This window comes from Streptomyces pluripotens (assembly GCF_000802245.2).
GTDB classification, from domain to species: Bacteria; Actinomycetota; Actinomycetes; order Streptomycetales; family Streptomycetaceae; genus Streptomyces; species Streptomyces pluripotens.
The window spans coordinates 5,508,298-5,565,968 of sequence record NZ_CP021080.1 but is presented as its reverse complement, the minus strand read 5'-3'; the positions used below and the strand labels follow the sequence as shown (position 1 = coordinate 5,565,968).

37 protein-coding genes, 1 tRNA gene and 3 rRNA genes (2 of these 41 only partly in view) are annotated in these 57,671 nt (G+C 67.9%); 14 read left to right on the top strand and 27 right to left on the bottom strand.

Going from position 1 to position 57,671, the window contains the following annotated elements:
* From LK06_RS25075 to LK06_RS25055, 5 genes are all read left to right on the top strand, one after another.
* Nucleotides 1–212, top strand: the 3' portion of a protein-coding gene (locus LK06_RS25075) for an amino acid ABC transporter ATP-binding protein (protein WP_039652568.1). 565 nt of this gene lie to the left of the window's left edge; only the last 212 of its 777 coding nucleotides appear in the window; the start codon falls outside the window, past its left edge; the stop codon is at nt 210–212.
* A gap of 81 nt (nt 213–293) precedes the next feature.
* Entirely contained in the window at nt 294–1,130 is an 837-nt protein-coding gene (locus LK06_RS25070) for a glutamate ABC transporter substrate-binding protein (RefSeq protein WP_039652570.1), read from the top strand.
* 75 nt (nt 1,131–1,205) lie between these two features.
* The gene (locus LK06_RS25065; RefSeq protein ID WP_039652571.1) at nt 1,206–1,871 is read left to right on the top strand and encodes an amino acid ABC transporter permease; all 666 of its coding nucleotides are present in this window, start codon (nt 1,206–1,208) and stop codon (nt 1,869–1,871) included.
* On the top strand, nt 1,868–2,803 hold the full coding sequence (locus LK06_RS25060; RefSeq protein WP_039652572.1) for an amino acid ABC transporter permease: 936 nt from the start codon (nt 1,868–1,870) through the stop codon (nt 2,801–2,803). Before LK06_RS25065 ends, LK06_RS25060 begins: the two co-directional genes overlap by 4 nt.
* 177 nt (nt 2,804–2,980) lie before the next feature.
* The gene (locus LK06_RS25055; RefSeq protein ID WP_039652597.1) at nt 2,981–4,582 is read left to right on the top strand and encodes an FAD-dependent monooxygenase; all 1,602 of its coding nucleotides are present in this window, start codon (nt 2,981–2,983) and stop codon (nt 4,580–4,582) included.
* Nucleotides 4,583–4,955: 373 nt separating this feature from the next.
* On the opposite strand, the gene LK06_RS25050 is transcribed toward LK06_RS25055, so the two are convergent.
* The 4 genes from LK06_RS25050 to LK06_RS25035 all read right to left on the bottom strand — a co-directional run bounded on the left by LK06_RS25050 (nt 4,956) and on the right by LK06_RS25035 (nt 9,418).
* On the bottom strand, nt 4,956–6,179 hold the full coding sequence (locus LK06_RS25050) for an MFS transporter (protein ID WP_043435757.1): 1,224 nt from the start codon (nt 6,177–6,179) through the stop codon (nt 4,956–4,958).
* A 540-nt stretch (nt 6,180–6,719) separates the two neighbouring features.
* Nucleotides 6,720–7,580: a recombination regulator RecX gene (recX, locus tag LK06_RS25045; protein ID WP_071659088.1), complete on the bottom strand. Its 861-nt coding sequence runs from the start codon at nt 7,578–7,580 to the stop codon at nt 6,720–6,722.
* A 3-nt stretch (nt 7,581–7,583) separates the two neighbouring features.
* Complete coding sequence (recA, locus tag LK06_RS25040; protein WP_043405704.1) at nt 7,584–8,705, bottom strand: recombinase RecA; 1,122 nt, start codon at nt 8,703–8,705, stop codon at nt 7,584–7,586.
* 518 nt (nt 8,706–9,223) lie between these two features.
* Nucleotides 9,224–9,418, bottom strand: coding sequence for a DUF3046 domain-containing protein (locus LK06_RS25035; protein WP_039654941.1), 195 nt, complete (start codon nt 9,416–9,418; stop codon nt 9,224–9,226).
* An 80-nt stretch (nt 9,419–9,498) separates the two neighbouring features.
* On the opposite strand from LK06_RS25035, the gene LK06_RS25030 reads away from it, so the two are divergent.
* The 4 genes from LK06_RS25030 (at nt 9,499) to LK06_RS25015 (ending at nt 17,556) form a co-directional block, all read left to right on the top strand.
* Nucleotides 9,499–10,443 (top strand): hypothetical protein, encoded by a 945-nt coding sequence (locus LK06_RS25030; RefSeq protein ID WP_174673935.1) that lies wholly within the window; start codon nt 9,499–9,501, stop codon nt 10,441–10,443.
* A 261-nt stretch (nt 10,444–10,704) separates the two neighbouring features.
* Entirely contained in the window at nt 10,705–15,786 is a 5,082-nt protein-coding gene (locus LK06_RS25025) for an ATP-dependent helicase (RefSeq protein WP_043435754.1), read from the top strand.
* 44 nt (nt 15,787–15,830) lie between these two features.
* Complete coding sequence (locus LK06_RS25020) at nt 15,831–16,685, top strand: DNA-formamidopyrimidine glycosylase family protein (RefSeq protein ID WP_039654943.1); 855 nt, start codon at nt 15,831–15,833, stop codon at nt 16,683–16,685.
* Nucleotides 16,686–16,791: 106 nt separating this feature from the next.
* Nucleotides 16,792–17,556 carry an SDR family NAD(P)-dependent oxidoreductase gene (locus LK06_RS25015; RefSeq protein WP_043435769.1) on the top strand — a complete coding sequence of 255 codons (765 nt, stop codon included), beginning with the start codon at nt 16,792–16,794 and terminating at the stop codon, nt 17,554–17,556.
* Between the two features lie 365 nt (nt 17,557–17,921).
* On the opposite strand, the gene LK06_RS25005 is transcribed toward LK06_RS25015, so the two are convergent.
* From LK06_RS25005 to LK06_RS24965, 9 genes are all read right to left on the bottom strand, one after another.
* Nucleotides 17,922–18,392 (bottom strand): Dps family protein, encoded by a 471-nt coding sequence (locus tag LK06_RS25005; RefSeq protein WP_039654944.1) that lies wholly within the window; start codon nt 18,390–18,392, stop codon nt 17,922–17,924.
* A gap of 207 nt (nt 18,393–18,599) precedes the next feature.
* Nucleotides 18,600–18,974, bottom strand: a complete 375-nt coding sequence (locus LK06_RS25000; protein WP_039654945.1) for a helix-turn-helix domain-containing protein — start codon at nt 18,972–18,974, stop codon at nt 18,600–18,602.
* Nucleotides 18,975–19,083: 109 nt separating this feature from the next.
* On the bottom strand, nt 19,084–19,629 hold the full coding sequence (locus LK06_RS24995; protein WP_039654946.1) for a CinA family protein: 546 nt from the start codon (nt 19,627–19,629) through the stop codon (nt 19,084–19,086).
* A complete protein-coding gene (pgsA, locus tag LK06_RS24990) occupies nt 19,626–20,429 on the bottom strand; it encodes a CDP-diacylglycerol--glycerol-3-phosphate 3-phosphatidyltransferase (RefSeq protein WP_039654947.1) in 804 nt (267 codons plus the stop codon). Before pgsA ends, LK06_RS24995 begins: the two co-directional genes overlap by 4 nt.
* A complete protein-coding gene (gene rimO, locus LK06_RS24985; protein ID WP_071659090.1) occupies nt 20,426–21,898 on the bottom strand; it encodes a 30S ribosomal protein S12 methylthiotransferase RimO in 1,473 nt (490 codons plus the stop codon). Before rimO ends, pgsA begins: the two co-directional genes overlap by 4 nt.
* A 93-nt stretch (nt 21,899–21,991) precedes the next feature.
* Nucleotides 21,992–22,831, bottom strand: coding sequence for a helix-turn-helix domain-containing protein (locus LK06_RS24980; protein WP_039654948.1), 840 nt, complete (start codon nt 22,829–22,831; stop codon nt 21,992–21,994).
* 323 nt (nt 22,832–23,154) lie between these two features.
* The gene (locus LK06_RS24975; protein ID WP_174673934.1) at nt 23,155–25,902 is read right to left on the bottom strand and encodes a DNA translocase FtsK; all 2,748 of its coding nucleotides are present in this window, start codon (nt 25,900–25,902) and stop codon (nt 23,155–23,157) included.
* Nucleotides 25,903–26,026: 124 nt separating this feature from the next.
* The gene (locus tag LK06_RS24970) at nt 26,027–26,707 is read right to left on the bottom strand and encodes a response regulator (RefSeq protein WP_039654949.1); all 681 of its coding nucleotides are present in this window, start codon (nt 26,705–26,707) and stop codon (nt 26,027–26,029) included.
* Between the two features lie 308 nt (nt 26,708–27,015).
* Nucleotides 27,016–32,466: a HAMP domain-containing protein gene (locus LK06_RS24965; protein WP_086083497.1), complete on the bottom strand. Its 5,451-nt coding sequence runs from the start codon at nt 32,464–32,466 to the stop codon at nt 27,016–27,018.
* A gap of 410 nt (nt 32,467–32,876) precedes the next feature.
* Here LK06_RS24965 and LK06_RS24955 point away from each other — a divergent pair, with 410 nt between their 5' ends.
* A complete protein-coding gene (locus tag LK06_RS24955) occupies nt 32,877–35,639 on the top strand; it encodes a SpoIIE family protein phosphatase (RefSeq protein ID WP_039654951.1) in 2,763 nt (920 codons plus the stop codon).
* A 63-nt stretch (nt 35,640–35,702) separates the two neighbouring features.
* Here LK06_RS24955 and LK06_RS24950 read toward each other — a convergent pair.
* From LK06_RS24950 to thyX, 8 genes are all read right to left on the bottom strand, one after another.
* Nucleotides 35,703–35,778: transfer RNA gene (locus LK06_RS24950), tRNA-Thr, on the bottom strand.
* An 86-nt stretch (nt 35,779–35,864) separates the two neighbouring features.
* Nucleotides 35,865–36,527: a DegT/DnrJ/EryC1/StrS family aminotransferase gene (locus LK06_RS24945; RefSeq protein WP_039654952.1), complete on the bottom strand. Its 663-nt coding sequence runs from the start codon at nt 36,525–36,527 to the stop codon at nt 35,865–35,867.
* Nucleotides 36,528–36,640: 113 nt separating this feature from the next.
* Nucleotides 36,641–36,757, bottom strand: a 5S ribosomal RNA gene (rrf, locus tag LK06_RS24940).
* A gap of 70 nt (nt 36,758–36,827) precedes the next feature.
* A 23S ribosomal RNA gene (locus LK06_RS24935) occupies nt 36,828–39,949 on the bottom strand.
* 307 nt (nt 39,950–40,256) lie between these two features.
* Nucleotides 40,257–41,783: ribosomal RNA gene (locus LK06_RS24930) — 16S ribosomal RNA — on the bottom strand.
* The 16S, 23S and 5S rRNA genes sit together here, the layout of an rRNA operon.
* Before the next feature lie 489 nt (nt 41,784–42,272).
* Nucleotides 42,273–43,958: a ribonuclease J gene (locus LK06_RS24920; protein WP_039657067.1), complete on the bottom strand. Its 1,686-nt coding sequence runs from the start codon at nt 43,956–43,958 to the stop codon at nt 42,273–42,275.
* A gap of 157 nt (nt 43,959–44,115) precedes the next feature.
* Nucleotides 44,116–45,015, bottom strand: coding sequence for a 4-hydroxy-tetrahydrodipicolinate synthase (gene dapA / locus LK06_RS24915; RefSeq protein WP_039657065.1), 900 nt, complete (start codon nt 45,013–45,015; stop codon nt 44,116–44,118).
* Between the two features lie 211 nt (nt 45,016–45,226).
* Nucleotides 45,227–45,976: an FAD-dependent thymidylate synthase gene (gene thyX / locus LK06_RS24910; RefSeq protein ID WP_039657063.1), complete on the bottom strand. Its 750-nt coding sequence runs from the start codon at nt 45,974–45,976 to the stop codon at nt 45,227–45,229.
* Between the two features lie 168 nt (nt 45,977–46,144).
* Here thyX and LK06_RS24905 point away from each other — a divergent pair, with 168 nt between their 5' ends.
* Both LK06_RS24905 and LK06_RS24900 read left to right on the top strand, forming a co-directional pair.
* Nucleotides 46,145–46,381: a hypothetical protein gene (locus LK06_RS24905; RefSeq protein WP_039657061.1), complete on the top strand. Its 237-nt coding sequence runs from the start codon at nt 46,145–46,147 to the stop codon at nt 46,379–46,381.
* A 90-nt stretch (nt 46,382–46,471) separates the two neighbouring features.
* Nucleotides 46,472–47,041, top strand: coding sequence for a hypothetical protein (locus LK06_RS24900; RefSeq protein WP_039657060.1), 570 nt, complete (start codon nt 46,472–46,474; stop codon nt 47,039–47,041).
* A 78-nt stretch (nt 47,042–47,119) separates the two neighbouring features.
* On the opposite strand, the gene LK06_RS24895 is transcribed toward LK06_RS24900, so the two are convergent.
* From LK06_RS24895 to rpsO, 5 genes are all read right to left on the bottom strand, one after another.
* Nucleotides 47,120–47,572, bottom strand: coding sequence for a tetratricopeptide repeat protein (locus LK06_RS24895; protein WP_039657058.1), 453 nt, complete (start codon nt 47,570–47,572; stop codon nt 47,120–47,122).
* A 22-nt stretch (nt 47,573–47,594) separates the two neighbouring features.
* Complete coding sequence (gene dapB / locus LK06_RS24890; RefSeq protein WP_043435500.1) at nt 47,595–48,347, bottom strand: 4-hydroxy-tetrahydrodipicolinate reductase; 753 nt, start codon at nt 48,345–48,347, stop codon at nt 47,595–47,597.
* Nucleotides 48,348–48,370: 23 nt separating this feature from the next.
* Nucleotides 48,371–49,750: a M16 family metallopeptidase gene (locus LK06_RS24885; protein ID WP_039657055.1), complete on the bottom strand. Its 1,380-nt coding sequence runs from the start codon at nt 49,748–49,750 to the stop codon at nt 48,371–48,373.
* Nucleotides 49,747–51,972 carry a polyribonucleotide nucleotidyltransferase gene (locus tag LK06_RS24880; RefSeq protein WP_039657053.1) on the bottom strand — a complete coding sequence of 742 codons (2,226 nt, stop codon included), beginning with the start codon at nt 51,970–51,972 and terminating at the stop codon, nt 49,747–49,749. The genes LK06_RS24885 and LK06_RS24880 overlap by 4 nt, the downstream gene beginning before the upstream one ends.
* Nucleotides 51,973–52,355: 383 nt before the next feature.
* Nucleotides 52,356–52,643 carry a 30S ribosomal protein S15 gene (gene rpsO, locus LK06_RS24875; RefSeq protein ID WP_003997419.1) on the bottom strand — a complete coding sequence of 96 codons (288 nt, stop codon included), beginning with the start codon at nt 52,641–52,643 and terminating at the stop codon, nt 52,356–52,358.
* Nucleotides 52,644–52,925: 282 nt separating this feature from the next.
* Here rpsO and LK06_RS24870 point away from each other — a divergent pair, with 282 nt between their 5' ends.
* Nucleotides 52,926–53,219: a DUF397 domain-containing protein gene (locus LK06_RS24870; RefSeq protein ID WP_039657049.1), complete on the top strand. Its 294-nt coding sequence runs from the start codon at nt 52,926–52,928 to the stop codon at nt 53,217–53,219.
* 59 nt (nt 53,220–53,278) lie between these two features.
* Here the strand turns inward: LK06_RS24870 and eccD are convergent, their stop codons facing one another.
* Nucleotides 53,279–54,781, bottom strand: a complete 1,503-nt coding sequence (eccD, locus tag LK06_RS24865) for a type VII secretion integral membrane protein EccD (RefSeq protein WP_039657078.1) — start codon at nt 54,779–54,781, stop codon at nt 53,279–53,281.
* A gap of 299 nt (nt 54,782–55,080) precedes the next feature.
* Between eccD and eccCa the strand changes: the two genes are divergently transcribed.
* Nucleotides 55,081–57,671: the 5' portion of a type VII secretion protein EccCa gene (eccCa, locus tag LK06_RS24855; protein ID WP_071659229.1), read on the top strand. It continues 1,375 nt past the right edge of the window; only the first 2,591 of its 3,966 coding nucleotides appear in the window; it begins with the start codon at nt 55,081–55,083; the stop codon falls past the right edge of the window.

Sequence of the window (57,671 nt, the reverse complement as noted above, 5' to 3'; positions counted from 1 at the left end):
ACGAGGTGCTCGAGGTCATGCAGCAGCTCGCCCGTGAGGGCATGACGATGATCGTCGTCACCCACGAAATGGGGTTCGCCCGCTCGGCCGCGAACCGCGTGGTCTTCATGGCAGACGGTCGGATCGTCGAACAGGCCGCGCCCGACCAGTTCTTCAGCAATCCGCGCAGCGACCGGGCCAAGGACTTCCTGTCCAAGATCCTGCACCACTGACGGTGCACCGTTCCGGCACCCGCGCAACCGGGCTGCCTTCCCCGACGGACCCCGTTCCCCACCACTCGAAGGATGTTCAGCATGAAGCTCCGCAAGGTCACCGCCGCCTCGGCCGTACTCCTTGCCCTCTCGGTGTCCGCCACCGCGTGCGGCGGCGACAAGAAGGACGACAGCAGCTCCTCCGGCGGCGCCAAGAAGATCACCATCGGTATCAAGTTCGACCAGCCGGGCATCGGCCAGAAGACCCCGCAGGGCTACACGGGCTTCGACGTCGACGTGGCCACCTATGTCGCCAAGAAGCTCGGCTACAGCACCGATCAGATCAAGTGGCGTGAGTCGAAGAGCGCCGACCGCGAGACCATGCTGCAGCGCGGTGACGTCGACTTCATCGCCGCGTCCTACTCGATCACCCCGGAGCGCGAGCAGAAGGTCGACTTCGCCGGCCCCTACTTGCTGGCCCACCAGGACGTGCTGCTGCGCGCCGGCGAAACCAAGATCAAGTCGCCCTCGGACCTCAACAACCGGAAGCTGTGCTCGGTCGGCGGCTCGACCTCGGCGCAGAACGTCCACGACAAGCTGGCCCCGAAGGCGAACCTTCAGCAGTACCCGACCTACTCGGAGTGCCTGTCCGGCCTGCAGAGCGGCGCCATCGACGCTCTCACCACGGACGACTCGATCCTGGCCGGCTACGCCTCCCAGGCCCAGTTCAAGGGCAAGTTCAAGCTGGGTGGCTTCAAGATGACCAACGAGAACTACGGCATCGGAGTCAAGAAGGGCAGCCCGCTCAAGGACAAGATCAACAAGGCGCTGGAGGCCATGGTCGCCGACGGCTCCTGGGATGCGGCCGTAAAGAAGAACTTCGGTCCGGCCGGCTACAAGAACGAGCCTGCGCCGAAGATCGGCGACGTCAAGAGCTGAGGCAGACGCCCTGCGGGTGCGCCGGTCAGCGGACGGCGCACCCGGGCATCCCTACACGCGGAAGCGCGGGAGATCGTGTTCGACTTTCTTGAAGGTTACGACGTATGGGGCGCCTTCTGGACGACGGTGCAGCTGACGCTGCTGGCCGCCGTCGGCTCCCTGTTGTGGGGCACTGTGCTGGCCGCCATGCGGGTGGGCCCGGTGCCGCTGATGCGCGGTTTCGGCACCGCCTACGTGAACATCGTGCGGAACATCCCGCTCACGGTGATCATCCTGTTCTCCTCGCTTGGCCTCAACCAGACGCTGGGCATCAGCCTCGGTGCGGACGACTTCAAGACGATCAACTTCCGGCTGGCCGTGCTGAGCCTGATCGTCTACACGTCCGCCTTCGTGTGTGAGGCGATCCGGGCCGGCATCAACACCGTGCCAGTCGGCCAGGCGGAGGCCGCACGGGCGATCGGTCTGAACTTCACCCAGGTGCTGATGCTGGTCGTACTGCCGCAGGCGTTCCGCGCGACCGTCGGCCCGCTGACCAACGTGCTGATCGCATTGACGAAGAACACGACGGTGGCCTCTGCGATCGGCGTGGGCGAGGCGGCGCTCCTGATGAAGGAGATGATCGAGAACGAGGCCCAGTTGCTGCTGATCTCGGCGGTCATCGCCTTCGGGTTCTGCTGCTTGACCGTGCCGACCGGTCTGATCTTCGGCTGGGTGGGCAAGAAGGTGGCGGTGAAACGATGAGTTCCGTTCTCTACGATGCCCAGGGGCCCCGCGCCAAGCGGCGCAATGTCCTCTACACGGCTCTCTTCCTGGTCGCGCTCGCGGCCCTCGGATGGTGGGTGTACACGTCCCTCGACGACAAGGGACAGCTCGCCTGGCCCCTGTGGAAACCCTTCTTCAGCAGCACCGAGGCCTACTCGACGTACATCTGGCCCGGTTTGCAGAACACCCTGGAGGCCGGCGCCCTGGCGATGGTCATCGCACTGCCGCTGGGCGCGGCCCTGGGCATCGCCCGCATGTCGGACCACGCGTGGGTGCGCGTACCGGGCACGATCGTGGTCGAGTTCTTCCGCGCGATCCCCGTTCTGGTTCTGATGATCTTCGGGCTGGCGCTGTTCGCCAAGTACACCGACGTCGCTGCCGATGACCGGCCGTTCTACGCGGTCGTCACCGGCCTGGTGCTGTACAACGCGTCCGTGCTCGCGGAGATCGTCCGCGCGGGCATCCTCGCCCTGCCGAAGGGTCAGTCCGAGGCGGCCCAGGCGATCGGCTTGCGGAAGGGACAGGTGATGCGGCTCATCCTGCTGCCGCAGTCGATCACTGCAATGCTTCCGGCGATCGTCAGCCAGCTCGTCGTGATCGTGAAGGACACCGCGCTCGGCGGCGCGGTCCTCACCTTCCCCGAACTGCTCGCCTCGGCCCACCCGATGAGCGGCTACTACGGCAACATCCTGGCCTCCCTCACCGTCCTCGCCCTGATCTACGTGATCATCAATTTCTCGCTGACCTCGTTCGCGAGTTGGCTGGAGGCCCGGTTGCGGCGGCGCAGGAAGTCGACCGGTCCGGTGCTCGGCGGCCAAGACGTCGTGAACATCGCCGGCACGGCAGCGACCGCCGCGGATCCGACCGGCAGCACCGCCGGCATCGGCGACTTCGGTGGCACCAGGAAGTGACGATCACTCAAGTCACATGAATCCCCCTGGAGGCGGTGGCGTGATCGCCACCGCCTCCGGTCACTTGACGCAAACTCTGCCAATGGGTTGCATACGTTCTGTGATCGTGCACCCCGCTTCGCCTTCCTGTTCACCCGCCTCCGCCAGGGCATCGCTGCGGGCAGGGGGCGCCACGTCGTGGACCCGGTGATCATTGTCGGAGCGGGGCCCGTCGGGCTCACGCTCGCCCTGGGGCTGGCCCGCCAGGAGGTGCCGTCCATCCTCCTGGACGAAGGCCCGGGCAAGGACGAACCACGCCTGGCGCGCACCGTTGTGCTGCGCGAGGACACGGCCGCCTTGCTGGAGCGGCTGACCGGAGCGGCACTCGGCGAGCAAGGCATGCGCTGGGCCGGATGGCGGTCGCTGCGGCGCAAACAGGTGATGAGCGAGGTCACCTTCGGTGCGGCCGAGTCCGCCCCGCTGCACATCGCCCAGCACGTCCTCACGAACACCCTGCGCGCGGCCGTCGCCGATGAACCGCTCGTCCGGCCGGTGCTGGAAAGCCGCCTGGACTCGATCGAGCAGGAGCCTTCCGGCGTCACCGCGCACACCCGCGACCCCAAGGGCACGTGGTGGCGCGGCGGCTATCTGGTCGGCTGCGACGGCCCCCGTTCCACGGTGCGCAAGCTCCAGGACATCCGCTTCCCCGGCCGAACAGCCGTGGAGCGGCACGCGGTCGCCACCCTGCGCACGGACCTACCGTGGGAGGGGTGTGCGTTGCTCCATCGGATGCCGCCATGGCGGTCGTCCTGGCCCTCGGCCGGTGAGGTGACCGCCCGCCCCCTCCCGGCTGGCGCATGGCGGCTGGACTGGCTGCTGCCTCCGGGCAAGGACCTGGTCACGCCCGAAGTCCTGGTGACCCGGATCCGCGAGACCCTCGCGGGCTGGACGGACGGCACCACACCGGCGTACGACCTGCTCGACACCGGTGTTCACACGGTGCACCACCGGCTTGCCCGCCGGTGGCGAGCCGGCCGGGTCTTTCTCGCCGGAGACGCGGCGCACCTGCTCGGCGCGCTCGGCACCCAGGGGCTCGACGAGGGACTCCGGGACGCGGACAACCTCGCCTGGAAGCTCGCCGTCGCCTGGCATCGTGGCCCACACGAAGCGCTGCTGGACAGCTACCAGGCCGAACGGCGCGCCGTGGTCGCCGCCCGGCTGCGCGCCGCCGATCAGGTGCTGCCCATGCTGCGCGCCGGGGCCGGACTGCGCCATATCGTCCCCGGTGCCGCTCGGGGCCACGACGCACTGCTCTCGGACGGTCATCTGGGGCGTGGGCAGCTCGGTGCGCCGGGGAGGTACGGCGACTCACCGCTCACGCCCCGGCACCTGGAGGCTGAGATCCCGATCGGCACCCTGCCCGGTGCTCCCGTAACCGACGTACGGGTCACGGCGGAGGACGGTTCCTTCGTCCAACTGCGCGACCGGCTGGGCCGAGGCGCGCTGCTCGTCATCCTGATCGCGCCGGGCACGGGCGTGTGGGACCGCAAGCACTGGGTGTCCGCCGGGGTCATGCCCCGGCTCGCCGCCGCTGTGGCCGCGCTTCCACACCCCGCCGAACTACTCGTCGCCGAGAGCTACCCGGGTGCGCCCGCGCACAGCGTGCTGCTCGTACGGCCCGACGGTCACTTGGTCACCGCACTGAGTGGAGTCCGCCCGGCCGACCTGTATGCGGCGGCCGAGGCCACGGTGGGCGGCGCGGTGAGGCTGGAGGCGGAGGCCAGCTCCGGCGCACGCTGACCAGAAAGGGAGGGGCGGCGTGCCGCCGTCGGATCAGCAGGCAGCCCGGTACGGCGGCGCACGCGGCGCACGCGGCGCACGGCGCTCAACGGGGTAGTGTCTCGTGCGGAGCCGGAACGCTACCCGTACGGGACCCTGAACTCGGGTCAGCACGAGGTGCCGGACTCGCTCTGTCCGTGCCACCAGGGTCCGGGTGTCAGAGCGGGACCGGCTGTGGTGCGGTCCCGTGCGGAGCTCCCGCCCCGGATGGAGCGGGAGCCGGAACGGATAGAGCTGGTGGCAACCTTCGGGACGGACGCGATGTGCGTGTCCGCGAGACCACTACGGCGGCCGACGGAACTGTCGCGCGCACCAGCCGCCCACTCGGTACGGCTCATGCGTGAGCCGTCGCGACGTGGACAGCCCGGGCACGGATCACGAAGGGCCAGGAGAAGACAGTGACGGCGAGGGAGAGTGCGGCCAGAACAGCGATGGCTGTGCCGGGGGTGACGTGCTGGGCAACACCACCGGCGATCACGGCTCCGATGCCCTGCCACGTCATGCGGCCGGCGGACTCGACTCCCTGGACCTGGCCGCGGACCGGATCGGGGGTCAGCGCGAGAAGCTGCTCCTGGAGCGACAGAGTGGCGGCGAACCCACCACTGGCGACGAACACCGCGGCTGTCGCCACCGGCATCGACGGGTGGATGGCGAACAGGAGGTACGGCATGGCGAGCAGCAGTCGCAGGGCACATGCACAGCGGCGTCGCTGGACGGCGGTGAACAGTCGTCCGACAGTCAGGTCGCCGAGGAGCATGCCCGCCGATCCGGCGACCAGCAGGACACCGGCGTGATCTGGGGCATAGGAGAGGAACAGAGCCTCACAGCCGACGATCAGGCCGTTGGGGACCCACAGGTTCAGTAGCAGCGCGCGCTGACCGGGGTGGGAGAAGAGCGCACGGTTCGTCGTCCAGGTCCGGCGTAGTCCGGGGCGACGAGGCAGACGGATCGAGTGATCCCGGACGGACGTTGCCACGACGATCAGTCCGGCTCCGGTCAGGGCCGTTGCGGCGAGGAGGACCTCGTGCGGACTCAGGTACCGCAGGAGTAGGGCGCCGATGGCGTAGCCGAGGATGGCCATGCCGCCCGAGGTGATGTTCATCAGCGAACGCGCCAGCGCATACGCAGAGGTCGGCACCACCTCGGCGAGCAGCCCCATCCGCGTTCCGGTCCCCAGGGATTGGAAGAACCCCAGTACCAGGAGCAGACCGAACCGGGCAGCCAGTGGCAGCCCCGGGACCGCCTGTGCAGCGACTCCCACCAGCGAGACGCACTCGAGCGTGACGAGGGTCCGGCGAGGACGACTCCCGTCCGCGACCGACATCAGCGTCAACGCGCCGAGCACCGTCGCGAACGTGGCGCCGTACATGCTCACGGCTGTCAGGAACGGGGACTTGGTCTGATCGTTGACCAGTGTGCCGAGCGCGAAGCCCGACAAGGTGGTCGCGATGACCGTCAGTGTGAAGCTGGCGTACAACCCGACAAACTCGCGGTTGCAGAGCAGGCCACGGTAGTGGGTGGTGGGAAGCGTCATGGACGCAGGCGGGTCAGAAGGCATGAAAAAAGCCTCCGAACGCCACCTTGGGGCGCCGAAGGCCAAAGCGTTCATTCTAACAGCCGGCCCGGTCCCATCCACGGTCAGCCATCGGACCGCGGGCGACAACGGGCACGGATACGGGTATGCGCCGTCCACGACATCACATCACTGCATGTTCACCGGTGGCTGTCACCGGGGGCGGGCCCGGCCGCGCCCCGGGCAGCCCACTGTGTTCGTCGAGCAAGCCCACGGGCGCCCATACAGCCTGGCTCGGCTGGTGTCCGGCAAACGTCGCGGGGCCGAAAACGGGAGTGCCGAGTGCCGAGTGCCGAGTGCCGAGTGCCGAGTGCCGAGTGCCGAGTGCCGAGTGCCGAGTGCCGAGTGCCAGCGAGACGGTACAAGGCCTCAACGCCCCGAACATGCCGGGCCGCTCATTGACCATTCGATGGTGCCGGGACGGCCTGGCAGGTCTGTGGTGCGGCGACGCCGGAGTCCCGGGTGTGGTTCGGGCCTGCCGGGTTGATGCCCAGCCGTCGGAACTCTCTGTCTCCGAGCGACTCGTCAGTAGTCCGTGTCGCCGAGGAACTCCGTGTCCTCTCCCTCTTCCTCCAGGGCCTGACGGACGACCCGGAGGGCCATGCCCTCGGGATAGCCCTTACGGGCGAGCATCCCAGCGAGGCGGCGCAGCCGCTTGTCCCGGTCGAGGCCGCGGGTGGCGCGCAGTTTTCGGACGACGAGTTCGCGGGCGGTCGCCTCCTCCTGGCCGGAGTCGAGTTGCCCGACCGCCTCGTCGATCAACGCGGAGTCGACCCCCTTGGTGCGCAGTTCCTGGGCGAGTGCCCGCCGCGCGAGCCCCTTGCCGTGATGCCGGGACTCGACCCAGGCGTCCGCGAACGCGCCATCGTCGATGAGCCCGACCTCCTCGAACCGTGACAGCACCTCCTCGGCTACGTCTTGTGGAATCTCCCGTTTGCGCAGGGCGTCAGCAAGTTGCTTGCGGGTGCGCGGGGTCCCGGTGAGCAGACGCAGGCAGATCGCCCTTGCCCGCTCAGCCGGGTCCCCCGAAGACTCCCCCCGCTCGGCCCTCGACGAGGTAGGAGCGTCTTCGCCCTGGCCGGGCGCGTCCCCGAAGCCGCGCCGACGCCGGCCGCGCGCCCGGTCGCCCCGAGGTTTGATGGTGCCCGCGGAGCCACCGCCGGACGCGTCGCCTCCGTATGGCTCGCCGTCGGCGTCTGTGTGGGGCGCCTCTTCGCCGCCCGCATACCTGCCGTGGTAACTGCCGCGCCTCTGATGTCCGCCGTATGCGTCATCCCGATGTCCGTCGTCCCCCGGGAGCGAATGCGGGTGGTCATCAGCGCCCCTTCCTCGCGGGACACCAGGGGCGACGTACTCGTACTCGGCCCAGTCGGTTCGCCGTGTCACGGGTCAGCTCTTGGCAGCGGCGGCCTTGGGCTTGGTGGCCTTGGCGGCGGGCCCCGGCTTGCCGGCGTCCCCGGCGGCCGTGGTGCTGACCGCCGCATCCGCACCCGGCTCAGTGGCGGGCTCTTCCGGGCGGACCCCTACGCCCAGCTTCTCCTTGATCTTCTTCTCGATCTCGTTGGCCAGGTCGGGGTTGTCCTTGAGGAAGTTGCGCGCGTTCTCCTTGCCCTGGCCGAGTTGGTCGCCCTCGTACGTGTACCAGGCGCCGGCCTTGCGGACGAAGCCGTGCTCGACGCCCATGTCGATCAGGCCTCCCTCACGGCTGATGCCCTGGCCGTAGAGGATGTCGAACTCGGCCTGCTTGAAGGGCGGGGCCACCTTGTTCTTGACGACCTTGACACGGGTGCGGTTGCCGACCGCCTCGGTGCCGTCCTTCAGGGTCTCGATGCGGCGGATATCGAGGCGCACCGTGGCATAGAACTTGAGCGCGCGACCACCCGTGGTGGTCTCCGGCGAGCCGAACATCACACCGACCTTCTCACGCAGCTGGTTGATGAAGATCGCAGTGGTCTTGGACTGGTTGAGCGCGCCGGTGATCTTCCGCAACGCCTGGCTCATCAGCCTGGCCTGCAGGCCCACGTGACTATCGCCCATCTCGCCCTCGATCTCCGCGCGGGGGACGAGCGCGGCAACGGAGTCGATGACGATCAGGTCCAGGGCACCGGAGCGGACCAACATGTCCACGATCTCCAGTGCCTGCTCGCCGTTGTCCGGCTGGGAAAGGATCAACTGGTCGATGTCGACGCCCAGCTTCTGGGCGTACTCGGGGTCGAGGGCGTGCTCGGCGTCCACGAAGGCGACCGTGCCGCCCGCCTTCTGGGCGTTGGCCACGGCGTGCAGGGTCAGCGTGGTCTTACCGGAGGACTCCGGGCCGTACACCTCGACGACTCGGCCGCGCGGCAGACCACCGACGCCGAGGGCGACATCGAGTGCGGTCGACCCAGTCGGGATGATCTCGACGGGCTCCTTCGACCGCTCGCCCATGCGCATGACCGCGCCCTTGCCAAATTGTCGTTCGATCTGCGCGAGCGCGGCGTCGAGCGCCTTCTCGCGGTCGGTTCCTGCCATGGGTTCCACCCGGTTTGCTTGAGTCGATCGCTTCACGTCAAAGACGCTAACGCCTGCCACTGACAATGCGCCCCGACGCAGGCCCGGCCTGTGGACAACCAAGGGATTTCACCTAACAAAATAGGGCACAATCCCCCACCGGGGTCCATCGGAAGCCTCACCCACCCCCAAGAGGAATGCATGTTCGATTTTTCTGTCAAGCGCACCGTTCGGCCCCCGGGACCCGCCCCCGTCGCGCCGACGCCCCGTGTGCCGGAAGCGGCGAAGCCCTCAGCAGCTCACCTGTGCGCGTCGGCGGAGCCTCGGCCGAGTACGCCGGGAACACACGGCCCGCGCGCACGCTCCGACCCTTCTCACCCGACAGGCGCCGGGACACACCGGCCCGTCACGACGGCTCCTCCACGCCGGATTGCCCCCCCGCCACGGCCGTCGCGGGCGAGCGCGCAGGCGTTCACCGATGCATGAGGCGTCTCGAACGGTGATGCGGTGTTGTTGCCTCGGCACTTCTCCCGGGCGCGTCAGTGCCTCTCCCCGGGCACGTCCATGACCGCGCAGACCACGCGCCACACGTCCTTGGCGTCCCAACCGGCGTCCAGTGCCTCGTGCACCGTGCGTCCGCCCAGCTCGGACATGACGTGATCACGCGCGAAGGTGTCCGCGTACCCCGGACCGAAGTGTTCCGCCATCCGCTGCCAGAAGACCGTCAACCGCATGGCTCCAGTATCCCGCCCTCGGGGGTTGCCCCCGCCCTGGAGCCCTTGCCGAGACCGCTTTCCGTCCTACGGTCTGACCCATGGCCGAAACAGGAGCTCCCCCACTCCCCTCCGCGTCCCCGACGCGCTCCCCGCTCTTCCGCGCCGAGCAGTTCGTGTGGCTCAGCGCACGCGTGCTGGAGCAACACCTCTTCGCGTACCACTTCCTGCACGGCTCCCCGGACCCGGTGGAAGCGGCGCTGGACGCCTACCGCAACGACGACGGCGGCTACGGGCACGCACTGGAGCCCGATCTGCGCGGGCCCGTGAGCCAGCCCCTGCACACCACCCACGCGCTGCGCGTACTGGACGAGATCGGGCGCTGCGGCGGACAACGGGTGGAGCGCGTGTGCCGCTATCTGACCTCCGTCTCCCATGTGGACGGCGCGCTGCCTGCGGTCCATCCGAGCCAGCGCGGGTACCCTGCGGCGCCGTTCATCCCGGTCGTCGGTGCCCCGCACAGCGACCTGCTCGCCACCGGGCCGGCGGTCGGGCTGCTGCACCGCAACGACGTCTGGCACGCGTGGATCTTCCGGGCCACCGACTTCTGCTGGCAGGCCGTGGAGTCCCTGGAGAAGTCCCATCCCTACGAGGTGGAAGCCGCCATGGTCTTCCTGGACTCCGTCCCCGACCGCCCGCGTGCGCAGGCCGCCGCCGACCGACTGGGCCGGTTGGTGCGGGAGCAGCGACTCGCGGCACTGGCCCCGGACCGTCTCGACGCCTGGCCGGTCTCACCCGGCTACGCGCCGGGCGAGCACCACTTCCCGCACGACTTCGCACGGAGCCCGGAATCGCTCGCGCGCGCATGGTTCACCGACGACGAGATGGAACGCTCCCTCGACCACCTGGTCGCCGGGCAGCAGGAGGACGGCGGCTGGCCGATCCGCTGGCGCCGATGGGCACCGCTGCCCACGCTGGAGTCGCGTTCCCTGGTGACGATCGAGGCGCTGCGCACGCTCAGGGCGTACGGCCGGTTCGTGGGCTGAGCCGGACGGCCTTGTTCGCGGGCGCAGCCCGCGGCGCTGTGTCGGTCGCGCCGGCCACCGGGCCGCTCCTTCCGGCGGTTCCGCACCCGGTCATCACCTCCACGATCACCGCGGCGGCCGGCACAAGCGGCGCGCGTAGCACCCGCAGTCATCGTGAGGTTCGTGCTCCCCCGCATCGCCCCGCGCCCCTGCCGCCCTCCCCGGCATTTGTCGTATCCGCAGGTCAGCCCGATTGTCAGTGGCCGGGTGCAGGATGGACACATGGTCAGCGCCGCACACCGAGCCCTCGACGGCTTCTCGCCCGCGACCCGCGGCTGGTTCACGGGGGCGTTCTCCACGCCCACCGCGGCCCAGGCGGGCGCGTGGCAGGCCATTCGGGAGGGCTCGGACGTACTGGTGGTCGCCCCCACCGGCTCGGGCAAAACGCTGGCAGCGTTCCTCGCCGCCCTGGACCAACTAGCCTCGGCGCCACCACCGGCCGACCCGAAGAAGCGCTGCCGGGTGCTGTACGTGTCCCCGCTGAAGGCCCTCGCGGTCGATGTCGAGCGCAACCTGCGCAGCCCGCTGACCGGCATCCGCCAGGAGTCCGTGCGCCTGGAGCTGCCCGAGCCCGAGGTCCGGGTGGGCATCCGCTCCGGCGACACCCCGCCCGCCGAGCGCCGTGCTCTGGCCACCCGACCACCGGACATCCTGATCACCACCCCCGAGTCGCTGTTCCTGATGCTGACCTCGGCCACCCGCGACGCGCTGACGGGCGTGGAGACGGTGATCCTCGACGAGGTGCACGCGGTGGCGGGCACCAAGCGCGGCGCGCACCTCGCCCTCTCCCTGGAGCGGCTGGACGAACTGCTGCCGAAACCCGCCCGCCGCATCGGCCTGTCGGCGACCGTGCGCCCGGTGGACGGGATCGCCCGGTACCTGTCCCCGCGCCGTAGGGTGGAAATCGTCCAGCCCGAGTCCGGCAAGGAGTTCGACCTCTCGGTGGTCGTCCCGGTCGAGGACATGGGCAATCCAGGGGAGTCGCGCGAAGCACGCTCGCCCAGTGATGGTGGCAGGCTCCCGGTTGGAGGCTCCCCGTCGGCCAGTACCGCCGACGGCGCGGAGCGGCCCTCGATCTGGCCTCATGTGGAGGAGCGGATCGCCGATCTGGTCCAGTCCCACCGCTCCACGATCGTGTTCGCCAACTCCCGGCGCCTGGCCGAGCGGCTGTGCAACCGGCTCAACGAGATCGCGTACGAACGCGCGACCGGCGAGACCCTGCACGAGCACCACTCCCCCGCCCAGCTGATGGGCGGCTCGGGTGCCGCCCAGGGGGCACCGCCGGTGATCGCCCGCGCGCACCACGGCTCGGTCTCCAAGGAGCAGCGCGCCCTGGTCGAAGAGGACCTGAAGGCGGGCCGGCTGCCCGCCGTGGTCGCCACATCCAGTCTGGAGCTGGGCATCGATATGGGCGCCGTCGACCTGGTCGTGCAGGTCGAGTCCCCGCCCTCGGTCGCCTCCGGCCTGCAGCGTGTCGGCCGCGCAGGGCACCAGGTCGGCGCCGTGTCCACCGGTGTCGTCTTCCCCAAGTACCAGGGGGACCTCGTCCAGGCGGCCGTGGTCACCGAGCGGATGCGGTCGGGCGCGATCGAGTCCCTGAAGGTGCCCGCTAACCCGCTGGACGTACTCGCCCAGCAACTGATCGCCATGACGGCACTGGACACCTGGCAGTTCGACGACCTGCTCGCCGTGGTCCGCCGCGCGGCCCCCTTCGCGTCACTGCCCGATTCGGCGTTCACTGCGGTCCTCGACATGCTCGCCGGCCGCTACCCGTCCGACGCATTCGCGGAACTGCGTCCGCGCGTGGTGTGGGACCGCGTGGCCGGTACCGTCACCGGTCGCCCGGGCGCCCAGCGCCTCGCCGTCACCTCGGGCGGCACCATCCCCGACCGAGGGCTGTTCGGGGTCTTCCTGGCTGGTTCCGATCCCAGGAAAGGCGGCGGCCGGGTCGGCGAACTGGACGAGGAGATGGTCTACGAATCCCGGGTGGGGGACGTCTTCACACTGGGCACAAGTTCCTGGCGCATCGAGGACATCACTCGCGACCGGGTGCTGGTCTCCCCCGCACCCGGCGTGCCGGGCCGGCTGCCGTTCTGGAAGGGCGATCAACTGGGCCGCCCACTCGAACTGGGCCGCGCGGTGGGCGCGTTCCTGCGCGAGGTCGGCTCGCTGCCCGGGGACGAAGCCCGCATGCGGCTGCTCGCGGCAGGTCTGGACGTGTGGGCCGCGGACAACGTGCTGTCGTACCTGGACGAGCAGCGCGAGGCCTGTGGTCACGTCCCGGACGACCGCACGATCGTCGTGGAGCGCTTCCGGGATGAATTGGGCGACTGGCGGGTCGTCGTCCACTCCCCCTTCGGTGCCCAGGTCCACGCCCCCTGGGCCCTCGCCCTCGGCGCCCGCCTGTCCGAGCGCTATGGCATGGACGCACAGGTCATGCATGCCGACGACGGCATAGTGCTGCGTCTGCCCGATGCCGACCTGATGGGCCTGGACCTGCTCGACCAGGAGTCCGTGAAGGCCGGCGCCGCGTACGACAGCGCACAGGCACCGGTCGGCGCGGCGGACGTCGCCTTCGACAAGGGCGAGGTCGATCAAGTCGTCACCGACCAGGTCGGCGGTTCGGCGCTGTTCGCCTCCCGGTTCCGCGAGTGCGCGGCCCGCGCGCTCCTGCTACCGCGACGCAGCCCCGGCAAGCGCACCCCGCTCTGGCAGCAGCGCCAGCGAGCAGCCCAACTACTTGAAGTAGCAAGCGATTTCGGATCCTTCCCGATCGTCCTGGAAGCGGTCCGCGAATGCCTCCAGGATGTCTTCGACGTCCCCGGGCTCGTCGAGCTGATGGGCGACATCGAGTCCCGCAAGGTGCGCCTGGTCGAGGTCACCACCCCGGAACCGTCGCCGTTCGCCCGCTCCCTACTCTTCGGGTATGTGGCCCAGTTCCTGTACGAGGGCGACTCCCCGCTCGCCGAACGCCGTGCTGCCGCGCTGTCCCTGGATTCCCGGCTGTTGGCCGAGCTGCTGGGCCAAGCTGAGCTGCGTGAACTCCTCGACGCAGAGGTACTGACCGAGCTGGAGCGGGAACTGCAGTGGCTCACCGAGGACCGTCGGGTCAAGGACGTGGAGGGAGTCGCCGATGTACTGCGTCTACTCGGCCCGCTGACCGATGCCGAACTGGTCGCGCGGGGCGCGGACCCGCAGTGGGCACGGGTGCTGGCCGGCGCCCGCCGGGCCATCAAGGTACGGATCGGCGGCGCGGACCACTGGGCGGCGGTCGAGGACGCGGGCCGGCTGCGTGACGCACTCGGCACGGCGCTGCCGGTCGGCGTCCCCGAGGCCTTCACCGAGCCGGTCAAGGACCCACTGGGTGACCTCCTCGCGCGGTATGCCCGTACCCACGGCCCATTCACTTCGGCCACCACTGCGAGCCGCTTCGGCCTGGGCGTCGCGGTCACCGAGGGCGCCCTGCACCGTCTGGCCGCGAACGGCCGGGTCGTGCAGGGTGAGTTCCACCCGGCGGGCATCGGCCAGGAGTGGTGCGACGCGACGGTACTGCGTCGCCTGCGCCGCCGTTCACTCGCCGCGCTGCGGCACGAACTGGAGCCCGTGCCGCCCTCCGCCCTCGCCCAGTTCCTGCCACAGTGGCAGCACATCGGCAAGGGCCACGGTCTGCGGGGCACCGACGGACTGGTGCGCGCGATCGAACAGCTACAGGGTGCGTCCGTGCCCGCCTCCGCGCTGGAAAAGCTGGTCCTGCCCTCACGTGTGGCGGGTTACACGCCCTCGATGCTCGACGAGCTGACCGCCGCGGGCGAGGTGGTGTGGGCCGGCGCGGGCGCCCTGCCCGGCAAGGACGGCTGGGTGTCCCTGTACCTGGCGGATGCGGCTCCCCTCATCCTGCCGCCACCGCACCCCCTGCAGCTGACCGCACTCCACCAATCGGTCCTCGAAGCCCTCTCCGGCGGCTACGGTCTGTTCTTCCGTCAGATCGCCGACCAGGTCCGCGCGACCACCCACTCCGATGCCACCGATCCCCAACTGGCCGACACCCTCTGGGACCTGGCCTGGTCCGGCCGGCTCACGAACGACACGCTCGCGCCGATGCGCTCCCTGCTGGGCTCGGGCCGTACGGCAGGCTCGACCGCGCACCGCGCCAAGCGCGCAGTCCCACGCGGGCGCTACGGCTCCCTGAGCGCCGCCTCCCGCACTGGTCCACCGACCGTCGCCGGCCGCTGGTCGCTGCTGCCCCCGGCGGAGCCGGACAGCACCGTGCGCGCACACGCGTTGGCCCGTACTCTCTTGGACCGGCACGGCGTCGTCACCCGGGGCGCGGTTGCCGCGGAAGGGGTCGAAGGCGGCTTCTCGGCGGTGTACCGCGTGCTGTCCGTCTTCGAGGAGAGCGGTCAGGCGCGGCGGGGTTATGTGGTCGAGGGCCTGGGAGCGGCCCAGTTCGCCATGGACGGCGCCGTGGACCGCCTCCGCGCCGTGTCCACCGCACGCGAGCGCGGCGAGATCCTGTCCGCCCCCGGCCTTCGGTCAGCTCCCGGCCCCGGGAACAGCTTTCCCCCGGGCTTCCCGGTCGGCTCCACCGAGGCGGCTTTCCCGAACGGCCCTGCCGGCCGCTCTGCCGAAGCTGTCGGGCCCCCGCACCATCACACACCCCCCGGCGCCTTCGATGGAGCCGAAGACGGCTTGACCCATCCCAGCCTCGACGAGGGCGACTTCACCTGGCCCCAGGCGTGGCACCCCGCCGCCCGCGGTGACCGCGTCTCCCCTCACGCCCCTGCCGCTGCCCACGCCTCCTTCGCCTCCCCTGGCCACGGTGGTCCGTGGCCAGGCGGAACCACCGGCCACGGCTCGACAACGAACCGGCGATACGGCAACAGCGACAGCCGTACGCGTGTCTCCTCCCCCGACCCCCGTGCCGTGGTCCTCGCCGCGGCCGACCCCGCGAACGCCTATGGCGCGGCGCTGTCCTGGCCGGAGCCACCGACCGGTGCCGGGCACAAACCGGGTCGGAAGGCCGGCTCACTGGTCGTCCTGGTCGAGGGCGAGCTGACGATCTACATGGAGCGCGGCGGCAAGACCCTGCTCGCCTGGCCCGCCGCACCGGACACCGCCGCCGCGGACGACCCCCGGCTCCGCACGGCGGCAGAGGCTCTGGCCGCGGCGGCCCGGGTGGGCTCCCTCGGCACCGTCACGGTCGAGCGAATCAACGGCGCCCAGGCCCTTACCTCTCCCGTAGGTGCCTTGCTGGAAGCGGCGGGATTCGTGGCGACACCGCGCGGGCTGCGGTTGAGAGCGTGACCGTGCCGCGCGCCGGCCTTCTCCCGCCGTGGCACCCTTGACGCATGCCCGAAGGTGACACGGTCTGGCAGGCCGCGAAGCGGCTGCACCAGGCCCTTGCGGGCCAGGCCCTGATCCGCAGCGACTTCCGGGTGGCGAAGTACGCGACGGTCGATCTCACCGGCCGCATCGTGCTCGGCACGAGCCCACGGGGGAAACACCTGCTCACCCGGTTCGAGGGAGGCTTGACCCTCCATACGCACCTGCGCATGGAGGGGGCGTGGAAGGTATACGGCACTGGTGAACGCTGGCGGGGCGGACCGGCGCACCAGGTCCGTGCCGTCCTCGGCACCGCCGACCACACTGCCGTCGGCTACCGCCTGCAGGTGCTGGAACTGCTGCGTACGGCCGAGGAGCAGCGAGTAGTGGGCCACCTCGGTCCCGACCTGCTCGGCCCGGACTGGGATCCCGGTCGCGCCCTGACCAACCTCCTCTCGGACCCTGTACGCCCGCTCGGCGAAGCCCTGCTCGACCAGCGCAATCTCGCCGGCATCGGCAACGTCTACAAGAGCGAGCTGTGCTTCCTGCTCGGGGTGACCCCATGGCTGCCAGTCGGTGCACTCCCCGTCGACCGTGCCGAAAAACTGCCCGCCCTGGCCAAGAGGCTCCTGGAGGTGAACCGCGACCGCCCGGTGCGGCAGACCACTGACCTGCATCTGCACGATCTTTTCGTCTACGGCCGCGCACTCCGCCCCTGTCTGCGCTGCGGCACCCCCGTCCGCGTGGCCGGCCAGGGTAACGGCTCCCAGGAACGTCCCACCTACTGGTGCCCCACCTGCCAGGCGGGTCCCTCGCCCACGCCGGGAGCACCCACGCGACGGCCGGAGTATCGCTCCCGCCGTCCTCGCCGCGCCGATTGATCGCCGTTCCGGCAGCCGCCGTGCGCCAGCCCCTGGGCGGCGGCCCGAGCCAACGGACCGATCCCACTGATTGACGGACCGTCAGAAAGGCTCGTACGGTCCGTTCATGCCCCTCTCGGCGTACGACCTCACCGGACGCACCGCGTTCATCACCGGAGCCGCCGGCGGTATCGGCCGGGCCTCGGCCGTCCTGCTCGCCGAGGCAGGCGCGACGGTGCACTGTGCCGACCGGGACGCAGACGGCCTCCACTACACGGCCACGCTGGTCAGGGAACGCGGTGGCACGGCTCGTGTCCATGTCCTCGACGTCACCGACCGGCCTCGGCTCGGTGCGGCCGTCCGGTCCTGCGGCCGCCTGGACGTGCTGGCAGCGATCGCCGGGATCATGCACAGCAGCCCGGTTCTGGAAACCCGGGAAGAGGAGCTCGACCGGGTGCTGAACGTCAATTTCAAGGGCGTGCTGTACGCCTGCCAGGAGGCGGCCCGGCTGATGCTCGCCCACAAGACCCGGGGCAGCATCGTCACCATGGCCTCGGGCGCGATCGACACGGGCGGTGCCGGACTTCTCTGCTACGGCGCGGCGAAGGCCGCCGTGGTGCAGTTGACCAAGACACTGGCCACCGAGGTCGGTCGGCACGGCATCCGGGTCAACGCGATCGCCCCGGGCTGGGTCCGCACACCCATGACCGAACGTCACGACCGCGAGGCGCAGGCTCCCACCGAGGCCGCGATGGCCCGTTCGGCCGCGCTGGGCCGGGTCGGGGAGCCGGACGATGTCGCGCACGCGGTGCTGTATCTGGCGTCGGATGCAGCCGAATTCATGACGGGTCAGATACTTCGCCCGAACGGGGGCGTGGCGATGCCCTGGTAGTGGCCGCGGTGCACCACGCAGCCCTCCAGCGCCCGCTCCGCAGGGCACCGGGCGCGCGCGCCCTGGGCACACAGTGCACCGGAAGTAGGCTCAGACTCCACCCTCCGACGGTGACGGCCCCTTCCAGGGCACCCCTTCCCTCCCCCAGAGCCAGCCGTAGCACGGCCCACCACCACACCATCCCCAGCCCCAGGGCGACACCCCGGCGCACCATCCGCGCCACCATGCCCGCCACCACCTCCTGCCGGACGCTAGACCGTCGCCCGTCCCCCGCGGGAGGCGCATCCAGGGCTCATGGATGCAACGCCGGACCGATGCCCGGCACCGCACCTCACCTCACCTCACCTCACCGATGGCCGGACCGGCTACGCGTGCTCCGCCTGGAACATCCAGTGGTGCTTCTCCAGGTCCGCCGTGATCCCGATGAGGATGTCCTGGGACACCGGGTCCGCCTCCCCGGTACTGCCCACCCGTTCCCGCATCCGGGTGATCACCGCGCCGAGGGCGTCAACCATGGCCCCGACCGCGTCCGTGTCCTTGATCCAGCCGGCCGGAGTAGCGCCGATGCCGCTGCCGGAGGCCACCGAGGAGGCGCGCCCGTCAGGCGGGACACCCAGTGCAGAGGCCCGCTCGGCCACCGTGTCCGAGTGAGTGCGGGCGGAGTCGACCACCTCGTCGAGCTGGAGGTGGATGGAGCGGAAGCGAGGGCCGACGACATTCCAATGGATCTGTTTGGCGACCAGTGAGAGGTCCACCAAGTCGACGAGGGCCCCCTGCAGCGCCTCGGACACGGCTTTCAGATCCGCATCGGCCAGCGGGCTCTTCACCACATACATCCGCTTCCTCCAGGTACTGGTGTGCGTCACGTCCCTCCACCATGACCGCACCTCGCGGTCCCGGCAAACGTGCACAAAGAGCACATCCCACAAAGAGGACACGATGTACGAGTGGTCGGCGAGACGAAAACCCCGGTCGCTTCCCACGTCTATCGGGAAGCGACCGGGGCTCGACTGGTCTCAGGTCGCTGAGCCGCGTGCGCGAACCTACGCGGCGACCACGTCCACTGCCTCCGCGGGTGCCTTGATGGTCACCCGTTCCGGTGGCACACCCGTCACCGAAACGGAGCCCAGCATCGGGCGGACCGGCGCGGGCACGGGCTCGGCGGCCGCGGCGGACTGGGCCAGTTCGGCGAGCGCAAGCTCGTCACTCACTTCTCGCATGAGTTCCGACATCCGTACGTCCAGCGCGTCGCAAATGGCGGAGAGCAGTTCGGAGGAAGCCTCCTTCTGCCCCCGCTCCACCTCGGAGAGATAGCCGAGTGAGACTCGGGCGGATGAGGAGACTTCGCGCAGAGTACGGCCCTGGCGTTGGCGCTGCCGACGCAGCACGTCACCAAGCAGGCGACGGAGCAGAATCATCGGTGGCTCCCTCCTCGGACCGCATAGCCGCATCCTTCACGCCCCACCGTACCGCCTCGCGCTGCGGCCGTGCGGGGAGCGATGTCGTGTTCACTCAGGGCTGCAAACATCAAAACCCCCCGTTCCGTTCCGTATCCTGTGCCTGCCCATTTCCAGACTGTTCGCCCGCAAGTTGCTCCAGGAGCACCGCGAGCACGCTCCGTACACTCTCCATACGGATTTCCGCACGGCCGCCGTTCAACCGCAGGGCCTCGACTTTTCCGCCACCGGCGGAACCGGGACGCCTGGTGGGCGGCCCATCGACGGCCACGAACACCGTCCCCACCGGCTGTCCGTCCTGCGGATCGGGACCGGCGACTCCGGTGGTCGCGATACCCCAATCGGCCCCGAGGGTCTTCCGCACCCCGGCCGCCATCTGGGCCGCAACCTGCGGATCCACCGCACCGCGCTGCGCCAGCAAGGGGGCGTCCACGCCCAGCAGCTCATGCTTCAGATCGGTGGCATAGGCGGTGACCGAGCCCCGGAACACCTTGGACGCTCCGGGCACGGCGGTGATCTGCGCCGCTACCAGACCACCTGTGAGCGACTCGGCGACGGCGAGGGTCTCTCCCCTCACAGTCAGTAGTCGCACCAGCTCGGTGGCCTGTGCTGTCACGCTTCTTTACCCTCCGACACCGCCGCGCGCTCGGCGATTCCCCGCCGGCGCAGCACAATGGCTTGTCTTACGTAGTCGAGACCGGTGGCGACGGTGAGGAGCACTGCCGCGGCCATCACCCAGAACCTCAAGCTGGCCAGCCAACCCGTCAGCGCCAGAACATACATCCCGACGGCCACCCCTTGGGTGAGCGTCTTGAGCTTGCCCCCCCGGCTGGCAGGGATCACGCCGTAGCGAATGACCAGAAACCGCAGCAGGGTCACGCCGAGTTCCCGGCCGAGGATCACGATCGTCACCCACCAGGGCAGATCACCGAGGATGGACAGACAGATGAGCGCCGCCCCCATGATCGCCTTGTCGGCGATGGGGTCGGCGATCTTCCCGAAGTCGGTGACCAGGTTGTAGGTGCGCGCCAGGTGCCCGTCGAACAGGTCGGTGATCATGGCAATGGCGAAGGCCGCCCAGGCCAGCGAACGCCAGGCCGGGTCGTCACCTCCGCCCGCCAGCATCAACGCCACGAAACCGGGTACCAGGACCAGCCTGAGCATGGTCAGCAGATTGGCGACGTTCCAGAGACTGGCCTGGTTGACGGCCGCAGCCGCGATCTTCCCGCCGCGCGCGGGCCGGCCACCGTCCTCGGGACCCGCGGGGGGAGCCGGGGCGGACCCGGAAACCGGACCGGCAGGACCTGAAGCGGAAAGGGAGGCCTCGGGAGCAGCAGCGTCGGCAGCGGCAGCGGAGCCCCGAGGGCCCTGCGCGCCGGAGGATCCGCCCGCGGCGGATGCCGGGACTCCGGTCATCTGCCGGCCTCCTCACTACACGCGAGCGAGCCGGTCAGTGGCTCGGCCACCAGGTCGACGCCTTCCGTACCGACCACCTTCGCCTCGACCATGCGTCCGGCGCTCAGGCCTGCGCCGCTGGTGAGCAGCACCTGCCCGTCCGTCTCGGGGGCCTGGTGGGCAGCACGGCCGTACACGCCCTCCTGCTCGTCGACGGACTCCACCAGGACCTGCACGGTCTCGCCAACGCGCTCCTCGGCCCGCTGTGAGACCAGTTCTTCGGCGAGCCGGGACACACGCGCCAGACGCTCGGCGATGACATCCTCGTCCAGTTTGCCGTCGTAGGTCGCCGCTTCCGTGCCCTCCTCGTCGGAGTAGCCGAAGACGCCGATGGCATCCATCCGGGCACCGTTCAGGAAGCGCTCCAGTTCGGCCACATCGGACTCGCTCTCACCGGGGAAGCCGACGATGAAGTTGGAGCGCACGCCGGCCTCGGGGGCCTTGCTCCGGATCGTGTCGAGCAGTTCCAGGAAGCGGTCGGTGTCGCCGAACCGGCGCATGGCGCGCAGCACACCGGGCGCGGAGTGCTGGAAGGAGAGGTCGAAGTAGGGGGCGATCTTCGGGGTGGAGGTGAGTACGTCGATCAGTCCCGGACGCATCTCGGCCGGCTGCAGATAGCTCACCCGCACCCGCTCGATACCGTCGACGCCGGCCAGATCCGGCAGCAGCGACTCCAGCAGGCGGATGTCGCCCAGGTCCTTGCCGTAGGAGGTGTTGTTCTCGGAGACCAGCATGATCTCCTTCACGCCCTGCTCGGCCAGCCAGCGGGTCTCGCCCAGAACGTCGCCGGGGCGACGGGAGATGAAGGAGCCCCGGAAAGTCGGGATGGCGCAGAAGGAGCAGCGCCGGTCACAGCCGGAGGCAAGCTTGACCGAGGCGACCGGGGAACCGTCCAGCCGCCGGCGCAGGGGCGCACGTGGGCCGGAGGCCGGGGCCACCCCCTCCGGCAGGTCGGCGGGGCCATGACCGGGCAGCGCGATGGAGGCAGCCGATTCCTGCCGCTCGACCGGGCTGACCGGGAGCAGTTTGCGGCGGTCGCGCGGCGTGTGGGAGGCATGGATGCCACCGGACAGGATGGTCTGCAGGCGGTCGGAGATGTCGGTGTAGTCGTCGAATCCGAGCACGCCGTCGGCCTCGGGCAGCGCCTCGGCCAGTTCCTTGCCGTACCGCTCGGCCATGCAGCCCACCGCCACGACGGCCTGGGTTCTGCCATGATCCTTGAGGTCGTTGGCCTCCAGCAGGGCGTCGACGGAGTCCTTCTTCGCGGCTTCGACGAAGCCACACGTGTTGACCACGGCGACGTCGGCGTCCGCGGCGTCCTCGACAAGTTGCCAGCCGTCCGCCTCCAAACGGCCTGCGAGCTCCTCGGAGTCCACCTCGTTACGGGCGCAGCCGAGAGTGACCAGTGCGACGGTACGGCGTTCAGGCATGAGCTCAAGACTACTTTGTCTCACCGACGGCCCATGTCGACGGGGTTGGCCGATCTTGGCGAACCCCGTCGTGCCCGCGTTCCGCGGGGCCCCTCATCCGACCTCGGGGTCACCCTTGGTATACGTCAGGCGCTCGACCGCGCCCGGCTGGAAGTCATCCTGGATCTTCTTGCCGTTGACGTAGAGCTGGATGGCACCCGCGTCACCGAGGATCAGGTTGATCTTGGAACTGTCCTGGAAGGTCTTGGACTCACCCTTCTTCAGTAGCCCGTCGAAGAGCATCCGGCCGTTGTGGTCCTTGGCCGAGATCCAGCTACGCCCGTTCGCCGCGCTGACCCGGACGGTCACCTTGTCCTGGGGCGCTGCGGCGATGGCGCTGTCGGTGGGTTCCCCGGTCGACAGGGTGGGCTTGGCCTTCTTCGGCTCGGGCGAGGCCGTCTTGCTGGCGGCGGGCGTGGCGCCCTTGGCGACCGACGACTTTCCGTCACCGCCGTCACCGCTCTTGAACGCGGTGAAGCCGACGAAGCCGATCACGACGACGATCGCGGCGACCATCGCCGCGGTCCAGTTCGGGCCGCGCCGCTCGGGGCGGATCCGCTCCGCCTCGAACAGGGGTGCGGCCGGGGTGGGCGCGGGACGGCCGCCGTGTTCGGCGTCGAACTGCGCGATCAGTGGCTCGGGGGCAAGATGCACGGCCCTGGCCAGCGTGCGGATGTGCCCGCGGGCGTAGACGTCTCCGCCACAAGGGGCGAAGTCGTCCGCCTCGATGGCGTGCACGATGCCGATACGGACACGAGTGGCGCTACTGACGTCGCCCACGGTGAGCCCGGCCGAGATCCGCGCCTGCTGCAGGGCGCGGCCCACGGAGGGTCGGGCTTCCTGGGACTCGTCTGGGAACGGACGCTCGTCTTCAGGGGAGTTGCCGATGGACACGGGGGCGCCTTTCGAGCGTGTAGCCACCTGTGCTGGAAGCTCAGTCTAGGGGGGGTACGAAAGAGTGGGGCAACCGGGCGGTGGGACTTTGTACGCCATCGGAATGGCCGGGCATCCCAAGGGCTAGACGGGCAGACCCTCCTGGATCGGAGGCCCACCTGTCCTCTCGCTCAACTGGACGTGCGGCGAAGGGAAACGGTTGCCCACCGATCTCTAACGGGTGGATCACGATGGTCCCGTCCCACGGCCTAGCCCATCTCCGCCGGTCCCGCCACCCGACCTGACCCGTTTCCGGCGGGCGCCCTGCGCCCTACTCCTTCGCCCTACGCGTCGGATTCCCCGCGAATCACCGCGAGCACACCGTCCAGCTCATCCGGTTTGACCAACACATCGCGCGCCTTGGAACCCTCACTGGGGCCCACGATGCTGCGGGACTCCATGAGGTCCATGAGCCGACCTGCCTTGGCGAAGCCGACACGCAACTTGCGCTGCAGCATGGACGTCGACCCGAACTGGGTGGAGACGACGAGTTCGGCCGCCTGGCACAGCAAGTCGAGGTCGTCTCCGATGTCCTCGTCGATCTCCTTCTTCTGCTTGGTGCCCACGGTGACGTCGTCCCGGAAGATGGGCGCCATCTGGTCCTTGCAGTGCCGCACGACGGCCGCGACCTCGGCCTCGGTGACGAAGGCGCCCTGCATACGCGTCGGCTTGTTGGCGCCCATCGGCAGGAACAGGCCGTCGCCCTTGCCGATCAGCTTCTCCGCTCCTGGCTGGTCGAGGATGACCCGGGAGTCGGCGAGCGAGGAGGTGGCGAAGGCCAGCCGGGAGGGCACATTGGCCTTGATCAGACCCGTGACCACGTCCACCGACGGACGCTGGGTGGCGAGCACCAGGTGGATGCCGGCGGCGCGCGCGAGCTGGGTGATGCGCACGATCGCGTCCTCCACATCACGCGGGGCGACCATCATCAGATCGGCCAGCTCGTCCACGATCACCAACAGGTAGGGGTACGGCTGCAGCTCCCGCTCGCTGCCCTCGGGCGGTTTGACCTTGCCCTCACGGACGGCCTGGTTGAAGTCGTCGATGTGCCGGTACCCGTAGGCGGCCAGGTCGTCGTACCTGAGGTCCATCTCGCGCACCACCCACTGCAGCGCCTCGGCGGCCCGCTTGGGGTTGGTGATGATCGGCGTGATCAGGTGCGGGATGCCCTCGTACGCGGTCAGCTCGACCCTCTTGGGATCCACCAGGATCATCCGGACGTCCTCCGGGGACGACCGCATCATGATCGAGGTGATCAGGCAGTTGATGCAGGAAGACTTGCCCGAACCAGTGGCACCGGCGACGAGCATGTGCGGCATCTTCGCAAGCGAGTGCATCACGTACCCGCCCTCGACGTCCTTGCCGAAGGCCACCAGCATCGGGTCGTCGTCCTCGGCGGACTCCGCCAGACGCAACACGTCGCCGAGGTTGACCATCTCCCGGTCGGTGTTCGGGATCTCGATGCCGACGGCGGACTTGCCGGGGATGGGGCTGATGATCCGCACGTCCGGACTAGCGACCGCGTACGCGATGTTCTTGGTGAGCGCGGTGATCCGCTCGACCTTCACGGCAGGACCGAGTTCGACTTCGTAGCGGGTGACCGTCGGGCCGCGGGTGAAGCCCGTGACGCTGGCGTCGACCTTGAACTCGGTGAAGACCTGGGTGAGCGAGGCGACGACCGCGTCGTTGGCGGCACTGCGCGCCTTGCCCGGGCCGCCGCGGGTGAGGAGGTCCAACGACGGCAAGGCGTAGGTGACGTCTCCGGACAGCTGGAGTTGCTCCGCACGCGGGGGCAGGTCGCGGGGCTCCTCCGGAGCCTTCTTGGTGAGGTCGGGAACGACCCCCGCCTTCAGCTTCCCCTGCTTGGGGCGGGCGGACGGCACCGGCGGGGCCGTGGGGGCCACAGGGACGGGCACGGGCCCGGGCACCGGTGTGGTGTCCTCGCGCTCCCCCACACCCACACCCTGGGTGAGATCGGCGACGAGCGCGGACGGCGGCATGCCGTGCAGGACGGCACCATCGAGCGCGGCGGCGGCCGCCGCGGCAACGTCCACGGCATCCATCTGCCGCTGCGGATCCGGCTGGGGCACCGCGGAACGCCGGGGACGGCCCCGACGCTGCGAGAGTGCCGCTTCCTCCGCACCGTCGGGGTCGTACGGCTGACGGGCGTTCACGCGTCTACGGGAGCGCGCCGGCAGCGCCTCGCGCCACTGCTCGTCGTAGCGTTCGTCGTCCTCGGTGAGTTCCGCTGCCTCGTGGCCGTGCAGCACACCCAAGCGCACGCCGAGCATGCGCGTCCGTTGCGGAATGGCGTTGACCGGGGTCGCGGTCACCACCAGCAGCCCGAAGATCGTCAGCAGAACCAGCAGCGGCACGGCGAGCACGTCGGTCATGGTGTAGGTCAGCGGAGTGGCCGCTGCCCAGCCGATGAGGCCGCCGGCGTCCCTTATGGCTTGCATGCCACCACTGCGGGCAGGCGAGCCACAGGCGATGTGGACCTGGCCCAGCACGCCGACGACGAGCGCGGACAGGCCGATCACGATCCGACCGTTGGCCTCCGGCCGTTCCGGGTGCCGGATGAGTCGCACGGCGATCACCGCGAGCAGTATCGGCACCAGTAGGTCGAGTCGGCCGAAGGCCCCGGTGACGAGAATCTCCACCAGGTCGCCGACGGGACCCTTCAGGTCAGCCCAGGTACCGGCGGCGACGATCAGCGCAACACCGAACAGCAGCAGTGCCACGCCGTCCTTGCGGTGGGCCGGGTCGAGGTTCTTCGCACCCTGTCCTATGCCGCGGAACACGGCCCCGGTGGCATGCGCGAGGCCGAGCCAGAGGGCGCGCACGAGCCGGTACACGCCCCCTGTGGGACTGGGCGCCGGCTTGGGCGGCGCACCCTTCTTCGCCGTGGCCTTCTTCGCCGTGACCTTCTTGGCAGGTGCCTTCTTCGCGGCGGCCTTCCTCGCCGGAGCCTTCGCGGGAGCAGCCGTCTTCTTCACGGGCTGCTTCTTGGCTGCGGAGGGACGTGAGGCCATGGGTGTGAGATTACCGGGGGAGACCACGGCGGACACGTGTGCCCACAGCGTCACCCGTTCGTGTCGCCTCGGCCGTGGCCTGGAACTGACCCATGCTCATGGACAACCCCACCACGGCCGTACGTCAGTTCTGTGCCGGAACCGAGGTGCCGTCGGCACCTGTACCCGGCTCCAGAGCGTCGAGCGCGCGACGCAACCCGGTGAGTTTGCGCTCCAGATGGGCGGCCGTGGCCACCGCGGCCGCATCGGCGGAGTCATCGTCCAGTTGCTTGGACAACGCCTCGGCCTGTTCCTCGACGGCCGCGAGCCGCGCGGACAGTTCGGCGAGCAGCCCGGCGGAATCCTTTCCGTCAGCCGCGCCCCTGCTACCGCCCTCCAACTGCAGCCGGAGCAGCGCAGCCTGCTCACGCAGCTGACAGTTCTTCATGTACAGCTCGACGAACACCGAGACCTTGGCACGCAGTACCCACGGGTCAAACGGCTTGGAGATGTAGTCGACCGCGCCCGCCGCATAGCCCCGGAAGGTGTGGTGCGGGCCGTGATTGATCGCCGTGAGGAAAATGATCGGGATGTCCCGGGTCCGCTCGCGCCGCTTGATGTGCGCCGCGGTCTCGAACCCGTCCATGCCCGGCATCTGGACGTCCAGCAGAATGACTGCGAAGTCGTCCGTGAGCAGTGCTTTGAGCGCTTCCTCCCCGGACGATGCCCGCACCAGCGTCTGATCGAGCGCAGAGAGGATGGCCTCCAGCGCCAGCAGATTCTCCGGCCGGTCATCGACCAGGAGGATCTTGGCCTTCTGCACCATGGCCCGCCCTCCTCGCCCCGGCGGTACACCGGGCGCCGCCCCAGGGGACGACTCCCTTTCGCCGCCCGTCCTTGTGCCGGTCATCGTAGCCGCACCCCGCCTGTCGCCACACCCTGTCACCGCGATGTCACTGTGCACGTACCAAGAACGCGGCGGGAGCCCCGATGGTTCCCGGAATCCGGGATTCCCGCCCCTTCGCTCCCTCCCGGTCCGGCAGCACCGCGGACACGCCCGGGGTTCTCTCGGTGTTCATGTCCGGCCGGCCGCCACACGCACTCCAGGCACTGCACCCATTTCATCCGGAGTGGTCACTTCGCACCCATCCACTGCTGCATCACGGCCAGTAGGTGGTCGGGATCGACCGGCTTGGTGACGTAGTCGGAAGCGCCGGACCCGATCGCCTTCTCCCGGTCACCCTTCATCGCCTTCGCGGTCAGCGCGATGATCGGCAGCCCGGCGAACTGCGGCATCCTGCGGATCGCGGTAGTGGTCGCGTACCCGTCCATCTCGGGCATCATGATGTCCATCAGCACGACTGCCACATCCTCGTGCTGCTCCAGCACCTCGATGCCCTCGCGGCCGTTCTCGGCGTACAGCACCGACAGTCCGTGCTGCTCCAGGACACTGGTGAGTGCGAACACGTTGCGGATGTCGTCGTCGACGATCAGCACCTTCTGACCGCCGAACCGCACTGCCCGCGCGGACTGGGGCGGGCTCTCCTGCTCGGGGACCGCTGCCCACGGCTCGGACCGCTGCTCGCCCTGCGGCAGACTCCGACGGCGGCGCCGGAAGAGGGCCGCGGGACCGTTCTGCGTCTCGCGGTAGGACTTCACCTCGGCGGGGGTCTCGATCTCCACGACGGACAGTTCCGAGGCCGCTTCCGAGGCGAGCAGCTCGCCGGCCTCCAGCGCGGTGACGGACTGCTGGTAGCCCTGCGGCGGCAGCTCGCTCGGATGCAGCGGCAGGTAGAGCGTGAAGGTCGAACCGCGGCCCGGTTCGCTCTGCGCGTGGATCTCACCGCCGAGCAGCTGCGCGATCTCGCGCGAGATCGACAGGCCGAGGCCAGTGCCGCCGTACTTGCGGCTGGTCGTCCCGTCGGCCTGTTTGAAGGCCTCGAAGATCACCCGCATCTTGCTGGCCGCGATGCCGATGCCGGTGTCGGTCACCGAGAATGCGATCAGCTCACCGTCCGGATCAGTCAGGGAACCTGTCTCCAGCAACTGCTCCCGGATCGACTGCGGCACACTCGCACCGGTCGGCCGGATCACCAGCTCCACGGACCCGGAGTCGGTGAACTTCACCGCGTTCGACAGCAGGTTGCGCAGCACCTGCAGCAGCCGCTGCTCGTCCGTGTGCAGGGTCGCGGGCAGCTCCGGAGAGACTCGTACGGACAGGTCCAGCCCCTTCTCCGCAGTCAGCGGACGGAAGGTGGCCTCCACATAGTCCACGAGCTGGACCAGCGCGATACGCGTCGGGGAGACGTCCATCTTGCCCGCCTCGACCTTCGACAGGTCGAGGATATCGTTGATCAGCTGGAGCAGGTCGGAGCCAGCGCCGTGGATGGTCTCGGCGAACTCCACCTGCTTCGGGGAGAGGTTGCCCTCGGCGTTGTCGGCGAGCAGTTTGGCCAGGATCAGCAGCGAGTTGAGCGGCGTACGCAGCTCGTGCGACATGTTCGCGAGGAACTCGCTCTTGTAGCGCATCGACACCGCGAGCTGCTCGGCGCGCTCCTCCAGTACCTGCCGCGCCTCCTCGATCTCGGTGTTCTTCACCTCGATGTCGCGGTTCTGCCGGGCCAGCAGTTCCGCCTTCTCCTCCAGTTCCGCGTTGGACGCCTGCAGCGCCTTCTGCCGGTTCTCCAACTCGGCCGACCGCTCGCGCAGTTGCTCGGTCAGCTCCTGCGACTGCTTTAGCAACTGCTCGGTCTTGGTGTTGACCGAGATGGTGTTGACGCTGGTCGCGATCATCTCGGCGATCTGGTTGAGGAAGTCCTTCTGGATCTGCGTGAAGGGAGTGAATGACGCCAGCTCGATCACGCCGAGGACCTTGCCCTCGAACAGTACGGGCAACACGATCACCTGCGCGGGCGGCGCCTCACCGAGTCCGGAGGAGATCTTCAAATAGCCGCTGGGCGCGTTCTCGACCAGAATCGTCCGCTTCTCTTCGGCGGCGGTGCCGACCAGCGCCTCACCGGGCCGGAACGACGTCGGCATGGAGCCCATCGAGTAGCCGTACGAGCCCTGCATCCGCAGCTCGTAGTTCTCCTCGCCGTCCGCCGCGTCCTTGTCCACGAGCGGCATCGCGAGGAAGAACGCGCCGTGCTGCGCGGACACCACCGGTGTCAGTTCGCTCATGATCAGCGAGGCGACGTCCTCCAGGTCCCTGCGACCCTGCATGAGCGCGGAGATGCGGGCCAGGTTGCCCTTGAGCCAGTCCTGCTCCTTGTTGGCGATCGTGGTGTCGCGCAGGTTGGCAATCATCTTGTTGATGTAGTCCTGCAGTTCCTGGATCTCCCCGGACGCGTCCACGTCGATCTTCAGGTTCAGGTCACCGCGGGTCACCGCGGTCGCCACCCGAGCGATGGCACGCACCTGGCGGGTCAGGTTCCCGGCCATCTCGTTCACCGACTCGGTGAGGTCCCGCCAGGTGCCGTCCACGTCACGCACCCGCGCCTGACCGCCGAGTTGCCCCTCGGTGCCCACCTCGCGGGCCACCCGGGTGACCTCCTCGGCGAAACTGGACAGCTGGTCGACCATCGTGTTGATCGTCGTCTTCAGCTCAAGGATCTCGCCGCGCGCGTCGATGTCGATCTTCTTGGTCAGGTCACCCTTGGCGATGGCCGTGGTGACCATGGCGATGTTGCGCACCTGACCGGTCAGGTTGGACGCCATCTGGTTCACGGACTCGGTGAGGTCCTTCCAGGTGCCGGCCACGCCCGGTACGTGTGCCTGCCCGCCCAGAATGCCGTCCGTGCCCACCTCACGGGCCACCTTGGTGACCTGGTCGGCGAACGAACTCAGCGTCTTCACCATCGTGTTGATGGTGTCGGCGAGCTGCGCGACCTCACCGCGCGCCTCGATGGTCACCTGCCGCGTCAGGTCGCCGTTCGCGACGGCGGCAGCCACCTGGGAGATGTTCCGCACCTGCATGGTCAGGTTGTTGGCCATCAGGTTGACGTTGTTGCTGAGGTCCTTCCAGATGCCGGTGACGCCCGGTACGTGCGCCTGGCCGCCCAGGATGCCCTCGGTGCCCACCTCGCGGGCCACCCGGGTCACCTGCTCGGCGAAGCTGGACAGCTGATCCACCATGGTGTTGACGGTGGTGACGAGCTCAAGGATCTCGCCCTTCGCATCAACGGTGATCTTCTTGGACAGGTCGCCCTTCGCGACCGCCGTCGTGACCTCGGCGATGTTGCGCACCTGACCGGTCAGGTTGTTGGCCATGAAGTTCACGGACTGCGTGAGGTCCTTCCAGGTGCCGGCCACCCCCTGGACCTCCGCCTGACCCCCGAGGATGCCCTCCGTGCCCACCTCGCGGGCCACCCGCGTGACCTCCTGGGCGAACGACGACAGCTGGTCCACCATCGTGTTCAGGGTGTTCTTCAGCTCAAGGATCTCCCCGCGTGCGTCCACGGTGATCTTCTGGGAGAGGTCGCCGCGGGCCACCGCAGTGGCGACCTGGGCGATGTTGCGCACCTGGGCGGTGAGGTTGCCGGCCATACCGTTGACGGAGTCCGTCAGGTCCCGCCACACCCCGGCGACACCCGGCACCTGTGCCTGGCCACCGAGCCGGCCCTCGGTGCCCACGTCCCGGGCGACCCGGGTCACCTGGTCGGCGAAGGCGGACAGCTGGTCGACCATGGTGTTGATCGTGTTCTTCAGCTCAAGGATCTCGCCGCGCGCGTCGACGTCGATCTTCTGAGAGAGGTCGCCGCGCGCGACGGCCGTGGTCACCTGGGCGATCTGCCGCACCTGCGAGGTCAGGTTGCCCGCCATGAAGTTGACGGAGTCCGTCAACTCCTTCCACGTACCGGAGACACCGTCCACCCGGGCCTGACCGCCCAGCCGGCCCTCCGTACCCACGTCCCGCGCCATCCGCGTGACCTGGTCGGCGAACAAGGACAGCTGGTCCACCATCCGGTTCACGGTGTTCTTCAACTGCAGCATCTCGCCGGAGACGTCGACGGTGACCTTCTGGGACAGGTCACCGTTGGCCACCGCGGTGGTCACCTGGGCGATGTTGCGCACCTGACCGGTCAAGTTGCGGAACGCGGTGTTGACGGAGTCCGTCAGGTCCTTCCAGGTGCCCGCCGCACCCGGCACCTGTGCCTGGCCACCCAGCTCACCCTCGACACCGATCTCCCGCGCGACCCGCGTCACCTCGGCACCGAACGCCGACAGCTGGTCCACCATGCCGTTGACGGTGTTCTTCAGCTCCAACATCTCGCCGGCCACGTCCACGGTGACCTTCTGGGACAGATCACCACTGGCCACGGCGGTCGTCACGGCGGCGATGTCGCGCACCTGCGTGGTCAGGTTCCGGAAGACCGTGTTGACGGAGTCCGTCAGGTCCTTCCAGGTACCCGCTGCACCCGGTACGTTCGCCTGCCCGCCGAGCCGGCCCTCCGCACCGACCTCGTTCGCCACCCGGGTGACCTCGTCCGCGAAGATCCGCAGCGTCTCGGTCATCTGGTTGATCGTCTCGGCGAGCTGTGCCACCTCACCCCGCGCCGGAACCGTCACCTTGCGCGACAGGTCACCGTTGGCGACAGCGGTCGTGACCTGTGAGATACCCCTCACCTGGGCGGTCAGATTGCCCGCCATCGTGTTGACGGAATCCGTCAACTCTTTCCACACCCCGTCCACCCCGGGCACCTGCGCCTGTCCGCCCAGGATGCCCTCGGTACCCACCTCCCGGGCCACCCTGGTGACCTCCGAGGAGAAGGACGACAGCTGGTCCACCATCGTGTTGACGGTGTTCTTCAGCTCCAACATCTCGCCGGCGACATGGACGGTCACCTTGCGCGACAGGTCGCCCTTGGCGACGGCCGTGGTCACCAGCGCGATGTCCCGCACCTGCGCCGTCAGCCGGTACGCCATGGTGTTGACCGACTCGGTCAGGTCCTTCCACGAACCCGACATACCGCGCACCCGTGCCTGGCCGCCGAGCTTGCCCTCGGTGCCGACCTCACTGGCCACCCGCGTGACCTCGTCCGTGAACGTCGACAACTGGTCGACCAGGTTGTTGACGGTCCGTCCCACCTTCAGGAACTCACCGCGCAGCGGATGCCCCGTGGCGCCGTCGGGCGCCTGAGTCCGCAGTTCCATCCGCGGCGACAGGTCGCCTTCGGCGACGGCCGTGAGTACGCGGCTGACCTCCGAGACGGGCCAGACGAGATCATCCACCAGCGCGTTGGAGTTGTCGATGGCGGTCGCCCAGGACCCCTCGCACGCTCCTGTTTCCAGCCGTTCCGTGAGTTTTCCCTCACGTCCCACCATGCGCCGGACCCGCGACAGCTCACCGGTGAGGTGCAGATTCCGGTCAGCTACCTCGTTGAAGACGGCCGCGATCTCCGACATCACGCCGTCCCCGGACACCGTGAGGCGCTTGCGGAAGTTCCCGTCCCGCATCGCCACCAGAGCCGTCAGCAGCCGGTTCAGGGCAGCCGTGTCCACTTCCGTGGTACCGCCACTCCTGCCCAGGGACCGTCCGCCCTTCGCGCGCGTCTTCGTGCCCCGCGTCGCCGCGCCAGACTCCACTGTGTCCCTCCCGGAGGGGTAGACCGTTACTGCTGTACTCGGCCGCTTCGGACCCGGCGTGCCGTCATCGGCATACCGCTTACCTCTGCGTACCGTTCAGTGCTGCGTATTACAGCCAGACGAGATCCGGCCACACCAAGGGTTGCTGCCCGCCGTATGCGGCACACACGCGGCACGACCCGACCTTCATCAGAAGCTTGCCCAGTGTTTCACCCTGGCCGAACCAGGCCATAACAGTTCGGCAGCTTCGCACATCGTCCGCACACCCTGGGGGCGTAAACACCGGGAACCGGCAACCGCTCGGACCGCGAAGGTAAGTAACCTTGCATCCGGCTGTCCAGCCGCACCGGTCCGACCGGCCTGGGCGGTGGCACGAGAACGAGCGGGCATCGGAGGGGCAGCCGCAGACCATGACCACCGGACTGATCCCGGGGGGACAGCCCCCGGAGCCACAAGAGCCGGGCAAGGTGGTGCCGCAGCAGCGACACGAGCCGGCCGGCCATCCAGCCCTGCACGTAGACCACCGGCCGAGGAGTTCTGTGATCACCGCGCGCGCGGCCGCCAGATTCGAGCCCGTCGGGCGATCGGTCGCGACCGCCCGGTCCTTCGTCCGCGACACGCTCCAGGGCTGGGGCTTCGCCGACATCGTCGACGACGCGGTCGTCCTCACCAGCGAGCTGGTGACCAACGCGGTCGTCCATGCGGGCACGCACGCCGAGGTGCTCTGTCTGCGTGTCGAGAACGGCGTGCGCATCGAGGTCTCCGACCGGTATCCGGAACGCGAGGTCCCCCTTCAGACCTCCGCCGTCACCGTCGTGGGCAGCCCGGACCGCGAAGGCGGTCGCGGTCTGCAGCTGTGCGCGGCCCTGGCCACCCGCTGGGGTGTGGACTACACGCCCACCCACAAGAACGTCTGGTTCCAGCTCCACCCGCCCGAGCGTCCGGTCGGTACCCGGGCCGCCGGCCCGTTCCTGCCCGCCGACCTCCTCCCGCTCACCGACGGCAGGGTCCGCGTCGCGGTCCTCCAGATTGACCGGAAGGGCGCCCTCAGCTCCTGGAACGAAGACGCCCAGGAACTCTTCGGTTATCCGGCGGACCGGGTCATCGGCAGGCCCCTCACCGAACTCGCCGCCTGGCCCCACACCCCGGGCACCAGCACCGGCATCGCCGATGCGCTACGACTCTCACGCTGGGAGGGCACCTACGGCATCCGTGGCGCCGACGGCCGGGTCACCCGGGTCTACGCCTCCCACCTCAGAGTCCGCGACACCGGCGGCGAGCCCTCCACCGTCTGCCTCCTGGTACGGGACCACGAACGCGCCGTCCTGCAGACTCCCTTGCGTGTCCCGGCCACGGACCAGAATCCGTCGGCCGACGGGCAGAGCGCCGACCCCTTCGAGCTGTTCATCGGTTCCCCCGCCCCGGACGACCTTGACAGCCTGTTGCAGCGCACGGTGGAGCGCGCCCGCGACATGCTCGACGGCGACTCGGCGTTCCTGCTACTCGCCACCGATGACGAGACGGAGCTGGAGGTCCGCGCCTCCACCGGCCTGCCGTCCGCCCGCCAGCGCTTCGCCCGCGTCCCCGTCGAAGCCGGCCCCGGCCGCTACGGCTCGGCGCGTATGCCGGCCGTCCACGACGATCTGACGGCTGTTCCCGGCGCCGTGTCGCTCCTGTCCGGCACCGGCATGCGTTCGGTCATCACGGTCCCGCTCAAGGTCGAGGGCCGCCTCACCGGCTCCCTCGGTGTCGCGGCCGAGGCGCCCGGCAGATATTCCAACGAGGAGGCGCTGCGCCTGCAGTTCGCCGCCGACCGGATCGCCCTGGCCGTCGAGTCCGCCCGCCTCGGCGAGCTGGAGCGGCTGCGCCGCGGCTCCCTGAGCTTCCTGGTCGAGGCCTCCGACCTGTTGGCCGGCACCCTCGACCGCGACCAGACCCTGGCCCTCATGGCTCAGATGACGGTCCCGACCCTGGCCACCTGGTGTGCGGTCTACACGATCGCCGACCAGGCCTCCGAGCCGTACCTCTCCTACGTCTTGCACGAGGACGAGGAACTCATCGACGGAATCAAGTCGTTGCTCTCGAAGATTCCCCCGCCAGATCCGGTGCTGACTCCCGGCGCGCGCGTGTGGACCGCCCCCGGCGAGGTCGCTCACCAAGCCGCTCTGCGTACGTCGATGCGTAGCCTCGGTCTGGCCGGCGGTCCCACGTCACAGATCGCCTCGGGGATCGGCCCCACGCTCGCGACGGCCGGCGCGGTCGGCGGCGAGACGGTCGTGCTGCCGCTCGTGGCCCGAAACCGCGTCATCGGCATGCTGACGCTCGGCAAGCCCACTGACGAACACTTCCGCCAGGAAATCCTGGAGCTTGCGGAGGACCTGAGCCGCCGGGCCGCCCTCGCCCTGGATAACGCCCGCCTGTACTCGGAACGCACGGCCATCAGCCAGGCCCTCCAGCGCAGTCTGCTCCCGCCCGATACGCCCCACATCGACGGTGTCGAGGTCGAGGTCATCTACCGCGCGGCCGGCGAGGGCAACGAAGTCGGTGGTGACTTCTACGACGTCTTCCCCATCGGGGACGGCGCGTACGGCTTCGCCATCGGCGACGTCTGCGGTACGGGTCCCAATGCGGCGGCGGTCACCGGCCTCGCTCGGCACGCACTACGTCTCCTGGCCCGCGAGGGGCTGTCCGGCCCGGCGGTCCTGGAGCGCCTGAACTCCGCCATTCTCGACGAGGGCGACCGCAGCCGCTTCTTGACGCTCTTGTACGGCGAGCTGCGCCCGCAGGAGGACGGCAGCGCAGAACTGAAGGTGGTCTGCGCCGGCCATCCGCTGCCGCTGCGCCTGCGCCAGGACGGTACGGTGGTTGCGGCGGCCGAACCCCAACCGCTGCTCGGCGTCATCGAGGAACTGGACCTGTACGAGGAGAGGCTCACCCTCGATCCCGGTGACGTTCTCCTCTGTGTCACGGACGGTGTGACCGAACGCCGCGAGGGGACACGCATGTTGGGCGACGACGGTCTCGCCGACGTCCTCACCACCTGCACGGGGCTGACCGCGGGCGCGGTCGCGGCACGCATCATGCGCGCGGTTGAACGCTTTGCCTCGGACGCACCGTCGGACGATATGGCAATCCTGGCGATGCGAGTTCCGGAAGTCCACAACGAGGCCTGAGACGGCGGAGCCAGCAGAGAAGACATGTGAAAGACCCCACCCAGATGGGTGGGGTCTTTCACATGGAGCCCCCAAACGGAATCGAACCGTTGACCTTCTCCTTACCATGGAGACGCTCTACCGACTGAGCTATAGGGGCCTGTCGCCTTTGGGGTGGTTCCCCCGCGGCAACAAAAAGATCGTACCCTGACCAGGCCCGAGTTCCCAAATTCGTGCGACGACCGTTCAGAAGGCGGGCTGGAGCAGTCCACCGAGGGCGTTGCAGGCGGACACGACGCGCTGCATCTCCCGCTTGGTGAGTGAGGCGTCCACGGGCAGCGCGAGTGTCTCGTCGGCGGCCAGCTCGGTCTGCGGCAGTGACACACACCGACGGAATTCCGGCAGCCGGTGCACGGGCGTCTTCACGGGCACGCGGCAGTCCACCCCCCTGGCCCGCACGGCTCGGGCGAAGGCGTCCCGGTCGGGCCGGCCGTTCCCTGGCACCCGTACGACGTACTGCTGATAGGTGTGTCCGTCCCCGCCGTCCGGCGTCCGAACGCCTTTGAGCCTCGCATCGAGGTAACCGGCCCGTTCCCTGCGCTGCGCTGTCTCGTCGCACGGCGCCTCGGAGTCGCCCTGCTCCAGCACCAGCAGTCCGTGTCGCTGCCCGAGGGCGCGCAACCGACCGATGGCGGCCCGCCGTCCGAAGCGGTGTACTACGACGATCGCGGTCGTTCGCGGGGTTATGGCCACTTCGACCGCCTCTGCGTCGAGACAGTAGGTGACCGGATCTATGTCCGCGAACAACGGGAGCGCGCCGACCAGGGTCGCGGCTTCGGCGACCTCGACGTTCCCGAAGGCCGGCACGACGATCTCGTCACCCACTCCGATGCCCGCAGCCCTGAGCATTGCAGCAGTTCCCATGTGCTGGATGGTCGGCGCGCAACGTGAACGACACGTTACGCAAAACAAAAAAAGGTCGGATCCTGAACTGAAGTTCAGGATCCGACCTTTGAATAATTGTTCGGCGGTGTCCTACTCTCCCACAGGGTCCCCCCTGCAGTACCATCGGCGCTGTGAGGCTTAGCTTCCGGGTTCGAAATGTAACCGGGCGTTTCCCTCACGCTATGACCACCGAAACACTATGAAACAATCAACAACCGAAGGCTGTTCGTGGTTTCAGAACCAACACAGTGGACGCGAGCATCAATGGACAAGCCCTCGGCCTATTAGTACCAGTCAACTCCACCGGTTACCCGGCTTCCATATCTGGCCTATCAACCCAGTCGTCTACTGGGAGCCTTACCCCATCAAGTGGGTGGGAGTCCTCATCTCGAAGCAGGCTTCCCGCTTAGATGCTTTCAGCGGTTATCCCTCCCGAACGTAGCCAACCAGCCATGCCCTTGGCAGAACAACTGGCACACCAGAGGTTCGTCCGTCCCGGTCCTCTCGTACTAGGGACAGCCCTTCTCAAGACTCCTACGCGCACAGCGGATAGGGACCGAACTGTCTCACGACGTTCTAAACCCAGCTCGCGTACCGCTTTAATGGGCGAACAGCCCAACCCTTGGGACCGACTCCAGCCCCAGGATGCGACGAGCCGACATCGAGGTGCCAAACCATCCCGTCGATATGGACTCTTGGGGAAGATCAGCCTGTTATCCCCGGGGTACCTTTTATCCGTTGAGCGACGGCGCTTCCACAAGCCACCGCCGGATCACTAGTCCCGACTTTCGTCCCTGCTCGACCCGTCGGTCTCACAGTCAAGCTCCCTTGTGCACTTACACTCAACACCTGATTGCCAACCAGGCTGAGGGAACCTTTGGGCGCCTCCGTTACTCTTTAGGAGGCAACCGCCCCAGTTAAACTACCCATCAGACACTGTCCCTGATCCGGATCACGGACCCAGGTTAGACATCCAGCACGACCAGACTGGTATTTCAACGACGACTCCACAAACACTGGCGTGCCCGCTTCAAAGTCTCCCAGCTATCCTACACAAGCCGAACCGAACACCAATATCAAACTGTAGTAAAGGTCCCGGGGTCTTTCCGTCCTGCTGCGCGAAACGAGCATCTTTACTCGTAGTGCAATTTCACCGGGCCTATGGTTGAGACAGTCGAGAAGTCGTTACGCCATTCGTGCAGGTCGGAACTTACCCGACAAGGAATTTCGCTACCTTAGGATGGTTATAGTTACCACCGCCGTTTACTGGCGCTTAAGTTCTCAGCTTCGCCCACCCGAAAGTGAGCTAACCGGTCCCCTTAACGTTCCAGCACCGGGCAGGCGTCAGTCCGTATACATCGCCTTACGGCTTCGCACGGACCTGTGTTTTTAGTAAACAGTCGCTTCTCGCTGGTCTCTGCGGCCACCCCCAGCTCAGGAAGTAAATCCCCTCACCAGAAATGGCCCCCCTTCTCCCGAAGTTACGGGGGCATTTTGCCGAGTTCCTTAACCATAGTTCACCCGAACGCCTCGGTATTCTCTACCTGACCACCTGAGTCGGTTTAGGGTACGGGCCGCCATAAAACTCGCTAGAGGCTTTTCTCGACAGCATAGGATCATCCACTTCGCCACAATCGGCTCGGCATCAGGTCTCAACCACATGCAAGGCGGATTTACCTACCTCACGGCCTACACCCTTACCCCGGGACAACCACCGCCCGGGATGGACTACCTTCCTGCGTCACCCCATCACTCACCTACTACCAGCTCGGATCACCGGCTCCACCACTCCCCCTGACGGCAAAGCCGACAACGGGCGGTTTCACGGGCTTAGCATCACTGGATTCAATGTTTTTCGCTTCACAGCGGGTACCGGAATATCAACCGGTTATCCATCGACTACGCCTGTCGGCCTCGCCTTAGGTCCCGACTTACCCTGGGCAGATCAGCTTGACCCAGGAACCCTTAGTCAATCGGCGCAAACGTTTCTCACGTTTGTATCGCTACTCATGCCTGCATTCTCACTCGTCAACCGTCCACGACTACCTTCCAGTGCCGCTTCACCCGGCAGACGACGCTCCCCTACCCATCACAGCCTCCGTTAGGAGTACATACTGCAATGACACGACTTCGGCGGTACGCTTGAGCCCCGCTACATTGTCGGCGCGGAATCACTAGACCAGTGAGCTATTACGCACTCTTTCAAGGGTGGCTGCTTCTAAGCCAACCTCCTGGTTGTCTCTGCGACTCCACATCCTTTCCCACTTAGCGTACGCTTAGGGGCCTTAGTCGATGCTCTGGGCTGTTTCCCTCTCGACCATGGAGCTTATCCCCCACAGTCTCACTGCCGCGCTCTCACTTACCGGCATTCGGAGTTTGGCTAAGGTCAGTAACCCGGTAGGGCCCATCGCCTATCCAGTGCTCTACCTCCGGCAAGAAACACACGACGCTGCACCTAAATGCATTTCGGGGAGAACCAGCTATCACGGAGTTTGATTGGCCTTTCACCCCTAACCACAGGTCATCCCCCAGGTTTTCAACCCTGGTGGGTTCGGTCCTCCACGAAGTCTTACCTCCGCTTCAACCTGCCCATGGCTAGATCACTCCGCTTCGGGTCTTGAGCGTGCTACTCCACCGCCCTATTCGGACTCGCTTTCGCTACGGCTTCCCCACACGGGTTAACCTCGCAACACACCGCAAACTCGCAGGCTCATTCTTCAAAAGGCACGCAGTCACGAGAAACACCAAAGTGCTTCCGACGCTCCCACGGCTTGTAGGCACACGGTTTCAGGTACTATTTCACTCCCCTCCCGGGGTACTTTTCACCATTCCCTCACGGTACTATCCGCTATCGGTCACCAGGGAATATTTAGGCTTAGCGGGTGGTCCCGCCAGATTCACACGGGATTTCTCGGGCCCCGTGCTACTTGGGAAATGAACAAGCAAGCCGTCACGATTTCAGCTACGGGGGTCTTACCCTCTACGCCGGGCCTTTCGCATGCCCTTCGCCTACCGCAACGGTTTCTGACTCACCCAGCCGCCGGCAGACGACTGAAGCTCACTCCCACAACCCCGTATACGCAACCCCTGCCGGGTCTCACACGCATACGGTTTAGCCTCATCCAGTTTCGCTCGCCACTACTCCCGGAATCACGGTTGTTTTCTCTTCCTGAGGGTACTGAGATGTTTCACTTCCCCTCGTTCCCTCCACACTGCCTATGTGTTCAGCAGCGGGTGACAGCCCATGACGACTGCCGGGTTTCCCCATTCGGAAACCCCCGGATCAAAGCCTGGTTGACGACTCCCCGGGGACTATCGCGGCCTCCCACGTCCTTCATCGGTTCCTGGTGCCAAGGCATCCACCGTGCGCCCTTAAAAACTTGGCCACAGATGCTCGCGTCCACTGTGCAGTTCTCAAACAACGACCAGCCATCCATCACCCCGAACCCCCACAAGGAGCCCAAGTACACTGGGACCGGCAACCGAGGAAAATCATTCCCTCAGACACCCAACAGCATGCCCGACACAGCCAGCCAATGACCATCACGTTCCACGCCGAAGCAGTACTAGCGATCCCATACAGACCCACTGTGCCGAATAGTCAACGTTCCACCCATGAGCAACCAGCATCAGACACTCGCTGATGTACTGGCCTCTGAACCAGGCAAAAACCCGGCTAGAAATGCTCCTTAGAAAGGAGGTGATCCAGCCGCACCTTCCGGTACGGCTACCTTGTTACGACTTCGTCCCAATCGCCAGTCCCACCTTCGACAGCTCCCTCCCACAAGGGGTTGGGCCACCGGCTTCGGGTGTTACCGACTTTCGTGACGTGACGGGCGGTGTGTACAAGGCCCGGGAACGTATTCACCGCAGCAATGCTGATCTGCGATTACTAGCGACTCCGACTTCATGGGGTCGAGTTGCAGACCCCAATCCGAACTGAGACCGGCTTTTTGAGATTCGCTCCACCTCACGGTATCGCAGCTCATTGTACCGGCCATTGTAGCACGTGTGCAGCCCAAGACATAAGGGGCATGATGACTTGACGTCGTCCCCACCTTCCTCCGAGTTGACCCCGGCGGTCTCCCGTGAGTCCCCAGCACCACAAGGGCCTGCTGGCAACACGGGACAAGGGTTGCGCTCGTTGCGGGACTTAACCCAACATCTCACGACACGAGCTGACGACAGCCATGCACCACCTGTACACCGACCACAAGGGGGCACCCATCTCTGGATGTTTCCGGTGTATGTCAAGCCTTGGTAAGGTTCTTCGCGTTGCGTCGAATTAAGCCACATGCTCCGCCGCTTGTGCGGGCCCCCGTCAATTCCTTTGAGTTTTAGCCTTGCGGCCGTACTCCCCAGGCGGGGCACTTAATGCGTTAGCTGCGGCACGGACAACGTGGAATGTTGCCCACACCTAGTGCCCACCGTTTACGGCGTGGACTACCAGGGTATCTAATCCTGTTCGCTCCCCACGCTTTCGCTCCTCAGCGTCAGTATCGGCCCAGAGATCCGCCTTCGCCACCGGTGTTCCTCCTGATATCTGCGCATTTCACCGCTACACCAGGAATTCCGATCTCCCCTACCGAACTCTAGCCTGCCCGTATCGACTGCAGACCCGGGGTTAAGCCCCGGGCTTTCACAACCGACGCGACAAGCCGCCTACGAGCTCTTTACGCCCAATAATTCCGGACAACGCTTGCGCCCTACGTATTACCGCGGCTGCTGGCACGTAGTTAGCCGGCGCTTCTTCTGCAGGTACCGTCACTTTCGCTTCTTCCCTGCTGAAAGAGGTTTACAACCCGAAGGCCGTCATCCCTCACGCGGCGTCGCTGCATCAGGCTTGCGCCCATTGTGCAATATTCCCCACTGCTGCCTCCCGTAGGAGTCTGGGCCGTGTCTCAGTCCCAGTGTGGCCGGTCGCCCTCTCAGGCCGGCTACCCGTCGTCGCCTTGGTGAGCCATTACCTCACCAACAAGCTGATAGGCCGCGGGCTCATCCTGCACCGCCGGAGCTTTCCAGCCCCTACCATGCGGTAGGAACTCATATCCGGTATTAGACCCCGTTTCCAGGGCTTGTCCCAGAGTGCAGGGCAGATTGCCCACGTGTTACTCACCCGTTCGCCACTAATCCCCTCCCGAAGGAGGTTCATCGTTCGACTTGCATGTGTTAAGCACGCCGCCAGCGTTCGTCCTGAGCCAGGATCAAACTCTCCGTGAATGCTTTCCCCGTCATCGGGGTGAACACCACGAGAGCGGAACAATCAGGGGAAATAACCCCGACCGTTCACAGCGTCCTCGCTGTGTGTTTTTCAAAGGAACCTCGCCACCGGAATGATCCGGTAGACGGGGTATCAACATATCTGGCGTTGACTTTTGGCACGCTGTTGAGTTCTCAAGGAACGGACGCTTCCTTCGTACTCACCCTCTCGGGCTTTCCTCCGGGCGCTTCCCTTCGGTGTTTCCGACTCTATCAGATCTTTCCGATCCGATTTCCTCGGTGCTTTCCAGGTTCCCGCTTCCGCGTTTCCCTTTCCGGCGTTCCCGACTTTATCAGAAGTTCTGAGCCGGATTTCCCACCCGCTCCGGGAGTGAACGTCCAGCACATGAAGTGCCGGGCTTCCCGGTTGGGCGGAGCCGTAAACGTACTGGAGCGGGGCGCCCCGATGCAAATCGAGGTGCCCCGCTCCAGGCTCAAACCGACGGGTCGTCAGACCTCCACGACCACAGGGAGGATCATGGGCCTGCGGCGGTACGTGTCCGAGACCCACTTGCCGAGAGTGCGTCGGACCAGTTGCTGGAGCTGGTGCGGCTCCACGACACCGTCCTGGGCGGACCGCTCCAAAGCTTCCGTGATCTTCGGGACGACGTCGGTGAAGGCCGAGTCATCGATGCCGGAGCCACGGGCCTGGATGTGCGGCCCCCCGGTGATCTTTCCAGTGGAAGCGTCCACGACCACGAAGACCGAGATGATGCCCTCGTCACCCAGGATCTTGCGATCCTTGAGCGCCGGCTCGCCGACGTCACCGACCGAGAGGCCGTCGACGTAGACGTAACCGGCCTGGACCTTGCCTGAGATCTTCGCCTTGCCCTGGACCAGGTCCACCACCACCCCGTCCTCGGCAATGACGATCCGGTCGTGTGGAACGCCGGTAAGGGCACCCAGTTCTGCGTTGGCACGCAGATGGCGCCACTCACCGTGCACCGGCATCAGGTTCTTCGGACGGCAGATGTTGTAGAAGTACAACAGCTCGCCCGCCGACGCGTGACCGGAGACGTGCACCTTGGCATTGCCCTTGTGCACGACATTGGCGCCCCAGCGGGTCAGGCCGTTGATCACGCGGTAGACCGCGTTCTCGTTCCCGGGGATCAGCGAGGAGGCCAGGATGACCGTGTCGCCCTCGACGATGCGGATCTGGTGGTCGCGGTTGGCCATGCGGGACAGGGCTGCCATCGGCTCACCCTGGGAACCCGTGCAGACCAGGACCACCTCGTGGTCGGGCAGGTCGTCCAGCGTCCTGACGTCGACCACCAGCCCCGGCGGAACCTTCAGATAGCCGAGGTCACGGGCGATGCCCATGTTGCGGACCATGGAACGGCCGACGAAGGCGACCCGACGACCGTACTCGTGGGCCGCGTCCAGGATCTGCTGGATGCGGTGGACGTGGCTGGCGAAGCTCGCCACGATGATCCGTCTGCGGGCACCGGCGAAGACCTGCCGCAGCACTGCGGAGATATCGCGCTCGTGCGGCGTGAAGCCCGGGACCTCGGCGTTCGTGGAGTCGGCGAGGAGGAGGTCGATGCCTTCCTCACTCAGCCGCGCGAACGCGTGCAGGTCGGTGAGACGGCTGTCCAGCGGCAGCTGATCCATCTTGAAGTCGCCGGTGTGGACCACCATGCCGGCCGGAGTGCGGATGGCGACCGCAAGCGCGTCCGGAATGGAATGGTTGACCGCGACGAACTCGCAGTCGAAGGGACCGACGCGCTCGCGGTTACCCTCCGCCACCTCCAGCGTGTACGGCCGGATCCGGTGCTCCTGGAGCTTGGCCTCGATAAGGGCGAGGGTCAGCTTGGAGCCGATCAGCGGGATGTCCGGCTTCTCACGGAGCAGGAACGGGACGCCCCCGATGTGGTCCTCGTGACCGTGGGTGAGGACGATGCCCTCAATGTCGTCGAGACGGTCCCGGATGGACGAGAAGTCAGGCAGGATCAGGTCGATTCCGGGCTGCTCCTCCTCGGGGAAGAGCACCCCGCAGTCGACGATCAGCAGGCGGCCGGCGTACTCGAAGACCGTCATGTTTCGGCCGATCTCGCCCAGGCCGCCGAGCGGGGTGACCCGCAGGCCGCCTTCGGGGAGCGGCGGGGGCGAGCCGAGTTCAGGATGCGGATGACTCAAAAGACTCTCCTCAACCACACGCGCCACGTACCGGTATGGCACGTGGCGCGCATGACGTTCGTGCGGAAGCAGTTGTCGTTGTGTGGTGCAGGCACCGGTGGCCTGCGTATGCGGTTGTTCTTCAGTTATGAAGCCTGGGTGGTGCGAAGTCTGTTGTTCAGAGTTGTACCCCGCCAGCGGCAAGATCGATCTTGAGCTGGGCAATCTCTTCGGGCGAACACTCGATCATGGGTGCGCGCAGGGGCCCCGCGGGCAGGCCCTGCAGGGCGAGCGCGGCCTTGGTGGTCATGACGCCCTGGGTGCGGAACATGCCGGTGTAGACCGGGAGCAGCTTCTGGTGGATCTCGGTCGCCTTCACCACGTCACCGGTGATGTACGCGTCGACGAGGGCCTTCAGATCGGGTGTGACGAGGTGGCCGACGACCGAGACAAAGCCGACCGCGCCCACGGAGAGTAGCGGAAGGTTCAGCATGTCGTCGCCGGAGTACCAGGCGAGGCCGGACCGGGCGATGGCCCAGCTGGCGCGCCCGAGGTCCCCCTTGGCGTCCTTGTTGGCCACGATCCGGGGGTGCTCGGCGAGCCGGACGAGGGTCTCGGTGTTGATCGGGACGCCGCTGCGGCCGGGGATGTCGTAGAGCATGACCGGGAGTCCGGTGGTGTCGGCGATGGCCGTGAAGTGCCGGTACAGGCCCTCCTGCGGGGGCTTGTTGTAATACGGCGTGACGACCAGGAGGCCGTGGGCGCCGACTCGCTCGGCCTCGCGGGCCAGCTCGACGCTGTGGTGGGTGTCGTTGGTTCCGACGCCGGCCAGGACATGGGCACGATCACCGACGGCCTCCACCACGGCTCGCACCAGGTCCGATTTCTCCGCGTCACTGGTGGTGGGGGACTCACCGGTGGTGCCATTGATGATCAGGCCGTCGTTGCCTGCGTCCACCAGGTGGGCGGCGAGCCGCTGCGCGCCGTCGAGGTCGAGTGCGCCATCCGCCGTGAAGGGCGTGACCATGGCGGTGAGGACCCGCCCGAAGGGGGTCTGCGGAGTCGAGGTCGGAGCCATGGGTAACACGCTACTCGGTGCGCAATGCGCGGTCTGCCCTCGGGGTGCCGGGAAAGTCAGGACAAAGGTGGAACCCGGCACTGCCTGCTCGGGGGTTCAGGCAGTGCCGGGTCCGTTTGATCAGGCTAGATGAACTTCCCCAAATGCCGCAATACGGACACTGCGCAAGGCTGACCCGTACATCCGTTCCGCGCGGGGGAACTGGGATTCGCTACGGAGCCACACGCCCGTTCGCGTTGAAGGCGGCGTGCGTCAGCGGCATGAGCCTGGCCCACTCCGCCTCCATCTTCTCGCCCACCATCTCGATCTCCCGCTGCGGGAAGGACGGCACCTTGGCCAACTCGTGCTGGGTACGCAGGCCCAGGAAATGCATCAGGGAGCGGGCGTTGCAGGTGGCGTACATCGAGGAGTACAGCCCCACGGGAAGGACCGAACGGGCGACCTCGCGGGCCACGCCTTCGGCGAGGAGCTTCTGGTAAGCCGCGTACGCCTGCTCGTACGACTCCTCCAGGGTGCCGCGGACCGTGGCGTGCTGGGCCGGGGTGCCCTCGGTGAAGACGTACTTGCCCGGACGGCCCTGCTGAACGAGCTTGCGTGACTCGCCGGGGACGTAGAAGACGGGCTGCAGCTCCCGGTAACGGCCGGACTCCTCGTTGTACGACCAGCCGACGCGGTGCCGCATGAACTCGCGGAAGACGAAGATCGGGGCGCTGATGAAGAACGTCATCGAGTTGTGCTCGAACGGACTTCCGTGCCGGTCACGCATCAGGTAGTTGATCAGGCCCTTGGAGCGCTCGGGGTCCTTCTTCAGCTCATCCAGGGACTGCTCGCCCGCTGTGGAGACACGAGCGGCGAAGAGCACATCGGCGTCCGAAGCGGCGGACTTCACCAGTTCAACGGTGACGTCACTGTGGAACGTGAGCGACTCGGGGGTGGTCACGGGGGTTGGGGTCCTTCCCATCACTTCTGCGGTTCGCGCCCACCTTACGGGGCATCCTCCAGGGCCGGGGCGGCACCTCGCCTCCAACACCCTGGCCACAGATTTTCCGGACATGGGCACCATTTGCGTCCATCGATCGTCTGTATCCATGAAGACTGCACGTTCGACTCGAAAGGAGAGGCAACCGCGATGTTCCGTCGGCGCGAGCCCGTGCCCTTCGCCTTCCCCACCGAAGTCGACACGTTCCGCAGCAACGTCACTCCCCCGTCCCCTCGGCGGGCGTCCTTCGGGGAGATAGCCGGACGCGGGCTGCTGGGTCTCACCATCGTCAGCGGGCTGGTGGGGGCCCTGATCCTCGGCGTGCCTGCGCTCTCGACACCGTCGGACACGCCGGTGCAGCAGTCCCAGGCGTCCCAGGGACACTGACCCTTCCGGACGCGCAAGGGTGGTGAGCGGCAAGCGGGCCGGATAGCCTCACCGGGCACAGCCCACGCAAGGACCGAGTAAGGACCAGCCGTGCCCCTGCACTTTCTGACCGCCGACCGCACCTTCGAGGCGGCATCCGAGAGCGCGCTGCCGCACCAGGACCAGGATCGCTGGCGGCGCCCCTACCGGCCGGGGCCCTGGCGGGTGGGCGTTGCCGCGCTGGGTCTTCTGCTCGCCTCGTTCGTGTTGTTGGCGGCGGTGCTCATCGCCCTGTCCGGCTCGGTCTTCTCCTCCGGCACTGCCTCCGCCGGGACCGTGCTCGTCGCGGGTCTGGCCATCATCGCCGCTGCGCTGCGACTGCTACGCGTGGGGGTGTGGGTGAACGGGCGCGGGCTGCGCCGGGTCGGCTTCCTGGTGACGCGGACGCTGCCATGGGCCCGGGTGATCTCGGTGCGGACGGCACAGCAGCCGGTGCGCTGGTTGGGTTTGCCCCGCAGGGTGCAGGGTCAGGCGCTGCGGCTGGTCCGCGAGAACCGGCGTCCCGAGGACACACCGCCGTTGCTGACCACGCACGGCCTGGACTTCCTGGGCCGCCCCATGGCCTTCGACCGGGCGGCGGACGCGCTGGAGGCGTGGGCCGCGGAGAACCGGCGCGGCTGAACCGCCGAGCGAAGGCCGGAGGGCCGTTCCGGGTGGTGGTGCGGGCCGGCCCCGGATCGGGCATGGTTCGGTCGTGCGTCAAGCCTGGACGGGTTTGCCGTCGTGCAGGGCGATCGCGCGCTGCATCGCCTTGCGGGCCCGTGGGGTGTCACGGGCGTCGTGGTAGGCGACGGCCAGACGGAACCAGGTCCGCCAGTCGTCGGGGGACGCCTCCGTCTCGGCCTTGCGCCTGGCGAACACTTCGTCGGCCGAGTCGCGGTCGATACGGCCGCTCGGAAGGCGCCTCAGCTCATCCACGGGCAGACCGCCCTCGGCGTCGAGTTGAGAGGCGAGCTGGTTGGCCTTGCGGACGAACTGGGTGTTCTTCCAGAGGAACCACAGGCCGATGACCGGCAGGATCAGCACCGCGATCCCGAAGGTGACGGTGAGGAGCGTGCCGGACTGGATGAGCATGACGCCGCGGCTGCCGACCAGGACGAAGTAGAAGACCAGGACGGCGGCCGTGACGAGGTAGGTGATCTTCGCGCGCATGACGGTTCCGGACTCCGGCCGCTCAGTTCAGATCCAGGAAGTGTTCCAGGCCGAAGGTCAGGCCCGGAGTGGTCACCACGCAGCGGGCACCGAGCAGGATGCCCGGCATGAAGCTGCTGTGGTGCAGGGAGTCGTGGCGGATGGTCAGCGTCTCGCCCTCGGCGCCGAGCAGCACCTCCTGATGGGCCAGGAGGCCACGAAGGCGGACGGCGTGCACCGGGACGCCGTCGACGTCGGCTCCCCGTGCGCCGTCCAGGGCCGTGACGGTGGCGTCCGGCGCGGGGGCCGCTCCGGCCCGGCGGCGGGCCTCGGCGATGAGCTGCGCGGTGCGCGTGGCAGTGCCCGAGGGAGCGTCCACCTTGTTCGGGTGGTGCAGCTCGACGACCTCGACCGACTCGAAGTACGGCGCGGCGATCTGCGCGAACTTCATCGTCAGGACGGCGCCGATGGAGAAGTTCGGTGCGATGAGCACGCCGGTGTCCGGGGACTGGACGAGCCAGCCCCTCAGTTGCGCGAGGCGCTCCTCGTCCCAGCCCGTCGTTCCGACGACCGCGTGGATGCCGTGGCGCACGCAGAAGTCGAGGTTGCCCATCACTGAAGCGGGGGTGGTCAGTTCGACGGCGACCTGAGCACCGGACTTCTCCAGTGTCTCCAGCTTGTCGCCCCGGCCCAGGGCGGCGACCAACTCCATGTCCTCGGCAGCCTCAACCGCCTTGACCGCCTCGGACCCGATCCGGCCCTTGGCACCGAGGACCGCCACGCGCAGCTTGCTCATCTCTTGCTTCCTTACGGGAGTGACTAGGCGACGGCGTCGTGCAGCCGCGCGGCCTGCTTGTCCTTCAGCGGACCTATGACCGCCAGCGAGGCACGCTGTCCCAGGATGTCGCGGGCGACCGAGCGGACCTCGTCCGGTGTGACCGCGGATATCCGGCCCAGCATGTCGTCGACGGACATCTGCTCGCCCCAGCACAGCTCGCTCTTGCCGATGCGGTTCATCAGTGCGCCGGTGTCCTCCAGGCCCAGGACGGTGGAGCCCCGGAGCTGGCCGATGGCGCGACCCATCTCGTCGTCGGAGAGGCCGTTCTGCGCCACGTGATCGAGCTCGTCCCGGCAGATCCTGAGTACGTCGTGCACCTGGCTCGGGCGGCACCCTGCGTACACGCCGAACAGGCCGCAGTCGGCGAAGCCGGAGGTGTACGAGTACACGCTGTAGGCGAGGCCGCGCTTTTCCCGGACCTCCTGGAAGAGGCGGGAGGACATGCCGCCGCCGAGGGCGGTGTTGAGCACGCCCATGGCCCAGCGGCGGTCGTCGGTCCGGGCGAGGCCCGGCATCCCGAGAACGACGTGTGCCTGCTCGGTCTTGCGGGCGAGCAGCTCGACCTTGCCCGCCGTGCGGATGGTGCGGCGACCGTCACGCGGGGCGATGGGCCGCGTGTCCTGCTTCCTGAACGCGTCGGCCTTCTCAAAGGCCGCGCGGACCTGGCGCACGACCTTGTTGTGATCGATGTTGCCGGCGCAGGCGACCACCAGGTGCGTCGGGTCGTAGTGCTTCCGGTAGAAGCGGCGGATGCGGTCGGCGGTGAGGGCATTGACCGTGTCGACCGTGCCGAGGACCGGGCGGCCGAGGGCGTTGTTCCCGAACATGGTGTGCGCGAACAGGTCGTGCACACAGTCACTGGGGTCGTCCTCGGTCATGGCGATCTCTTCGAGGATCGCGCCGCGTTCGACGTCGACGTCCTCTTCGAGGATGAGCGAGCCGGTCAGCATGTCGCAGACGACGTCGATGGCGAGCGGCAGGTCGGCGTCGAGCACCCGCGCGTAGTAGCACGTGTACTCCTTCGCCGTGAACGCGTTCATCTCGCCGCCGACGGCGTCGACGGCGGAGGAGATGTCCAGGGCGCTTCTCCTGCGCGTGCCCTTGAAGAGCAGGTGCTCCAGGTAGTGCGTGGCACCGTTCAGAGACGGCGTTTCGTCGCGGGAACCCACGTGTGCCCAGATACCGAAGGTCGCCGAGCGCACGGACGGCAGGGTCTCGGTAACGATCCGCAGACCGCCCGGGAGGGTGGTCTTGCGGACCGTACCGGTCCCGTTGGCGCCCTTGATGAGAGTTTGGGTACGGGCGACGGCCCGCGTCTCCGAAGAGATGCGGGCCGTCGCCTTGGAGCTACGGGACGTCACTGGTCGGCGTCGTCCTTCTTCGTCTCGTCGGAAGAGCTTTCCTCGCCCTCGATCACCGGAACGAGGGAGAGCTTGCCACGGGAGTCGATCTCGGCGATCTCGACCTGGACCTTCTGGCCCACGCCGAGGACGTCCTCCACGTTCTCCACGCGCTTGCCGCCGGCGAGCTTGCGGATCTGCGAGATGTGCAGCAGACCGTCCTTGCCGGGCAGCAGGGAGACGAACGCACCGAAGGTGGTCGTCTTGACGACCGTGCCGAGGTAGCGCTCGCCGACCTCGGGCATCGTCGGGTTGGCGATGCCGTTGATCGTGGTGCGGGCAGCCTCGGCGGAGGGGCCGTCGGCGGCGCCGATGTAGATCGTGCCGTCGTCCTCGATGGTGATCTCGGCGCCCGTGTCCTCCTGGATCTGGTTGATCATCTTGCCCTTGGGGCCGATGACCTCACCGATCTTGTCGACCGGGATCTTGACGGTGATGATCCGCGGGGCGTGCGGGGACATCTCGTCGGGCCGGTCGATGGCCTCCATCATCACGTCGAGGATGTGCAGGCGGGCGTCGCGGGCCTGCTTGAGGGCCGCGGCCAGGACGGAGGCCGGGATGCCGTCCAGCTTGGTGTCGAGCTGGAGGGCGGTCACGAAGTCCTTCGTGCCGGCGACCTTGAAGTCCATGTCGCCGAAGGCGTCCTCGGCACCGAGGATGTCGGTGAGGGTGACGTAGTGCGTCTCGCCGTCGATCTCCTGGGAGATCAGGCCCATGGCGATACCGGCGACCGGGGCCTTCAGCGGCACACCGGCGTTCAGCAGCGACATGGTGGAGGCGCAGACCGAGCCCATGGACGTCGAGCCGTTGGAGCCGAGGGCCTCGGACACCTGGCGGACCGCGTAGGGGAACTCCTCGCGGGTCGGCAGGACCGGAACCAGGGCACGCTCGGCCAGGGCACCGTGGCCGATCTCGCGGCGCTTCGGGGAGCCGACGCGACCGGTCTCACCGGTGGAGTACGGCGGGAAGTTGTAGTTGTGCATGTAGCGCTTGCGGGTCACCGGGGAGAGGGTGTCCAGCTGCTGCTCCATGCGCAGCATGTTGAGGGTGGTGACACCCAGGATCTGGGTCTCACCGCGCTCGAACAGCGCCGAGCCGTGCACCCGCGGGATGGCCTCGACCTCGGCGGCCAGGGTACGGATGTCGGTGACACCGCGGCCGTCGATGCGCTTCTTCTCCTTGATCACGCGCTCGCGGACCAGGGTCTTGGTGAGCGAGCGGTACGCGGCGGAGATCTCCTTCTCGCGGCCCTCGAACTCCGGCAGGAGCTTCTCGGCGGCGAGTGCCTTGACGCGGTCCAGCTCGGCCTCGCGCTCCTGCTTGCCGGCGATGGTGAGCGCCTGGGACAGCTCCGGCTTGACCGCGGCGGTCAGGGCTTCCAGGACGTCGTCCTGGTGGTCCAGGAAGATCGGGAACTCGCCGACCGGCTTGGCGGCCTTGGCGGCGAGGTCGGCCTGGGCGCGGCACAGGACCTTGATGAAGGGCTTCGCGGCCTCCAGACCGGAGGCAACGACCTCCTCGGTCGGCGCCTCGGCGCCGCCCTCGACCAGCTTGATGGTCTTCTCGGTGGCCTCGGCCTCGACCATCATGATCGCGACGTCGCCGTCTTCCAGGACACGACCCGCGACGACCATGTCGAAGGCGGCGTCCTCCAGCTCGGTGTGCGTCGGGAAGGCGACCCACTGGCCGCGGATCAGCGCGACGCGGACGCCGCCGATCGGGCCGGAGAAGGGCAGACCGGCCAGCTGGGTGGACGCGGACGCGGCGTTGATCGCCACGACGTCGTACAGGTGGTCGGGGTTGAGCGCCATGATCGTGGCGACGATCTGGATCTCGTTGCGCAGGCCCTTCTTGAAGGACGGGCGCAGCGGGCGGTCGATGAGGCGGCAGGTGAGGATCGCGTCCTCACTCGGCCGGCCCTCGCGGCGGAAGAAGCTGCCGGGGATCTTGCCGGCGGCGTACATCCGCTCCTCGACGTCCACCGTGAGCGGGAAGAAGTCGAGCTGGTCCTTGGGGTTCTTGGAGGCGGTGGTGGCCGACAGCACCATGGTGTCGTCGTCCAGGTAGGCCACGGCGGAACCGGCGGCCTGCTTGGCCAGGCGGCCCGTCTCGAAGCGGATCGTACGGGTGCCGAAGGCGCCGTTGTCGATGACAGCCTCGGCGTAGTGGGTCTCGTTCTCCACTAGCGTTTTCTCCGTTACTTATCGTCTTTCGTCCCTTGTTGCCCGTATGGCAGGGGGACAGTTGCCGGAGAAGCGCGCCGTCTGGTGCGGGCCGGTCTTCGATCGAAGCACCCGGGGCTCACTTCCCCCGGGGGCCACTACCGAGGACCGGCGGCGGCGAGGTGCGCTTCTCCTCGTTCCGTGTCGTACGTATTGCGTTCTGCTACCACACTACAAAGCGTGAGTGACACTCCGCACGTTTCCGCACGTACGGCGAAGGTTTCCGCACATGCGGCGAAGGGATCGCCGGACGTGCGGTGCGGGGGTTCCGCGTACGGCACCCCCGCATACGGCAAAGGGAGCGGTCCCCGAGTCCTTCCGGGAACCGCTCCCTTCACGGCACTTTACTTGGCGCCCGCCGCACCGCGGCGGATGCCGAGGCGGTCGACCAGCGCGCGGAAGCGCTGGATGTCCTTCTTCGCCAGGTACTGCAGCAGGCGACGGCGCTGACCGACGAGGATCAGCAGGCCACGACGGGAGTGGTGGTCGTGCTTGTGGGTCTTGAGGTGCTCCGTCAGGTCGGAGATCCGGCGGGAGAGCAGAGCGACCTGGACCTCGGGGGAGCCGGTGTCACCCTCCTTGGTACCGAACTCGGCAATGATCTGCTTCTTCGTGGCGGCGTCGAGCGACACGCGTACTCCTCTTGGTCTGTGAGTGGCCACCGAGTGCCCCCGGTCTTCTTCGCGGGGGAGCTTCCTCATACTCGGGAGGCGGGGATCCGCTGGGCGCGGCCTCCAAAACCTTCGGGATGACCCGTGCGGTTCTTGGGGGTGCGTACACAAACGGCCGTCACCGAGGGTACCAGGAGGTGGCGGACGCACTTCCCCGGGTCCTCGAACCGACCGGGCGGGACTCCACCGGCCACTAGGGTGAGCGTCGGGAGCGAACGTACGCCGGAAGGGGATCGCTGCACGATGACGGAAACGGAAGCGGAGACCAGGGCGCGCAAGGTACGGGAGCGCGACGAACTGTACGGCCTCGACATCTCGGGGGTCGAGTGGCACTGCGCTCCGGGTACCGAGGAGGACAAGGAGCGGGTCGAGATCGCTTACCTGCCCGGTGGCGCGGTGGCGATGCGGTCCTCGCTCGACCCGGACACCGTGCTGCGTTACACGGAAGCAGAGTGGCGGGCGTTCGTGCTCGGGGCGCGGGACGGGGAGTTCGATCTGGAACCGACGCCGCACAACGGGGGGCTCGAAGCGCAGTGAGCGGCCCCGCAGAGCGGTGACCGGGCCCCGGCTCACGCAGAGCCGGAGCCCGGCTCACGTCACTTGCTCGTCATCGCGCGCGCCGTCGCGTACACGTCGAAGACCGCCAGGGTGAGCGGGATCAGCGTCAGCAGGACGAAGCCCTCGCAGATCTCCAGGAAGCGGCCCCAGAACGGGGTCGGCCCGCCGCGTGGCAGGATCAGGCCCAGCGCCGTCACCAGTGCGGCGGCGGCGGCGATGACCGCGATCAGCCACAGCGTGCGGATGTCCAGGTCGGTGCGGTCTCCGGCGAGTGCCGCGAGCATCACGTGCCGCGGTGGGTTGAGGGCCAGGCCGAGACCGAGCAGGACCAGGGAGGCCAAGCCCGCGCCCAGGACGGGTGCCACCTGAGCCGTGTAGCGGAAGAGTCCGGCACGCATCAGCATGGCGATTCCGGTGGCACAGGCGAGCAGCTGGGCCCAGACGTCGTCCGAGAAGCCCAACACGGCCGAGGCCCCGACGGCGAGCAGCGCGCAGCCGCCGACCAGACCGACGAGGAGCTCGTGCCCGCGCCGGGCCTGTGCCTCGATGCGCTCGGTGTCCACGGGCTCCGGCGCGGCGAACTCGGTGCCGTGGGCGGAGCGCAGGGGGGCGCTGCTGGGGTCCTCGAAGCCGATGGGCAGCCGGGCGAAGCGCATCGACATGCCGGGCAGGAAGGCGAGGGCGCCCACGGCGACGGGCGCGCACAGGCCGGCCATTTCGGTCGGGGTCCAGCCGCTGAGCGTCGCGACGAAGACGACGACCAGGGCGATCACCGAGGCGAACAGGAAGGCCACGAAGGGGCCGTCGCCGTGCGGCGAACAGAGCGTGAGGATCAGTGCGGCGACGAGAACGCCCGCGCAGGCCAGCAGGAACTGGAGTCTGCCGATACCCTCCCCGCCGTTCAGCGGCAATAGTCCGCTGCCCGCGACCCCGATGTTGGGCAGCGCGCCCAGACCGAGGGCGACGGCCGAACTGCGGTCGTCGTAGACGCGGGCGCGGACCGCGGAGAGCGCGACCAGGAGGATGCCGGTGACGGCGGCGAGGATGCCGGCCAGACCGTGCATGTCGTGGCGGGGGTCGGCGGTCCAGGCGACGAAGGCGAGCAGCGTCGGCAGCACCCCGGCGCCGACTAGGCCCGCAACCCGAGTCAGATCGCCGCTCCAGAGTGTGTGCTGCTTGGTCACGGCGGAGGCGACGGCTTCGGCGACGTCGTCAAAAACGGCCGGCGGTAGGGACTCCGCGAACGGGCGCAGGGCGAGGAGTTCGCCGTCGAGAATGCGCTGGGCGGCGAACGAGCGGGCGTGGTCCAGCACGGTTCCGTCGGTGCGGACGAGGTGGTAGCCGACCGGGGCCCCCTCCTCGGGGCTCTGCCGGGACAGCCGGAGGATCTCCGGGCTGAGGTCCGCGACCGGGACGTCGTCGGGCAGTGCCACGTCGATACGGCTGTCCGGCGCGACGATGGTGACCCGGCAGAAGCCGAGTCCGGTGCCGGACCCGGAAGGGGCTCCCCTCCCGGGTCCGCCGGTGGCGGCGGCCGTCATGCTCACCTGCTGCTCCCCCTGAGTGATGGTGGTACGTCTGTGTCGTGAAGGTCCCGTGCCGGTTCGCCCCGTACACGGCGGCAGGACGCCCTGCGGCGAGTCCCGTGGGTCTTCCCGCCACGAAGTAGCGGGAGTTGACCCGGTTCGCCCAGCCTGCTCGATGTGTGCTCACGCGAACATCCGGCACCCTACCGCTCACCCGTGTTCCGTGAACTCAGTAGGATCACGCGGCGGCCTGCGCTCGCCGGACACGGGGCGGCGAGCGGAAAGCCTGGGTCGTGCAAGGGAATTGGTGAGCGGTGAGCCAGATTGTCGTGAAGCGCCCGGCCAGGGCGCTGCCGTCCGAGGTGCCCACGGAAGAAGTCGCCGTCCAGCCACCGCCCGAACTGCCGCGGGGGCCCCAGGAGAGCGTACTCATGCAGCTGCTGCCCACCCTGGGCATGGGGGGCTCGGTGGTGTTCTTCTTCACGAACGGACAACCGTTCATGAAGATCATGGGCATGATCATGATCGCCTCGACGGTGGCGATGTCCCTTGCGATGGTGGTCCGCTTCCGGCGTGGTTCCCAGGGCCAGCTGGCCGACATGCGGCGCGACTACCTCGGCTATCTGTCGCAGACGCGCAAGGCAGCCGTCCAGACGGCGAAGGTGCAGCGGGACGCGCAGTACTACCTGCACCCCGCGCCCGAGCAGTTGTGGGCACTGGTCGCCGAGGGCAGCCGAGTGTGGGAACGACGGTCGGGGGACGAGGACTTCGCGCACGTGCGCGTCGGCCTTGGCCCACAGCCCCTGGCGACCCCGCTGGTCGCCCCGGAGACCGGACCGGTCGAGCAGTTGGAACCACTGACCGCGGGCGCGATGCAGCGCTTCCTCGCCACGCACAACACCGTGGGAGATCTTCCGATGGCGGTGTCGCTGCGTGCCTTCTACCACGTCACGGTCAGTGGTGAGCCGCAGTCGGTACGGGCATCGACCCGCGCCCTGGTCGGCTCGCTGGCCTCGCTGCACTCTCCCGAGGACCTGGTCATCGCGGTGGCCACGGGCCGGGAGGCGCTGGCCCACTGGGACTGGGTGAAGTGGCTGCCCCATGTGCAGGTGCCCGGTGAAGTGGACGGCGCGGGCTCGCGCCGGCTGATCGGCACCGACCCGCGCGAGCTGGAGGACCTGCTCGCCACCCGGCTGAGCGGCCGCCCGCGCTTCCACCCGGGCGCGGCCCCACTGCTGGACGAGCCGCACATCGTCCTCGTGCTGGACGACCTGTCCCTGCTGCCGGACTCAGCGCTCGCCAATCCGGAAGGCCTGCAGGGCGTCACGGTGATCGAGCTGGTACCGGGCGACCTCACGGCGGCGGGCGGCGACCTGTCCATCATGGTGCAGCCGGGCGAGCTGCACCTGGAGTCCGGGCACGGCACGGCCTACGAGGGGGTCCCGGACACCCTTTCCTACGAGTCCGCCGAGGCGCTGGCCCGGCAACTCGCGCCGCTGCGCATGGCGTCGGGGGGTGACGACGACGAACCGCTGCTCGCCAACCTGGAGTTCACCGATCTCCTCGGCCTCGGCGACGCGGCATCCGTCGACACCAAACGGACGTGGCGGCCCCGGGCGCTCGCGGAACGGCTGCGGGTACCGATCGGTCTCGGCGAGGACGGCCGACCCGTGATGTTGGACCTGAAGGAGGCCGCACAGGAAGGCATGGGCCCGCACGGCCTGTGCGTCGGCGCAACCGGTTCCGGCAAGTCGGAACTGCTGCGCACCCTGGTGCTGGGCCTCGCCGTCACGCACTCCTCCGAGACACTGAACTTCGTCCTCGCGGACTTCAAGGGCGGCGCGACCTTCGCCGGAATGGCGCAGATGCCGCACGTGGCAGCAGTCATCACCAACCTCGCCGACGACCTCACCCTGGTCGACCGCATGGGCGACTCGATCCGCGGTGAGTTGAACCGCCGCCAGGAACTCCTGCGCGATGCGGGCAACTACGCCAACATCCACGACTACGAGAAGGCCCGTGCGGCAGGTGCTCCACTGCAGCCGATCCCGTCCCTGGTCCTGGTGATCGACGAGTTCAGCGAGCTACTGTCCGCGAAGCCGGACTTCATCGAGATGTTCGTGCAGATCGGTCGGATCGGCCGTTCGTTGGGCGTGCACCTGCTGCTTGCCTCCCAGCGCCTGGAGGAGGGCCGTTTGCGCGGCCTGGAGACGTACCTGTCCTACCGGATCGGTCTGCGCACCTTCTCCGCAGCGGAGTCCCGCGCCGCGCTCGGTGTCCCCGACGCCTATGAACTGCCGAACGTCCCCGGTTCCGGATTCCTCAAGCACGGCACGGACGAAATGGTCCGCTTCAAGGCGGCGTACGTCTCTGGCGTGTACCGCTCGGGCGTGCAGCCCGCGGCCCTGTCCGGCGGACCGCTGCCGGTGGACCGCCGGACGGTGCTGTTCACCGCCACCGAGGTACCCGTGCAGTACACGGCCGTCCCACAACAGCGCACCGAATCCCGGTCGGACAAGGACGACGCGCTGGCCGACACGGTCCTCGATGTGATCGTGCACCGCCTGGAGGCGCAGGGGCCGGCGGCGCACCAGGTGTGGCTGCCGCCGCTGGAGAGCCCGCCGTCGCTGGATGCGCTGCTGCCCGGTCTGGCCGCGGTTGAGGGACGCGGCCTGGCCCAGCCCGGTGACGAGGGCGCAGGCCGTCTGATCGTGCCGGCCGGCCTGGTCGACAAGCCGTACGAGCAGCGCCGCGACCGTCTGCTGCTCGATTTCTCGGGCGCCGCGGGCCACATGCAGATCATCGGCGGTCCGCAGTCCGGCAAGTCCACCTTCCTGCGCACGTTGATCTGTTCGTTCGCCCTCACCCACACGCCGCACGAGGTGCAGTTCTACGGCCTGGACTT

Excerpts from the sequence above, each read along its gene's own strand:
- LK06_RS25030 (WP_174673935.1), top strand. The coding sequence starts at position 9,499 with ATGGCCGAAACAGGAGCTCCCCCACTCCCCTCCGCGTCCCCGACGCGC.
- recA (WP_043405704.1), bottom strand. The coding sequence starts at position 8,705 with ATGGCAGGAACCGACCGCGAGAAGGCGCTCGACGCCGCGCTCGCGCAG.
- eccD (WP_039657078.1), bottom strand. The coding sequence starts at position 54,781 with ATGACGGCCGCCGCCACCGGCGGACCCGGGAGGGGAGCCCCTTCCGGG.
- LK06_RS24945 (WP_039654952.1), bottom strand. The coding sequence starts at position 36,527 with ATGCTCAGGGCTGCGGGCATCGGAGTGGGTGACGAGATCGTCGTGCCG.
- LK06_RS25070 (WP_039652570.1), top strand. The coding sequence starts at position 294 with ATGAAGCTCCGCAAGGTCACCGCCGCCTCGGCCGTACTCCTTGCCCTC.
- pgsA (WP_039654947.1), bottom strand. The coding sequence starts at position 20,429 with ATGACCGGAGTCCCGGCATCCGCCGCGGGCGGATCCTCCGGCGCGCAG.
- LK06_RS25035 (WP_039654941.1), bottom strand. The coding sequence starts at position 9,418 with ATGCGGTTGACGGTCTTCTGGCAGCGGATGGCGGAACACTTCGGTCCG.
- LK06_RS24870 (WP_039657049.1), top strand. The coding sequence starts at position 52,926 with ATGACGGAAACGGAAGCGGAGACCAGGGCGCGCAAGGTACGGGAGCGC.
- LK06_RS24895 (WP_039657058.1), bottom strand. The coding sequence starts at position 47,572 with ATGCGCGCGAAGATCACCTACCTCGTCACGGCCGCCGTCCTGGTCTTC.
- LK06_RS24955 (WP_039654951.1), top strand. The coding sequence starts at position 32,877 with ATGACCACCGGACTGATCCCGGGGGGACAGCCCCCGGAGCCACAAGAG.
- LK06_RS25005 (WP_039654944.1), bottom strand. The coding sequence starts at position 18,392 with ATGTATGTGGTGAAGAGCCCGCTGGCCGATGCGGATCTGAAAGCCGTG.
- LK06_RS25000 (WP_039654945.1), bottom strand. The coding sequence starts at position 18,974 with ATGATTCTGCTCCGTCGCCTGCTTGGTGACGTGCTGCGTCGGCAGCGC.
- rimO (WP_071659090.1), bottom strand. The coding sequence starts at position 21,898 with ATGCCTGAACGCCGTACCGTCGCACTGGTCACTCTCGGCTGCGCCCGT.
- thyX (WP_039657063.1), bottom strand. The coding sequence starts at position 45,976 with ATGGGAAGGACCCCAACCCCCGTGACCACCCCCGAGTCGCTCACGTTC.
- LK06_RS24970 (WP_039654949.1), bottom strand. The coding sequence starts at position 26,707 with ATGGTGCAGAAGGCCAAGATCCTCCTGGTCGATGACCGGCCGGAGAAT.
- LK06_RS24975 (WP_174673934.1), bottom strand. The coding sequence starts at position 25,902 with ATGGCCTCACGTCCCTCCGCAGCCAAGAAGCAGCCCGTGAAGAAGACG.
- LK06_RS25060 (WP_039652572.1), top strand. The coding sequence starts at position 1,868 with ATGAGTTCCGTTCTCTACGATGCCCAGGGGCCCCGCGCCAAGCGGCGC.
- dapB (WP_043435500.1), bottom strand. The coding sequence starts at position 48,347 with ATGAGCAAGCTGCGCGTGGCGGTCCTCGGTGCCAAGGGCCGGATCGGG.
- LK06_RS25025 (WP_043435754.1), top strand. The coding sequence starts at position 10,705 with ATGGTCAGCGCCGCACACCGAGCCCTCGACGGCTTCTCGCCCGCGACC.
- LK06_RS25050 (WP_043435757.1), bottom strand. The coding sequence starts at position 6,179 with ATGCCTTCTGACCCGCCTGCGTCCATGACGCTTCCCACCACCCACTAC.
- LK06_RS24905 (WP_039657061.1), top strand. The coding sequence starts at position 46,145 with ATGTTCCGTCGGCGCGAGCCCGTGCCCTTCGCCTTCCCCACCGAAGTC.
- LK06_RS25020 (WP_039654943.1), top strand. The coding sequence starts at position 15,831 with ATGCCCGAAGGTGACACGGTCTGGCAGGCCGCGAAGCGGCTGCACCAG.
- LK06_RS25015 (WP_043435769.1), top strand. The coding sequence starts at position 16,792 with ATGCCCCTCTCGGCGTACGACCTCACCGGACGCACCGCGTTCATCACC.
- dapA (WP_039657065.1), bottom strand. The coding sequence starts at position 45,015 with ATGGCTCCGACCTCGACTCCGCAGACCCCCTTCGGGCGGGTCCTCACC.